The organism is Rhizobium sp. LARHSG275, from assembly GCF_052871115.1.
This window is the reverse complement of record NZ_JBIXJN010000005.1, coordinates 286324-334283: the sequence shown is the minus strand read 5'-3', so window position 1 is coordinate 334283 and position 47960 is coordinate 286324. Positions and strand designations below refer to the sequence as shown.

General features: G+C 61.2%; 47 protein-coding genes and 3 pseudogenes (1 of these 50 running past the window's edge). 30 read left to right on the top strand and 20 right to left on the bottom strand.

Annotation, left to right across the window (positions count from 1 at the left end; all coding sequences use genetic code 11):
• Positions 1-269: AraC family ligand binding domain-containing protein (locus tag ACIPSK_RS08755; RefSeq protein WP_446532903.1), on the top strand; the 269-nt coding region annotated here is incomplete at its 5' end.
• A gap of 219 nt (positions 270-488) precedes the next feature.
• On the opposite strand, the gene ACIPSK_RS08750 is transcribed toward ACIPSK_RS08755, so the two are convergent.
• Both ACIPSK_RS08750 and ACIPSK_RS08745 read right to left on the bottom strand, forming a co-directional pair.
• Complete coding sequence (locus ACIPSK_RS08750) at positions 489-833, bottom strand: YkgJ family cysteine cluster protein (protein WP_446532902.1); 345 nt, start codon at positions 831-833, stop codon at positions 489-491.
• A gap of 135 nt (positions 834-968) precedes the next feature.
• Positions 969-2195, bottom strand: coding sequence for a flavin monoamine oxidase family protein (locus ACIPSK_RS08745; protein WP_446532901.1), 1227 nt, complete (start codon positions 2193-2195; stop codon positions 969-971).
• A 100-nt stretch (positions 2196-2295) separates the two neighbouring features.
• On the opposite strand from ACIPSK_RS08745, the gene ACIPSK_RS08740 reads away from it, so the two are divergent.
• Complete coding sequence (locus ACIPSK_RS08740; protein WP_446532900.1) at positions 2296-3837, top strand: cation:proton antiporter; 1542 nt, start codon at positions 2296-2298, stop codon at positions 3835-3837.
• 63 nt (positions 3838-3900) lie between these two features.
• On the opposite strand, the gene ACIPSK_RS08735 is transcribed toward ACIPSK_RS08740, so the two are convergent.
• Positions 3901-4959, bottom strand: coding sequence for a LacI family DNA-binding transcriptional regulator (locus ACIPSK_RS08735; protein WP_170255469.1), 1059 nt, complete (start codon positions 4957-4959; stop codon positions 3901-3903).
• A 244-nt stretch (positions 4960-5203) separates the two neighbouring features.
• Between ACIPSK_RS08735 and ACIPSK_RS08730 the strand changes: the two genes are divergently transcribed.
• From ACIPSK_RS08730 to fba, 6 genes are all read left to right on the top strand, one after another.
• On the top strand, positions 5204-6187 hold the full coding sequence (locus ACIPSK_RS08730; protein ID WP_222295875.1) for an autoinducer 2 ABC transporter substrate-binding protein: 984 nt from the start codon (positions 5204-5206) through the stop codon (positions 6185-6187).
• Between the two features lie 126 nt (positions 6188-6313).
• Positions 6314-7828, top strand: a complete 1515-nt coding sequence (locus ACIPSK_RS08725) for a sugar ABC transporter ATP-binding protein (RefSeq protein ID WP_222295874.1) — start codon at positions 6314-6316, stop codon at positions 7826-7828.
• Positions 7821-8849, top strand: coding sequence for an ABC transporter permease (locus tag ACIPSK_RS08720; protein WP_446532899.1), 1029 nt, complete (start codon positions 7821-7823; stop codon positions 8847-8849). Before ACIPSK_RS08725 ends, ACIPSK_RS08720 begins: the two co-directional genes overlap by 8 nt.
• Positions 8849-9835 (top strand): ABC transporter permease, encoded by a 987-nt coding sequence (locus tag ACIPSK_RS08715; protein WP_162115732.1) that lies wholly within the window; start codon positions 8849-8851, stop codon positions 9833-9835. Before ACIPSK_RS08720 ends, ACIPSK_RS08715 begins: the two co-directional genes overlap by 1 nt.
• 11 nt (positions 9836-9846) lie before the next feature.
• Positions 9847-10695 (top strand): sugar phosphate isomerase/epimerase family protein, encoded by an 849-nt coding sequence (locus ACIPSK_RS08710; protein WP_162115733.1) that lies wholly within the window; start codon positions 9847-9849, stop codon positions 10693-10695.
• 305 nt (positions 10696-11000) lie between these two features.
• Positions 11001-12065 (top strand): class II fructose-bisphosphate aldolase, encoded by a 1065-nt coding sequence (fba, locus tag ACIPSK_RS08705; protein ID WP_017967829.1) that lies wholly within the window; start codon positions 11001-11003, stop codon positions 12063-12065.
• Between the two features lie 117 nt (positions 12066-12182).
• Here fba and ACIPSK_RS08700 read toward each other — a convergent pair whose 3' ends face one another.
• The 7 genes from ACIPSK_RS08700 to ACIPSK_RS08670 form a co-directional block, all read right to left on the bottom strand.
• Positions 12183-13934: a glycerol-3-phosphate dehydrogenase/oxidase gene (locus ACIPSK_RS08700; protein ID WP_446532898.1), complete on the bottom strand. Its 1752-nt coding sequence runs from the start codon at positions 13932-13934 to the stop codon at positions 12183-12185.
• A gap of 37 nt (positions 13935-13971) precedes the next feature.
• The gene (locus ACIPSK_RS08695; RefSeq protein WP_446532897.1) at positions 13972-15501 is read right to left on the bottom strand and encodes an FGGY-family carbohydrate kinase; all 1530 of its coding nucleotides are present in this window, start codon (positions 15499-15501) and stop codon (positions 13972-13974) included.
• A gap of 37 nt (positions 15502-15538) precedes the next feature.
• Positions 15539-16381 carry a DeoR/GlpR family DNA-binding transcription regulator gene (locus ACIPSK_RS08690; protein WP_003562490.1) on the bottom strand — a complete coding sequence of 281 codons (843 nt, stop codon included), beginning with the start codon at positions 16379-16381 and terminating at the stop codon, positions 15539-15541.
• Positions 16382-16530: 149 nt separating this feature from the next.
• Positions 16531-17478 carry a D-ribose ABC transporter substrate-binding protein gene (locus tag ACIPSK_RS08685; RefSeq protein WP_017967825.1) on the bottom strand — a complete coding sequence of 316 codons (948 nt, stop codon included), beginning with the start codon at positions 17476-17478 and terminating at the stop codon, positions 16531-16533.
• A 111-nt stretch (positions 17479-17589) separates the two neighbouring features.
• Positions 17590-18642, bottom strand: a complete 1053-nt coding sequence (locus tag ACIPSK_RS08680) for an ABC transporter permease (RefSeq protein ID WP_003562489.1) — start codon at positions 18640-18642, stop codon at positions 17590-17592.
• A 22-nt stretch (positions 18643-18664) separates the two neighbouring features.
• Positions 18665-20209: a sugar ABC transporter ATP-binding protein gene (locus tag ACIPSK_RS08675; protein WP_222295871.1), complete on the bottom strand. Its 1545-nt coding sequence runs from the start codon at positions 20207-20209 to the stop codon at positions 18665-18667.
• Entirely contained in the window at positions 20206-20862 is a 657-nt protein-coding gene (locus ACIPSK_RS08670) for a DUF2291 family protein (protein WP_446532896.1), read from the bottom strand. Before ACIPSK_RS08670 ends, ACIPSK_RS08675 begins: the two co-directional genes overlap by 4 nt.
• 377 nt (positions 20863-21239) lie before the next feature.
• On the opposite strand from ACIPSK_RS08670, the gene ACIPSK_RS08665 reads away from it, so the two are divergent.
• From ACIPSK_RS08665 to ACIPSK_RS08570, 20 genes and pseudogenes are all read left to right on the top strand, one after another.
• On the top strand, positions 21240-21659 hold the full coding sequence (locus tag ACIPSK_RS08665) for a hypothetical protein (RefSeq protein ID WP_222295869.1): 420 nt from the start codon (positions 21240-21242) through the stop codon (positions 21657-21659).
• Positions 21656-23230, top strand: a complete 1575-nt coding sequence (locus tag ACIPSK_RS08660; RefSeq protein ID WP_446532895.1) for an FGGY family carbohydrate kinase — start codon at positions 21656-21658, stop codon at positions 23228-23230. The genes ACIPSK_RS08665 and ACIPSK_RS08660 overlap by 4 nt, the downstream gene beginning before the upstream one ends.
• Positions 23231-23262: 32 nt before the next feature.
• Entirely contained in the window at positions 23263-24774 is a 1512-nt protein-coding gene (locus ACIPSK_RS08655; protein WP_446532894.1) for a glycerol-3-phosphate dehydrogenase, read from the top strand.
• A gap of 11 nt (positions 24775-24785) precedes the next feature.
• Complete coding sequence (locus ACIPSK_RS08650) at positions 24786-25718, top strand: sugar phosphate isomerase/epimerase family protein (protein ID WP_446532893.1); 933 nt, start codon at positions 24786-24788, stop codon at positions 25716-25718.
• A 70-nt stretch (positions 25719-25788) separates the two neighbouring features.
• A complete protein-coding gene (locus tag ACIPSK_RS08645) occupies positions 25789-26724 on the top strand; it encodes a sugar-binding transcriptional regulator (RefSeq protein ID WP_260299173.1) in 936 nt (311 codons plus the stop codon).
• Between the two features lie 99 nt (positions 26725-26823).
• Positions 26824-27600: a DeoR/GlpR family DNA-binding transcription regulator gene (locus ACIPSK_RS08640; protein ID WP_446532892.1), complete on the top strand. Its 777-nt coding sequence runs from the start codon at positions 26824-26826 to the stop codon at positions 27598-27600.
• On the top strand, positions 27597-28367 hold the full coding sequence (locus ACIPSK_RS08635; RefSeq protein WP_446532891.1) for a triose-phosphate isomerase: 771 nt from the start codon (positions 27597-27599) through the stop codon (positions 28365-28367). The genes ACIPSK_RS08640 and ACIPSK_RS08635 overlap by 4 nt, the downstream gene beginning before the upstream one ends.
• An 11-nt stretch (positions 28368-28378) precedes the next feature.
• The gene (derI, locus tag ACIPSK_RS08630) at positions 28379-28834 is read left to right on the top strand and encodes a D-erythrulose-4-phosphate isomerase (RefSeq protein WP_446532890.1); all 456 of its coding nucleotides are present in this window, start codon (positions 28379-28381) and stop codon (positions 28832-28834) included.
• A 232-nt stretch (positions 28835-29066) separates the two neighbouring features.
• Complete coding sequence (ku, locus tag ACIPSK_RS08625) at positions 29067-29966, top strand: non-homologous end joining protein Ku (RefSeq protein ID WP_446532889.1); 900 nt, start codon at positions 29067-29069, stop codon at positions 29964-29966.
• Between the two features lie 12 nt (positions 29967-29978).
• Positions 29979-30797: a non-homologous end joining protein Ku gene (ku, locus tag ACIPSK_RS08620; protein WP_170255489.1), complete on the top strand. Its 819-nt coding sequence runs from the start codon at positions 29979-29981 to the stop codon at positions 30795-30797.
• Between the two features lie 8 nt (positions 30798-30805).
• Complete coding sequence (gene ligD, locus ACIPSK_RS08615; protein WP_446532888.1) at positions 30806-31864, top strand: non-homologous end-joining DNA ligase; 1059 nt, start codon at positions 30806-30808, stop codon at positions 31862-31864.
• Positions 31865-32005: 141 nt separating this feature from the next.
• Positions 32006-32239, top strand: a complete 234-nt coding sequence (locus ACIPSK_RS08610) for a BrnA antitoxin family protein (protein WP_446532887.1) — start codon at positions 32006-32008, stop codon at positions 32237-32239.
• 39 nt (positions 32240-32278) lie between these two features.
• Positions 32279-32674 carry a hypothetical protein gene (locus tag ACIPSK_RS08605; RefSeq protein WP_446532913.1) on the top strand — a complete coding sequence of 132 codons (396 nt, stop codon included), beginning with the start codon at positions 32279-32281 and terminating at the stop codon, positions 32672-32674.
• Between the two features lie 148 nt (positions 32675-32822).
• A pseudogene (locus ACIPSK_RS08600) lies at positions 32823-32944 on the top strand (aldehyde dehydrogenase family protein); the annotation flags it as partial.
• 235 nt (positions 32945-33179) lie between these two features.
• Positions 33180-33701, top strand: a complete 522-nt coding sequence (locus ACIPSK_RS08595; RefSeq protein WP_170276215.1) for a DUF4142 domain-containing protein — start codon at positions 33180-33182, stop codon at positions 33699-33701.
• A gap of 9 nt (positions 33702-33710) precedes the next feature.
• A complete protein-coding gene (locus tag ACIPSK_RS08590; RefSeq protein ID WP_446532886.1) occupies positions 33711-34031 on the top strand; it encodes a cupredoxin domain-containing protein in 321 nt (106 codons plus the stop codon).
• Between the two features lie 41 nt (positions 34032-34072).
• Positions 34073-34786 carry an RNA polymerase sigma factor gene (locus ACIPSK_RS08585; RefSeq protein WP_446532885.1) on the top strand — a complete coding sequence of 238 codons (714 nt, stop codon included), beginning with the start codon at positions 34073-34075 and terminating at the stop codon, positions 34784-34786.
• A gap of 399 nt (positions 34787-35185) precedes the next feature.
• Entirely contained in the window at positions 35186-36547 is a 1362-nt protein-coding gene (locus tag ACIPSK_RS08580; RefSeq protein WP_446532884.1) for a TadE/TadG family type IV pilus assembly protein, read from the top strand.
• On the top strand, positions 36544-37074 hold the full coding sequence (locus ACIPSK_RS08575; protein ID WP_446532883.1) for a TadE/TadG family type IV pilus assembly protein: 531 nt from the start codon (positions 36544-36546) through the stop codon (positions 37072-37074). The genes ACIPSK_RS08580 and ACIPSK_RS08575 overlap by 4 nt, the downstream gene beginning before the upstream one ends.
• Before the next feature lies 1 nt (position 37075).
• A complete protein-coding gene (locus tag ACIPSK_RS08570; protein ID WP_446532882.1) occupies positions 37076-37657 on the top strand; it encodes a TadE/TadG family type IV pilus assembly protein in 582 nt (193 codons plus the stop codon).
• A gap of 105 nt (positions 37658-37762) precedes the next feature.
• Here ACIPSK_RS08570 and ACIPSK_RS08565 read toward each other — a convergent pair.
• The 9 genes and pseudogenes from ACIPSK_RS08565 to ACIPSK_RS08525 form a co-directional block, all read right to left on the bottom strand.
• Positions 37763-38167: pseudogene (locus tag ACIPSK_RS08565) on the bottom strand (SDR family NAD(P)-dependent oxidoreductase).
• 25 nt (positions 38168-38192) lie between these two features.
• Positions 38193-39204 (bottom strand): annotated as a pseudogene (locus ACIPSK_RS08560) (proline racemase family protein).
• On the bottom strand, positions 39201-40691 hold the full coding sequence (locus ACIPSK_RS08555; RefSeq protein WP_446532912.1) for an aldehyde dehydrogenase family protein: 1491 nt from the start codon (positions 40689-40691) through the stop codon (positions 39201-39203). Before ACIPSK_RS08555 ends, ACIPSK_RS08560 begins: the two are co-directional and overlap by 4 nt.
• Positions 40692-40724: 33 nt before the next feature.
• On the bottom strand, positions 40725-42011 hold the full coding sequence (locus tag ACIPSK_RS08550; RefSeq protein WP_446532881.1) for an NAD(P)/FAD-dependent oxidoreductase: 1287 nt from the start codon (positions 42009-42011) through the stop codon (positions 40725-40727).
• Between the two features lie 22 nt (positions 42012-42033).
• On the bottom strand, positions 42034-42912 hold the full coding sequence (dapA, locus tag ACIPSK_RS08545; protein WP_446532880.1) for a 4-hydroxy-tetrahydrodipicolinate synthase: 879 nt from the start codon (positions 42910-42912) through the stop codon (positions 42034-42036).
• A gap of 31 nt (positions 42913-42943) precedes the next feature.
• Positions 42944-43609, bottom strand: a complete 666-nt coding sequence (locus tag ACIPSK_RS08540) for an amino acid ABC transporter permease (protein WP_170255499.1) — start codon at positions 43607-43609, stop codon at positions 42944-42946.
• A 9-nt stretch (positions 43610-43618) separates the two neighbouring features.
• On the bottom strand, positions 43619-44281 hold the full coding sequence (locus ACIPSK_RS08535; protein WP_170259375.1) for an amino acid ABC transporter permease: 663 nt from the start codon (positions 44279-44281) through the stop codon (positions 43619-43621).
• A 27-nt stretch (positions 44282-44308) separates the two neighbouring features.
• Positions 44309-45091: an amino acid ABC transporter ATP-binding protein gene (locus ACIPSK_RS08530; RefSeq protein ID WP_260059572.1), complete on the bottom strand. Its 783-nt coding sequence runs from the start codon at positions 45089-45091 to the stop codon at positions 44309-44311.
• A gap of 60 nt (positions 45092-45151) precedes the next feature.
• A complete protein-coding gene (locus ACIPSK_RS08525; protein ID WP_170255502.1) occupies positions 45152-45985 on the bottom strand; it encodes a substrate-binding periplasmic protein in 834 nt (277 codons plus the stop codon).
• Between the two features lie 199 nt (positions 45986-46184).
• On the opposite strand from ACIPSK_RS08525, the gene ACIPSK_RS08520 reads away from it, so the two are divergent.
• Both ACIPSK_RS08520 and ACIPSK_RS08515 read left to right on the top strand, forming a co-directional pair.
• Entirely contained in the window at positions 46185-46904 is a 720-nt protein-coding gene (locus tag ACIPSK_RS08520) for a GntR family transcriptional regulator (RefSeq protein ID WP_027664541.1), read from the top strand.
• A gap of 4 nt (positions 46905-46908) precedes the next feature.
• Positions 46909-47691, top strand: a complete 783-nt coding sequence (locus ACIPSK_RS08515) for a pyrroline-5-carboxylate reductase (RefSeq protein ID WP_446532879.1) — start codon at positions 46909-46911, stop codon at positions 47689-47691.
• Here the strand turns inward: ACIPSK_RS08515 and ACIPSK_RS08510 are convergent.
• On the bottom strand, positions 47688-47960 hold the end of the coding sequence (locus ACIPSK_RS08510) for a cupin domain-containing protein (protein ID WP_446532878.1). Its footprint extends 276 nt past the window's final position; the window shows 273 of its 549 coding nt (coding positions 277-549); its start codon lies beyond the right edge, outside the window; its stop codon occupies positions 47688-47690. The genes ACIPSK_RS08515 and ACIPSK_RS08510 overlap by 4 nt on opposite strands.

Here is a 47960-nt window from a genome sequence, read left to right as displayed (position 1 = left end):
GCTTGTGCGAGTTCTGGGTGGAAGGCGAGAGGTTCACGAAGAAGGCCGGCGAAACTGTCTTCGTGCCACGCGGAATGGAGCACACCTTCAGGGTTATCGGCGGCATGCCTTCGCGCCATCTGGTGATCCTGACGCCGGGGGGATTCGAAGATTTTTTTGCCGACATGGCGGCAGGCAAGTTCCAGATTCCGCAGGACATGGATCGCATCGCAGAATCTGCCCGCAGGCACCACCTTCGTTTCACTGGGCCGCCGCTTGGCAACGACTAGCCATTATAACCAGATGGTTCGATCGCCTGCAAACACCCGGCGACACTCAGCGCGTTAGCCTTGAGGTTTGGAGAATCCACAGTTCCCGTATGTCGCTGATCACAGGCGTTTTCGCGCCTAGGAGCAGAACCCTATGGAACTGGAGGTGGCGGACTCTTTTTAGCTCGCTCATCCTGTCTCGGCGCCGCCGTGTCCAACCCGCGGAGTCGAGGTGACATCTCAGTTGACTGGCAAACGCGCATCGAAGTGGCCGGGCGATAAACTTGACTGACCGATCCCGAAGAACTCGCGGGCGGTCATGCAAGCGCCATCGCCTGGAACGCAGGCGCGGCAGACGTCAGGCCGAAGATCGTATACCTGACAGGATGTCTCTGAACCGACGCGACCGACCAGAGCGGAGCAACGCGCACCGTCGCAACGCATTCCCTGCTCGTTTGCGGCTACCAGGTGCGCCGGCAGCAAATCGAGAGCAGCTTCCGTTTCGGTGGAAAATCTGGGCCAGCTCGGCGAATAGGAGCAGCAGGCTCCGCAGCTTCGGCAATCGAAATCGATCAGTGATGTCATGACCCGCTCCTACCACACAAGCTGCCAATGATAAAGCTGCAGGCTAACCGCTTCCCTTGGAACGAGGGCATCCATTTCACCTCGTCCTGACGTTAGGCGGTGAAATTCGACCTTAAGGGGTCAGTGGCCGGGATATCACGAGAGTAGAACAGCCGCAGCCTGGTCGGCGGCCCGCAAGCCGCTTTCCCATGCGCCATGCGCGGTCGAAAAGTCGGACTGGTGCGTCGCCTCGCCGGCGAAAAACAGCCGGTCGCCGACCGGGCGCGCCAGGACTGCGCGTGCGTCGGCATGGCCGGGCAAAGCATGGCTATAGGAGCCGCCTATCCAATCGGTACGACACCAGGAAGAGGCTGCCAGGGGCCGCAGGTGGCGGCGGATGTTGCTGCCGAGCAGCGATGACAGCTGGTCGAGTGCGAAGGCAAATGCCTCCACCAAACCCGCGCGCTCGATGACGACAGCGCCGTTTCCGCCGAAGAAGCCTTCGATGATCGGCCGGCCGAACGGCCGGATATAATAGCTGCCGGTCTCGGCATTCTGCGGGTCGCCAAGCAGATGGGTTTCCGGCTCGAGACCATGATTACCATGGAGTTCCAAAAACAGCTTGTCTGCGAGGCCAAGCGGCAGCCGACTTGCGGCATGGAGGTGATCGTCGGCCTGCGGGTCGAAGATAATGGCTCCGCGGGCCAGAACGGTGGTCGATGCGGTGATGATCACGGTACGTGACGTGACAGGACCGCGGTCGGTCTCCAACTGGACGCCGTTCGCGGTCAATGTCACGCGTCGTACGGGCGTCGAAAGGTGCAGGGCCACGTTCGGAACGGCCGCGCTGATCAGACTTCCATAGCCTTCATGCACTCGCCAATTGGCATCGGTCGCCGTATCGTCATAGGCAAGAAAGTCGGTGACCGACAGCAGATCGAGCGGCACGCCGTTCATATATCCGCTGAGGGACTGGCAGTAGGCGTTCCATTTGCCATCTGGCTCCAGGGCGTCCGACGCCCTGTCGCTGGCGGGGGGATTAGCCCGCATCCGCTCCTCAAGAGCGGTCCATGCCGCCGCCGCGGCCGCGCGCTCCTCCTGCGTGAAGCCGAGATCGCGCCACTGGCTTTGCCACGCCGTCGGCCCGCGCTCGATGTTGAACCCGGCGGCACGGCCGATAGCGACGAGAGGATTGCGCTCGGCAGAATGCAGCCAGCCACACCCCATATCCAGCGGCATTCCGGCCAATTCGATTGTCCAGGCTCGTCCGCCAACGCGATTGCTGGCCTCCAGGATGATGACCGAGCGGCCAGAATCGGCCAGCCCTTTTGCTGCTGCTATGCCGGCCGCGCCAGCGCCGACAATCGCAACCTCGTAGTCCATGATCGCCCTCCGCCGCTGCATCAGCAGCTTGATACGACACAAGTTTTACATCGGGGCCGCACCGGCTTCAATGTGCTCGAAAGCCTGCTAGTATGCTGAAATGACGTTCTTCGAAACACTCGTTGCATTGCTGGCGGTTGCCATCTTGTTGCTGCAGGTGACGCGTCGCACGCGCCTGCCCTACCCCGGCATCCTAGCTGCCGCCGGCGTCGCGGTGGCGATGCTGCCCGGCGCACCCACGATCCCCATCGATCCGCCGACGGCGCTTGCCCTATTCATCGCCCCCGTCCTGGTCGACTCGGCTTATGATTTCCCGGTGGGTGCGGCCCGGCGCATGCTGGTGCCGCTGTTCTTCTATGCTGTTGTTGCGGTTCTCGTCACGACAGGCGTGGTGGTGTCGATCAGCATGCTGACAGTCGGGCTTCCGATTGCGGTTGCTGTCACACTCGGCGCAATCGTTGCACCGCCTGATGCCGCAGCCGCCACGGCGGTCCTTTCCAATTTGCCCATCGCGCGCCGTGTGGATGCCCTGCTCAAGGGGGAAAGCCTGTTCAACGATGCAACCGCACTGCTGCTTTTCGGGGCCGCGCTCACGGTCCAGGCGCGGGGTGGGCTGGATGCCGGGACGGTGCTTCAGGTAGGATTCGCTGCACCTGGAGGGATCCTGTTCGGCATCGTCTTCGGCTTTTTCGTCTCGCGGCTTCGACCGATAACCGAAAATACGGTTGGTGGGACCCTGCTTCAGTTCGTCTACGCTTTTTCGACCTGGCTGATCGCCGAGCATCTGCACCTGTCGGCTGTCCTTGCCACGGTAGCGAGCGCAATGACCATCGCCGCCCTCTCTTCGGTCGAGGATTCGCCACGGATGCGGGTGCATTCCTTCGCGGTCTGGACGACGGTCGTCTTCCTGCTGAATGTGGTGGCTTTCCTGCTGATGGGGCTGCAGGCGCGCCGCATCCTTGCGATGATGTCGACTGAAGAGCTTCAGCGGGCGATGGGATTTGCCGCCATCGTGGTGGTCGGCGTCATCCTGGCGCGAATGGCGATGGCGTTCCTGCTTCACGCCGTCGTCGCGTCTCGCCACCGAAGCGGCCATGAATTGGCGCCTTTCACATCCGGAGAAACCTTGCTGGTGGGTTGGGCCGGTATGCGCGGCCTCGTTACGCTGGCGACGGCTTTCGCTCTCCCTGCCGATTTTCCGGAACGGGACCTGGTCGTGCTCACGGCCTTCACGGTGGTGCTCGCAACCCTGGTCATTCAGGGGGCGACCCTGGCACCGATGATCCATTTCCTGAAGCTCGGTCGGCAGGCAGAGGTCCGCGATGAACTTAGGGCTGCCCGAAAATCGCTCGCAGAAGCGGCCTTTCAGCGGCTTGAGAAGGAAGACGGTACTGAGGCCGAAGCGATCCGGACGATCTGCAAGCATCATTGGGCCGCATCAAACGATGCAAACAAGACCTCGCCGCTCGATCGCCGCCGTCACCTGACGATCGCTGCCGTTCTCGCCCAGCGCCAGCGCCTCGAGGAATTGCGCGACACAGACCAGATTGGCGCGACGCAATATCTCGAGCTGCAGGAAGACCTCGACTGGAAGCAGCTTTCCGTCGGCTCCGATGAGGATCGCCGCATCACGGAAAGCTAGATCCGATAAGGCGGTTCGACACGCTGCTTCGTCAGACCTGCGTTTCCGATGAGGCAGGACGCATCACTCGATATCTTTCAGCGCATCGAGCGGGCCGGTCAGTGCAGTGCGGGGTGGAACGAGCGTCGGCCGCACCAGATGCGTGATTGGCGGGCGGCGGTCTGCATCGAGGATCGCAAACCCCTTAGTGATCATCGCCTCGCTGTCCTGCCGGATCATGAAGACGGGGAAAGGGAGGAAAGAGCCGAACGGGTCGTAGTCATAGCAGCCGACGATGATATCGGCGAAGGTCTCGTGCGGGTGCAGCGCGAGGAAGCGCATCAGCCCTTCGAGATTGATCGAGGAATTAACGAAGAATGCGCGCGGCAGCTTTCCGTGGCCTTCGTAGAAGGCTTCGAAGGCACGTGCCGTCGTGGCGGGGGAATAGCCGGTCGGCTGTATGCAGACGTTGGGATCCGCGCCCAGCAATGCGCGCTTTACGTCGCGGAAACCGCGAATTCGCTCATGGCTGGCATGGTCGTTGCGGCCGCCGAACAGGTACAGATCGTCGGGTGAAAGTGGGCCATCCTCCTGCGCGCGCTCGATGATCGCCTGTGTCAGCATGCGCGCGCCTTCATAATTGTCGCTGATGATCGACGGCGCCAGCGTGCCCGGCAGATCGATGTTGACGTGCTTCAGCCCTGCCTTTTCGCAAACCTTGTGCACCCCATCCGGATCGGTTGCGCCGGCGATGAAAAGCTCGTCGATCGAATAGGAGATCAGCGTCTCCACGACCTTGCGCTCCTCCTCCGGATCGCGACAGGCACTGACGACAAGAGGACACTGGCCGCGACTTCTGACCTGTGCCTCGAAAGATTGCGCCATGGAGGAAAAATAGCGGTTGTCGTGCACCGGCAGCAGAAGACCGACGAGGCCGGAGCGGGACGAACGCAGGCCGCGGGCCTGCAGATTTGCCGTATATCCGTGCTCGTTCGCGAGGTTCTGAATGAGCTGGGCCGTCGCCTCCTTGATACGCCTCTTGCGCCAGCTTCCGTTCAATACGGCGCTTACGGTGGAAGCCGACGCTCCCGATAGGATCGAGAGATCGTAGATCGTCGCCTTTTTCTTGCTGATGTCTGCCATATCTCGCCTTTTCCGCTGTCGTTCCCTTAGAAACAAACCCCTCTTGACGAAAGCCATACCTTGATCGATAGTTAGTGCACCATCGATTGTGCAAAAAAGAAAGATCGATTGCGCAAAAATGGTTCGCCGGAGGAGGCGGGACGGGAGGCAAGGGTATTCCCTCGCCGTGAAGCAACCAGGACAACCTGCCGCAAAGCGGCCGGTGGTCGTCGTTCGCCATGAGCGACCTTGAGGAGGAGTGAAGATGAGGAGACTTATCGTAGCGGCATTTGCCGCATCGCTGACGCTTGCCGGGGCGGTAGTCGCGCTTGCGCAGGACGCGCCGAAGGTCGGCATTGTCGTCAAGATCGGCGGCATTCCCTGGTTCAATGCGATGGAAGCCGGCATCAAGGAACAGGGCAAAAAACTCGGCGTCGATGCCTTCATGATCGGCCCGACCAGCGCCGACCCGGCGCTGCAGGTGCGCGCCATCGAAGACCTGATCGCCCAGGGCGTCAAGGTCATCGGTGTGGTTCCGAACGATGCCAAGGTTCTCGAGCCCGTGCTCACCAAAGCACAGGCCGCCGGCATCAAGGTCATTACGCATGAATCGCCCTCGCAAAAGGGCGCCGACTGGAATTTCGAACTCGCATCGGCCACCGGTTTTGGTGAGGCGCACGGCAAGCTGCTCGCCGAAAAGATGGGCGGCAAGGGCGAATATGCCGTCTTCGTCGGCTCGCTCACTGTGCCCCTGCACAATGCCTGGGCGGACGCCGCAATCGCCTATATCAAGGCGAATTATCCGGACATGAAACTTGTCGGCGATCGTTATGGTGTTGCAGAAGATGTCGACAAAAGCCGCTCGACGGCGCTTGATCTCATCGCTGCCCATCCAGATCTGAAAGGCTTCCTCGCCTTCGGCAGCCAAGGTCCGATCGGCGCCGGGCGCGCTATCGAGGAACGCCGCAAGACGGGCAAGATCTTCGTGCTCGGCCCGTTCTCGCCAGGCCAGGGCCAGAAGTTGATCAAATCAGGCGCGATATCGGGCGGCTTTATGTGGAATCCGAAGCAGGCCGGCGAAGTCTTCGTCACGCTCGCCGATCGCCTGATCAAGGGCGAAAGCATCAAGGAAGGTGATGATATCCCGGGTCTCGGCGTGATCAAGCCGGTCGGCAATAACATCATCGTCGATCAACTGCTGCCGATCAACAAGGATACGGTCGACGACCTGGCCGCAATGGGCCTCTGATGAGGCCCCCTCCCCGGGTGTCGGGCCGGTCGACATGGACCGGCCCGACGTTCGGGAAAACGAGCGGTATCCGGCCATGGCTGGACCATTGACCTTTGATGGCATTCGACTGGACAGGCAACCGGCATGAGCATGGCAACGGATGATGGCGTGAAGGCCCAGCCGCTTCTTTCGCTTCGCGGCATCAACATGACATTCGGCGGTGTGAAGGCACTGAAAAACGTCTCCTTCGAAGTCTTGCCTGGCGAGGTGCATTGCTTGGCCGGCGAGAATGGTTCCGGCAAGAGCACCCTTATCAAGGTGATCTCCGGCGTCTATCGGCCTGCAGACGGCGCCGAGATCATCTTCGACGGCGAGACGATATCCCACATGACGCCTGCCATGGCCCAGTCCCGCGGCATCCAGATCATCTGGCAGGACCTCGCACTCTTTCCGGAAATGAGCGTGGCTGAGAATATTGCCTTCCAGACCCTTTCCGGTTCGCGCCCGCGCTTCGTCAACTATGCTGCGATCCGCAGGACAGCCGAGGACGCGCTCGCCCGGCTTCGCGTCACCCTCGACGTCGACAGACCTCTCAAGGACTTCGCCATCGCGCAGCGTCAGATCGTTGCCATCGCCCGCGCGCTGATTGGAGAGGCCCGGATCGTCTTCATGGACGAGCCGACCGCCTCGCTCACCCAATCGGAGACCGATCATCTCCTGGCGATCGTGCGCACGCTGTCGGCTTCAGGTGTTGCCGTGGTCTTCGTCAGCCATCGTCTTGCGGAAGTGCTGGAAATCTCCTCGCGCATCACGGTGCTGCGCGATGGCGCGCTGGTAGGGGTCTATCCGGTGGAGGGCATGACCCAGTCTAAGATCACCGAGCTGATGACCGGGCGCACCTTCGACCAGAATATTCGTGCCCGCGACCTATCGCAGAACCCGGTCCTGCTTTCTGTCAGCAAGCTTTCACGGCCCGGCGAGTTCGAGGACATCTCCTTTGATCTGCGCCGTGGAGAGACGCTGGGGATCACCGGCCTGCTCGGCTCCGGGCGCACCGAACTTGCGCTGACGCTGTTCGGCATGCGCCGGCCCGCAGCCGGCACGATTATGCTGGAGGGGCGGCCGGTGCGCTTTGCCTCCAACCGCGAGGCGATTGCCGCAGGCGTCGCCTATCTCTCCGAAGACCGCCTTTCGCTCGGTCTCAACCAGCCGCAATCCATCGCCGACAATCTGGTCATGGCATCGCTCAACCGCATCCTGAGCGGTCGGCTCATTTCGATGGAAAAGAAGCGCTCGCTGGTCGCGCGCTGGATCGCCGATCTCGGCGTCAGGATCGGCAAGCAGGACGATGCGATCTCGACGCTTTCGGGCGGCAACCAGCAGCGCGTCGCGATCGCCAAATGGCTCGCCACCGATCCCAAGGTGTTGATCCTCGATGCGCCCACCGTCGGCGTCGATGTCGGCGCGCGCGCCGGCATTTTCGAAATTGTTGCCCGGCTTGCCGAGGCGGGGCTTGCGATCATGCTGATTTCAGACGAGGTGCCGGAGGTCTATTTCAACGCCGATCGGATCATCCATATGGAAAAGGGCCGTATCGCCGGCTGGCACGATCCGCGCGCGACCACACTGAAGGACCTGGAGGCGGCGGTCTATGCGTAAGCTGTTCCTGTCCCATACGACCGAATTTATGCTGTTTGCCGTCATCATCGCGATGAGCCTTGTCCTGGCTTTTACGACCGACCGTTTCTTCACGCTCGGCAATGTCTTCGACCTGCTCAATATCAGCGCGGTCAACATCATTTTTGCCGTCGGCCTGCTCGTGGTGCTGATATCAGGCGGAATCGACATCTCCTTCGCCGTCGCAGCCTCGATCGTGCAATATGTCACTGCACTTGCGCTCGAGCGGATCGGCGGGGGAGGATGGCTAACCGGCTTCCTGATCGCAGCGAGCATCGGCATCGTACTCGGCATGATCAACGCCTTCCTGATCCACCGCTTCCGCATCATCTCGATCGTCGCGACGATTGCGACCTTCAACGTCTATTTCGGCCTGCTGATGTTTTTCACCAAGGGCGTGTCGATTTATAATCTGCCGGACTGGCTGACGAGCCGCGTCATCGTCTACGAGCGCGAAATGGCCGATGGGAGCTGGGCTGAGATTACCTTGCCGGTTGTCGTCATGGCCGTCTGCACGCTCGCCACTTGGCTCTTCATTACGCGCACGACGACCGGCCGGCAGCTCTATGCCTTCGGCGACAATCCGGAAGGCGCGCGCCGCTTCGGCATCAATATCGGCTCCATGCAGTTCCTCGCCTTCGGCTGGCTTGGGTTGATGGCGGGCATCGCCGGTCTCATGCAGGCGCATTATGCGCAGGAGGTGGTGCCGAACGCACTTTATGGCCGCGAACTCGATGTCCTGGCTGCAGTGGTGCTCGGCGGGGCGCGGCTGGGCGGCGGCAAAGGCTCCGTGCTCGGTTGCGTGCTGGGCGTGCTGCTCGTCTCGATCACCCAGAACGGCCTCAACCTGATGGGCGTCTCGCCCTTCGCCTTCAAGATGATCGTCGGCGCGATCATCCTCGTTGCGATCACCTTGTCGAGCGCCCGCATCGGCAATCTGGTGCCGGTGTTTGCGACCCGCAAATCGACCGGTGACAGGTCTGCACACAGCGGAGGGAGCTAATGAACACGCTCGCCGCCCGCTTCAACGCCCTCTTCGGGGCCGACATGGCCGGTCCCCTCGCCGCGCTGGCAGTCGTGCTCATCGTCTTCGGTTTCGCCTCGCCGCATTTTTTGACGGGCGCGACCTTCGGATCGGTTGCCTTTCAGCTTCCCGAGCTTGGCGTTCTGACGCTTGCCATGTTGATGCCGATCCTCACCGGCGGCCTCAACCTTGCGATCACTTTCACCGCCAACATCGCCGGCCTGACGCTCGCCTGGACGCTGCAGGCCAATGGCGGCATCGATGCCGGCCCGGGCGCCTTCCTCCTCGGCTCGGCTCTGGCGCTCGCCGTCGGCGCGGCAAGCGGCCTGGTCATGGGCCTTGTCATCGCCTTTTCCCGCGCCCATCCGATCCTCGTTTCACTGTCGATGATGATCTTCCTGCGCGGCCTCGGCGAGTTCTTGACACGTGGCGGCGATATCTCAGGCTTCCCCACCTTCATAGCTCCGATTGGCCACGGCAGCATCCTCGGCATCCCGGTACCGTTGTTGATCCTGGTCGCCTGCGTCATCGCCAGCCACGTCCTGCTCTCGCGCTCCAAGCTCGGCTTTTCCACCTATATGATCGGCTCCAATATCGAGTCTGCCCGCTATTCCGGCATCAACACCCGCAAGGTCCTGGTGCTGGTCTACATGCTCTCCGGCGTGATGGCAGCGGTTACCGGCATCATTATGCTTGCGCGATTCAATTCGGTGCGCGTCGGCCACGGCGAATCCTACCTGCTCATCACCGTGCTCGCCTGTTTTCTCGGCGGCATCAATCCCTTCGGCGGCTTCGGCCGGGTCCTGCCCGTCTTCGTGGCGCTCATCGTGCTGCAGCTTCTTTCTTCGGGGCTCAACCTGCTCGGCGCCAACCAGCATCTCACCACCGCCGTCTGGGGCATCCTGCTCATCGTCGTGATGGTGCTGCGGTGGCTCTCGGCCAAGTTCATCAAAATCGTGAAATAGGAGATACGACCATGGAAGGTTTCGGCGTTCACACCAGCATGTGGACCATGAACTGGGACCGCGCAGGCGCCGAGAAGGCGATTGCCGGAGCCGTACACTACAAGATGGATTTCATCGAGATCGCGCTGCTCAACGCGCCTGCCGTCGATGCCAAACACACCCGCGACCTGCTTGAAAAAAACAAGCTGCGCGCCGTCTGCTCGCTCGGCCTGCCGGAAAATGCCTGGGCTTCCGTCCGCCCGGATGCAGCGATCGAGCACCTGAGGGTGGCGATCGAAAAGACCGCGGAAATGAGCGCCGAGGCGCTCTCGGGCGTCATCTTCGGCGGTATCGGCGAGCGCACCGGCGTGCCACCGACGCAAGGCGAATACGACAACATCGCCAAGGTGCTCGACGCTGCGGCAAAGCATGCGAAGAAGCACGGCATCCAGCTCGGCGTCGAGGCGGTGAACCGCTACGAGAATCACCTGATCAACTCGGCGCAGCAAGCCGTCGACATGGTGGAGCGTGTCGGCGCGGATAACATCTTCGTCCACCTAGATACCTACCATATGAATATCGAGGAAAAGGGTGCGGCAAACGGCATCCTGATCGCCCGCGATCACCTCAAGTATATCCATCTTTCCGAAAGCGACCGCGGCACGCCGGGCTACGGCAACATCCCGTGGGATGCGATCTATGCCGCTCTTGCCGCAATCGGCTTCAAGGGCGGGCTTGCCATGGAAAGCTTCATCAACATGCCGGCCGAGGTCGCCTATGGCCTGGCCGTCTGGCGCCCCGTTGCGCGCGATATGGAAGAGGTCATGGACAAGGGCCTCCCGTTCCTGCGGAATAAGGCGGAACAATACGGTCTCATCTGACCCGGTTTACCCAATATTCTGGATTCCGCGGCCGCAGGGTGTCTGTCTGAAGAGTTCTCGCCATCACCGGCAAGGCATGGCGCGCCATCTTCAGCACATGCACCGATTTTCATTCGGCTCGTGCATGCGGAAATGACTCTTGAGAAATATCATACTGTTTGTGATATTGTTATTGTCGCTTGTTACATTCCTCCTCCTATGCCATTTTGCCTATCAAATTAGACGCTTGAACGGCTCGCGGCCGGGCTCTAGTTTCGAGGAGATGGCGGCATTTCGTTCGACCACCGATATGGGGAAAATCCTGGATGGCACGCATTACGCTGAGGCAACTGCTCGACCATGCTGCGGAGGAAGGCTACGGCGTTCCCGCTTTCAACATCAATAATATGGAGCAGGCGCTCGCCATCATGGAAGCCGCCGACGCGTGTCATGCGCCGGTTATCATGCAGGCGTCGCGCGGAGCCCGTGCCTACGCCCATGACATCATGCTGAAGCACATGATGGATGCCGTCGTCGAAATCTATCCGCATATTCCTGTCTGCGTGCATCTCGATCACGGCAACGATCCCTCCAACTGCATGACGGCGATCCAGGCGGGCTTCACCTCGGTGATGATGGATGGTTCGCTGAAAGCGGACGCCAAGACGCCTGCCGACTGGGCCTATAATGTCGGCGTCACCAAGATGGTGACTGATATGGCGCATTTCGGCGGCATCTCGGTGGAAGGCGAACTCGGCGTTCTCGGTTCTCTCGAAACCGGCATGGGCGAGGCCGAGGATGGCCACGGCGCCGAGGGCAGGCTTTCGCACGACCAGTTGCTGACCGATCCGGACGAAGCCGTGAAGTTCGTGCGCGAAACCAAGGTCGACGCGCTTGCCATCGCGATGGGCACATCGCATGGCGCCTACAAATTCACCCGCAAGCCGGACGGTTCGGTGCTGGCGATGAACGTCATCGAAGAAATTCACCGTAAGCTGCCGAACACGCATCTCGTCATGCACGGCTCGTCGTCGGTCCCGATCGAACTGCAGGAGATCATCAACAAATATGGCGGCCAGATGAAGCCGACATGGGGAGTGCCGGTCGAAGAAATCCAGCGCGGCATCAAGAACGGCGTGCGCAAGGTCAACATCGACACCGACGGCAGAATGGCGATGACCGGCCAGATTCGCCGCGTGCTGCAGGAGGACCCGAGCGAGTTCGACCCGCGCAAATATTTGAAGCCGGCGATGGCGGCGCTGACCAAGCTCTGCAAGCAGCGCTTCGAACAGTTCGGCACGGCCGGTATGGCGGGCCGCATCACGCCCCTTCCCGTTTCGGAAATGGCGAAACGTTACAAGTCCGGTTCTCTCGATCCGGCTTTCTCCTGAAACTGGGTTAGAGCATGATGCCGAAAAGTGTGAAGCGGTTTTCGGACATCATGCTCTCACCATATAATGTGGAACAGGATTCAGATTTTAGGCCGACCGGCCTAAAATCATCCTGTTCTAGCCCGAGGCCGGGCGCGGTGCCTTTTCCGGCTCGGCGGCGACAGGCCCGCCCGGCAGTGCTTGGCCGTGGAAGCGGCTCAGCTGGCTGACAACGTCATCGATTTCGCTTGCCGTTCGTTCGGCATTCCAATCGAGCGCTGCCCCGGCAACGCCGGCGATTTCCCGCAGGCCTTCCAGCGTCAACCGGCCCTCGATCGCGAGCGTCGTGCGGCGCATTACGATGTCCGACAGATGGACGACGAGTTCGTTCCGGGCGATCCAGTCGATCTCGCGGAGACTGTAACGTGGCGCACCCGTCAGGCGCTGCTCGTCGGAATAGTTTGAAGGGGAAGAAAGCAGTGCCGCAGCCGTCGTGCCGTAGCGGCCGAGCAGCTCGTCGGCTCGCTCGGCAACAACGCCGCTGCGCGAGGCGGTATCCATGATCCAGGCGTTGCGCTGCTTGGCGACAGCCGGAAAGGCCTTGCCGCCGCCGATCGCCAGGTAGCGTGTCGACTGGCTGCGGCTGCGCTGCAGCCGGGAGAGAACGGTGTCGGCGACCTCTTCGGCAAAGCCGCGGAACGTCGTCCACTTGCCTCCGACCAGCGAAATGATCGGAAACGGTCTGCCGTTCTCTGGCTCCTTCACCGGCGCGGAGTGGTCGCGGCTGATCAGCCCCGGTGCGGTCGCATCCGATGCCGGCAGCGGGCGGATGCCGCTATAGCTGTAAACGATCTGATCGCGATCGAAGCGGAGCGTCGGCAGCAGCGAGCGGATGCTTTCGAGGAAATACTCCGTTTCCGGCTCCTCGCAGGAGACATTGTCCGGATCATTCGCCGGAATATCGGTCGACCCGACTAGCGCCAGCCCGAGATACTCGTAGACCAGGCAGATGCGGCCGTCGTCGGCCTCGAAATAGATCATATGGCCGTTGAGGCTTCGCACCAATTCGGGATGGTCAAGCAGGATATGGGATCCCCTGGTGCCGCCGATCAGCCGCGATGGAGCGCCGAGCAAAGTGTTGACCTGATCGATCCAGGGACCTGCCGCATTGACGACCAGCTTGGGAGCGACGCTGAACTCGCGGCCATCGGGCTGACGGAAGCTCAAGCGCCCTTCTGAAACGGCAGCCAGTGTCGCGAAATTTGCCGCGAGGCTCCTCGCATTCGCATCGAGACCATCACGCACGAGCTCATAGACGAGCCGCTCCGGTCTGCTGATCTTGGCATCGTAATAGATGCCGCCGGCGACGATGGCGGGGGTAATATGCGGCATTTCCCTGCGCGCCTGTTTCTTCAGGATCAGCCGGTGGCGCGGCATGACCTGGTCGCGCGAACCGAAGAAGTCGTAGAGCCGAAGCCCGATCTTGATGAGAACCGCGCCACGGCTGCGTGGCGCCGTCTTCGACCCGAAGAGCGTCCGGATCGCTGCCCAGATGCCGCGCGTCCACGAAAAGACCGGAATGAAGGTCGGCAGCGGCTCGACGCAATGCGGCGCGTTCTTGAGCAGGAGATTGCGCTCAAGAGTCGACTGCGCCACCAGCCCGAACTCACCCGTCTCCAGATATTTCAGGCCGCCGTGAATGAGCCGCGATGGTGCGGCGCTCGTGCCGGAACCAAAATCGGCCTTGTCGACGATCAGGCAATTGACACCCTGCATCGAGAGGTCGCGGAACAGGCCGGCGCCGTTGATGCCTGCCCCGATGATCAAAACGTCGATATCGTTCTCGCCGAGGTTCGAGAAGCGCTGCTGCAAATCGGGGGTCATGCTCATCGTCCTCTATCGCCCGCCGCAGCAGGCATTTGTCTTTTCAGTTTGCCGATTGCTCCGGCGCAAGCGCGGCAATCCTAGGCCAAAGAGGGATCATCGCGTCGGCAATATCGCGGAATACCCGGTAACGCATTTCATAATCCGCGCTGCGCGCTGCATCCGGCCGGCAAGTCTTCGCAATGGAGGCGGTGTCGCGCGGATCGCTCTGCGGATCGGCGAAGATACCCACGCCCGACCCGGCACAAAGCGCAGCACCCCAGGCGGCCGCCTCATCCGTCTCGGTTACCGTCACCGGCATGCCAAGCACATCGGCAAACATCTGGACGACGGCAGGATTGCGCGAGACGCCACCGGCGAGCCGCACCTGATCGAAGGCAAAGCCGTCGCGAAGCGCATCGACATGAATGCGATGATTGAAAGCGATGCCCTCGAGCACGGCGCGCAGCATGTCGCCGCGGTCGTGCCATCCACCGAGCCCGAAGAAGCCGGCGCTGGCGGCTGCGCCATAAGGCGAGCCGAACAGATAGGGATGGAAGAGCGCGGTCGAGGGGCGCTCGAAGGCGGCAGCGATCTCGGGCGCTAGTAGGCTATGGATCGAGTTGCCTTGCACCTCGCCATTCTTCCGCTCGGTAGCGCAGAGCGTGTCCAGAAACCAGTCGTAATTGGCTGTCGATGCCGGAGAGATCGACATGCTGTTCCAGATGCCGGGCGCAATCCCGTTGCGGCAAAACCAGCGCCGATCGACACGCGGTTCCGACGAAAGCGTCTCATTGATCGAATAGGTCCCGGCAATGACCGCGACAACGCCCTTGGCATAACCCCCTGCTCCGAGCGCCGAGGCCGTGACGTCGTGCAGACCGGCAACGACCGGCGTTCCTTCGGCAAGGCCCGTCAGCTGCGCGGCTTCACGGGTGACGCGACCGACGATCTGGTCGGAGCGCGAGGCCGGCGGCAGGGCGTGGACGAGATCCTGCAATCCAAACAGCCGCAGGGCGTCCTCGCTGTAGTTCTGCGTCTTGACATTGGTGAAGGAGGTGCTCGCTTCGGTGCGGTCCGTACCGATGATCCCGGTCAGGCAGAACCGCAGCCAGTCCTTGCAGCTGATGAAATGGCCGATGCGCTTATAGCGTTCAGGTTCCATTTCGCGGATCCAGGCAAGCAATGCCGATGGCGCTGAGACATGCGGGATCTGCCCCGTCAGTTCGATCGCCAGGTCGGCGACATCGCTTTTCGTCCACCGGTCGACGATCGCCCCTGTCCGGCTGTCCAGCGAGAGAATGGCCCGGCCGAGCGGCTTTTGGGCGTGATCGAGCAGGTAGATGCCGTCTCCATGCGCGGTAGCGGCAATGCCCTCTATGTCGCTTGCCGGCCGTCCGCTAAGGGAAATTGCCTCTCTGATGGCATCGGCCGTCGCCTTCCACAATTCATCCATGTCGCGCTCGATATGACGGGCCTTCGGAATGAACTGCGTGACGCGGCGCCGGGCGACTGCAAGCGGCGTGCCGTCGATATCGAAGATGACCGCCTTGGTGACTGTCAAACCACTATCGATCCCGAGCACTGTCGGCATTTAAATTTACCTCACGAGGAGCAACGGGCCGGCGCCGTCAGGAGCGCCCTCCGGCGCCCTTGGCGATGACCACGTTGATATCTCTGGACCGCATGCGGTCGATGTGCACCGGCTGGGTCTTGTCGTCGACGATGACGACGTCGAACTCATCCAGTGCTGCGAAACTGTGGAGCGCACGCCGTTCGAACTTGGTATGATCGGCAAGCAGGATGCGCTTTACGGAACAATCGAACATGGCGCGCTTGGTATCGACTGTCTCAGGAGACTGATGCAGCACCGTGCCATCGCTGATCGCCGACATCGAGATGAACGCGACATCTGCCCTGAGAGCCTTGATCTCGTTGATGGTCATGCGACCCATGAAGGCATTGCACCAATTGTAATACTGGCCGCCGAGGGCGAGCAGCGTCACGTCGTGCAGGCCCGTCAGCGCGTTCATCAGCGTCAGGGAATTGGTGATTGCGGTGACCGGCACTTTCGAAGGCAGATGTGCCGCCATCTGAAGAACTGTGGTCGAGTCATCGAAAAAGATCGCCTGCCCCGGTTCGACGAATTGCATGGCCGCCTCGGCGATCAGCTTCTTTTCCGCCGACTGACGGTTCGAGCGGTAGACGTCGCTGGATTCGATGAGATTGGTCGCCGCCGCCGTGACGATGCCGCGCGTCTTCCTGAAGAGGCCGCGGCTGACGAGTTCATCGACATCGCGGTGAGCCGTCATCAGGCTGATCCCAAAGCGGTCGGTCAGGTCTTCAATCCGCATCGAGCCTTCACCCATCACGGCCTCTGCAATCATGCGGCGGCGCGCAATCTGGCGCGTCTGCCGGCTGTCGCTGGTGAGCTGGTCCAACAGATCGTCGTCCCGGCTGGTCTTCTGTGTCACGGGTCACCCCTGTCGCTGAATTGTGGATCCCAGCTTCGTACAGTGATTGCCGCGCCAAGGCAAAAAGGCGAAACGCAACCTAAGATTGAGACGCCGGCCGTCGCTTCCAGCATGAAAATGAGGGCGCTCTCGCGAGCGCCCTCTTCCGTTTACTGCGCCAGAACGAACGGGCCAGTGTACTTGTCGATGTTGTCCTTGGTGATCAACAGGCAATCGAAGAGCTGCTTCTCGCTCTTGGCGCCGGTGTTACCCGTCTTGATCAAATTGTCGGCCTGCTTGACGGCCTCTTCGGAGAAGACGGCAACCGGTTGGAGAACGGTGTATTGGAGTTCGCCCGCCTTGATGGCAGCGACGGCATCCGGCGAACCGTCGAAGCCGCCGACCTTCACATTGGCGAGCTTGCCGGCTTCCTTGAGTGCGGCGATCGCACCGAGCGCCATTTCGTCATTGCCCGAGATGACGCCGACGATATCCGGGTTGGCCTGCAGCATAGACTGCATCTTGTTGTGGCCCTGGGTGCGGTCCCAGTTGGCAACTTCCTTGGCGACCTTCTTCAGATCCGGATACTGCGAAAGGACAGTCTCGTAGCCATTCGACCGTGTTGCAGCGTTGTTGTCGGAAGGAGCGCCGAACAGTTCGGCATAGTTGCCCTTGTCGCCGATCGCTTCGACCCATTGCTGTGCGCCGAGGGCGGCACCCTGTGCGTTGTTGGAAACGAGCTGCGCCTTCGCCAGGCCTTCCTGGTTGATTTCGGCGTTGACGAGGAGGACCGGGATGCCGGCAGCAACGGCCTTCTTGACCGCACCGACGGAACCGTCGGCGTTTGCCGGGTCGAGGATGATCGCCACCGACTTGTTGGTGATCGCCGTATCGATCAGGTTGCTTTCGGTATTGGTGTCACCCTTGTGGGCGTTGACCGAGGCCGTGTAGCCCAGCTTTTCGGCAGTTGCCTTGGCGACGTTGCCTTCCGTCAGCCAATAGGGATTCGACGGATCGTTGACGATGATCGTCATCATGCCCGCTGCCCAGGCCGAGCTTGCCAGAAGCGGTGCTACGGCCGCGGCGGCCAGAAGTATGCGCATGCCTTTCTTAAACATAGTCTCTCTCCCATTCGTGAGTTCAGTTATTGCCGGGGATCCGGCAGTGCTTTCCCCAATCGGCTTCGTGGATTCCAGCCCGCCGTTGCGGATAAGTTTCGGTCTCAGCCGTCAGGACGATTTGACCCTGCGGCCGTATTGGATGCTGTTCATGAGGACGGCGAGAACGATAACCGCGCCGGTAAATACCGTCTGCCAGTAGGCCGAGACGCCGATGATCACGAGGCCGTCCGAAAGGAAACCGATGACGAAGGCGCCGAGCATGGTGCCGCGGACGGTACCGCGGCCGCCGGTCAGCGCCGCCCCGCCGATGACCACGGCTGCGATCGCCGTCAGCTCGTAGGTCGTGCCTGCCGTCGGACCGGCGGAGGTCAGCTGGGAGGAGAGGACCAGGCCGGCGATCGCGGCACAGACGCCCGAAAGCACATAGACGATGATCTTCACGCGCTTGACCGGGACGCCGGAAAGGTCGGCGGCGCGCTCGTTCCCACCTGAGGCGTAGAGCCAGCGGCCGAAGGCGGTGCGGCTCAGCACGATGCCGCAAATGATGGCGAGAACCGCAAGCACGATGACCCCGATCGGAATGCCTGCGAGCCGGTTGAAGCCGAGCCAGTCGAAGCCGGTATTGCCGAGTTCCGGGCGGCCGCCGAGATTGTTGTAGGTCAGGCCGTTGGTCATCAAGAGCGCGATACCGCGGGCGACGTAGAGCACGCCGAGCGAGGCGACGAAGGCCGGCACCTTGAGGTAGGCGATCAACACGCCGTTGACCGCACCGACCAGCGCACCAAGCGCACATGTGATGACGACGACGGCCCAGACCGGCGGATAGAGGATCACGCCGAAATAGGTGAGCGTGACGCCGTGCATCAGGAAACCGGCGATGCAGCCTGCAAGCCCCAGTGTCGAGCCGACCGACAGATCGATGCCGCCGTTGAGGATGACGAGCAGCATGCCGATCGCCAGAATGCCGAAGATCGCGACATGCGACGCCATGATCAGGAAGTTGTTCAGCGTAAAATAATAGGGCGACAGGAACGAGAAGACCGCGATGATGACGATCAGTGCGAAGAAGGCCCGGCCCTCCAGAATGAGACGCACGATATTGGTATTGCGCTTCGGCCCGCTGGAAACTGATTTCTTTTCGGTGACGTTCGTGACTGACATAATCAGTGCTCCATAATCCAGGCTAGTGCGCGATCACGGCTTCGCCGGAGGCGGCCATGATCTTTTCCTTGGTGACATCCGAGCCGAACTCGGCCGATATCCTGCCGCGATGCATGACGATGATGCGGTGCGCGATGCTCAGGCATTCATTGACTTCGGACGTCGAATAGATGACCGCCAATCCCTGCTTGGCGCGCTCCGCAAGCAACTTGAAAACTTCCGCCTTGGCGCCGATGTCGATGCCGCGGCTCGGCTCATCGAGCAGGATGACCTTCGGCTGGGTTGCCAGCACCTTGCCGATGACGACCTTCTGCTGGTTGCCGCCGGAGAGCGAGCCGATCGAAGCTGCACCGCCATCGGTTTTCACATGCACCCGCCGGATCGCGTCATTGACGAGATCGCGCTCCCGATGGCCTGAGGTGAAAAGCCCTTTGGTGAAGGCGCGGATACTCGCAAGCGACAGATTGGAGCCGACCGTCATCGTCTGGACGAGACCGTCGCGCTGGCGATCTTCGGGCACGAGCACGAGACCGCTGGCAATGCGCCCGGCGATGCTGAGCCTAATGACGTCCTGTCCTTCGAGCAGAACCTGTCCCCCACTTGCGCGCAGACGTCCCGCAATACACTCGAGCAGTTCCGTGCGCCCGGCGCCCATCAGCCCGTAGATGCAGACGATCTCGCCGGCACGCACCTTGAGAGAGAGACGATCGACTGCATTATAGGCAGCGCCGGAGGGGCCGGGGACACTGAGATTTTCAATGGAAAGCGAGACGTTTCCGAACGGGTGTCCTTCCGGCGGGCTGCCGAGGTCGAAATTCTCGCCGACCATGTTACGGACGATCCATTCGAGATCAATATCCTTGCGCTCGGCATAGGCCGTCATGTTTCCGTCGCGCAGAACGACGGCGTGATTGGTGATCTGCAGCGCCTCTTCCAGATGATGCGAGATGTAGACGATCGACACGCCGCGGCTCGTCAGGTCGTGGATGACCTTGAAGAGCACTTCCACCTCCGTCGCGCTCAGCGCCGAGGTCGGTTCGTCCATGATCAGGATGCGCGAATTGATGGAGAGGGCTCGTGCAATCTCAACGATCTGCTGCTGGCCGAGACGAAGATCCTCGACGCGAGTTTGCGGATCGATGTCTTCCTCGAGCTCTTCCATCAGCGCCCGGGTCTGACGTTCCTCTTCAGCGAAGTCGACGACACCGCCCTTGATGATCTCCCGGCCCATGAAAATATTGTCGCGCACGCTGAGATTGGGGGCCAGGCTGAGCTCCTGATGGATGATGGAGATCCCGCACTCGCGCGCATGGGTCGACGAGCTGAAGCTGATCGGCGAGCCGTCGAGAATGATCTCGCCGGAGCTTGGCTGCGCCACACCCGAAAGGATCTTCATCAAGGTCGACTTGCCCGCACCGTTCTCTCCGAACAGGGTTGTGACCTGGCCGCGATGGATGTCGAAGTTCACCCCCTTCAAGGCGTGAACGCTGCCGTAGGATTTTGCGATGTTGCGGGCTGCGAGGACGACCTCGCCATTTGCCCCGTTGCTGCGTTGCGGCTGGCTCATTTGAGCTCGACCTTCACCGGCGTGACGAGCCAGTTCTTTGGGTTGATAAGTTTGAAGACGCCGACGACGGTCGCCTGCTTTCCGTCCAGGGCGTCAGCATCCAAGCCCGCAAAAACCGCCTTCTTCATCTCGTTATTGATGGCCGAGCCGGCATCCTGATACTGGATCTGGTTGGTGAACTGGCCGAATTCGATGGTGCCGGTTGCGTCGCGGAGGTCCGTGCCGTTGACCGCAGGACCGGTCTGGACACGGACCACCGTCTCGGGAGGCAGCCCATCGATCTTCATTTCGTTGGTGTTCGACTTGCGGGCGCCGAAAACGCCGGTCAGCGTGACAGGAATGACCGGTCCGGTGCTCGTCGCAGTGCCGTATTTCTCGGCTGCCGCCTTCTTGTCGGCGGCAATGGCGGCCGCGAGATCGGCGGCTGCAACGGCCCGCTCCTCGACATTTGCCTTGATCTTCGGGAACTGCTCGGCGCCGAAGGTTTCCGGAGAGAATACCTGCTGGCGGACATCGTTTTCGGAACCGATCCTGACGACCGTTGTATCGAACGCGATCGCTGCAACGACGATGACCGCCAATGCCGTGCTGACAAAGAGCCCGCGATTGCCGCTGCTCGGCTTTGATGCTGCATGATCGGGCGAGGTACTCATGTCCGGACGGCCTTTGGCTTGGAATGGCAAGATGGAGAGGGCTAGCGCAATGATGATCGCAGGCGGGCTGAAGCATTGCGCCGCACCGGAACAGAAACCGGCGGGCCACCCGCAAGAGCGCAACTCTGGACGAATATTCGCATTGGAAGCCTCCTCAACAAGACCGGCGGCTGTCTCCTCCAACCGCCTGGGCCCGCAAATTTTCCATCAGGAAGCGCACCTTCCATGATAGAAATATGTTACTTATTCCGCAAATGATGTTATATATTTTATAAGCTGTCAACGGCGCTTTCACGGCAACTCGACTGAAATGCACAACCTCACACCTTGTTTATCTCGCTGCGGCGCAGCAAAAAGCGACGGCAAATGCAGACATTTTGACATTTGTCGTTCAGCCGCATGATGGCACCATCCATCTGTTTTTATTGCAGTATATGACAGACAAAACATTGCGCGCGCTGCCGCTTTTGCTGCCGCCCGCCGCTGTCGCCGCGGGGCCGAAGCAAACTCCTTGTTCTTCTATTTTAGATGAAAAAAATTACATCGCTAGAAAAATCTTACTGGCATTGTGGTATCTTTATGTTATATTTTCGAGCGAACTTCGGGAGGTTTCGGCTGCGCGCCAGATCTGGGATTTGCCAAAGGCAGCGCGCTTGCCGTTACCCGTGAAAGGACCGAGGTTGGCAGCCGGATGCATCATCCCAGAGAGTTTAGGGATCGGGAGGACTTCAGATGAATTTGATGCGCGTATTGCCCGCTGCGGCGCTTGCAATGGTGGCGAGATAGGCCTGCGATGACGTCGACCCAGAAGATCATCATTGGCATAGATGCCGGCACCTCGGTCATCAAGGCCGTCGCCTTCGATCCGTCCGGACGCCAGATCGCCACGGCCTCCGTTCGCAACCGATACACCACCGGAGACGATGGCTCGGCAACGCAGTCGCTGGATCGGACCTGGCTCGATTGCGCCAGCGCGTTGCGTGGCCTTAGCGAAAAAGTCCCTGATCTTGCATCCCGCACCGCAGCCATCGCCGTCACCGGACAGGGCGATGGCACCTGGCTCGTCGGCCGCGGCAATAGGCCGGTTGCCGATGCCTGGCTATGGCTCGACGCGCGCGCCGCAACGACGGTTACGGCACTTGCCGGCGGAACCCAGAACCGTGCCCGCTTCGAGGCAACGGGCACCGGCCTCAACACTTGCCAGCAGGGCGCGCAACTTGCCCATATGGACCGCTTCACGCCGGATCTTCTCGATCGGGCGGAGGTGGCGCTGCACTGCAAGGACTGGCTCTATCTCAACCTCACAGGCGTGCGGGCGACCGATCCGTCCGAGGCGAGTTTCACCTTCGGCAATTTCAGAACGCGCCAGTATGATGCAGTGGTGATCGACGCGCTCGGCCTTGACCACAGACGCAGGCTCTTGCCCGAAATCATCGACGGCAGCGAGACCAGCCACCCGCTGACATTGGAGGCGGCGAAGGCCTGTGAGCTTCTTGCCGGAACGCCGGTCTGCCTCGGCTATGTCGACATGGTGATGACGGCGCTTGGCGCAGGCGTGCGCAGCGGCGCTCGCAACGCCGCCTGCTCGACGATCGGCTCCACCGGCGTGCACTTGCGCGCCAAGTCCGTTGCCGACGTTCAGCTCAATCGTGAGGGCACCGGCTATGTGATCGCCCTGCCCATCCCCGGCATCGTCACCCAGGTCCAGACCAATATGGGCGCCACGATCAACATCGACTGGATCCTCGATGTCGCCGCCTATCTGTTGGCCGAGGCCGGGAAGCCTGCTTCGCATGCAGACCTCATTGCGCGCATCGACGACTGGTTTGCAGAAAGCCGGCCGGGGGCGGTGCTTTACCACCCCTACATTTCCGAAGCGGGCGAACGTGGGCCTTTCGTCAACGCCAATGCGCGCGCGGGCTTCACCGGGCTTTCGATGCGTCACAGCTTCCCCGATCTGCTGCGCGGCGTGGTCGAAGGGTTGGGGCTTGCCACCCGAGACTGCTACGCGGCGATGGGCGCGATGCCCGAAGAGCTGCGGGTCACGGGCGGGGCAACACGCTCCGTCGCCCTTCGCCGCTCACTCTCGGCCGCCGTTAACGCACCGATCCGCCAGTCGCGCCGCGAGGAGACGGGGGCGGCCGGCGTGGCGATGATGGCCGCGGTGGCTGTCGGCGTCTATTCCAGCATGGACGATTGCATTGCCGACTGGGTGACGCCGCTGCTCGGCGATCCGGAGACGCCGCATGCCAGCGAGGCTCACCGGTTCGACCGGCTCTTTTCTGCCTATGCCGATGTGCGCCAAGCAATGGCGCCTGCTTGGGACAAGCTTGCCGAAGCCGCAGCGACGTCGCCGGTGGGCGCCTAAATCTGATGCAGCAGGCATCGAAGGAGCATGACATGACCGAACCCGAACTCCTGGATCTCTTCGTCATCGGCGGAGGCATCAACGGCGCGGGGATAGCACGCGATGCTGCCGGCCGCGGCCTGCAGGTCGCGCTGTGCGAAAAGGACGATCTGGCACAGGGAACCTCGTCGCGTTCGGGCAAGCTGGTGCATGGCGGTTTGCGTTACCTCGAATATTACGAATTCCGCCTGGTGCGCGAGGCGCTGATCGAGCGTGAAGTGCTGCTCAACGCCGCGCCGCACATCATCTGGCCGATGCGCTTCGTCCTGCCGCACAGCCCTGAGGATCGACCAGCATGGCTCGTGCGGCTCGGCCTCTTTCTCTATGATCATCTCGGCGGCCGCAAGAAGCTGCCCGGGACCCGCACGCTCAACCTGCTCCGCGACCCGGAAGGCACACCGATCCTCGATCAATACACACGCGGCTTTGAATATTCCGATTGCTGGGTCGACGACGCCCGCCTCGTGACCTTGAATGCGGTCAGCGCAGCGGAAAACGGCGCTTTGGTATTGACCCGCTCGCCCGCCGTGTCGGCCCGCCGCGAGAATGGCGGTTGGACCGTGGTCACCAGAAGCAACACCACGGGAGAGACGCGGACCTTCCGTGCCAAATGTCTGGTGAACTGCGCCGGCCCCTGGGTGATGGACATTATCAATCGCGTCGCTGGTTCGAACTCCAGCCGCAATGTCCGCCTCGTCAAGGGCAGCCACATCATCGTGCCGAAGTTCTGGCCGGGAGCCAATGCCTATCTGGTGCAGAACCACGACAAACGGGTCATTTTCATCAATCCCTACGAGGGTGACAAGGCGCTGATCGGGACGACCGATATCGCGTACGAAGGCCGGGCCGAGGATGTTACCGCCGACGAGACGGAAATCGAGTATCTGCTCCAGGCGGTCAATCGCTATTTCAAGGAAAAGCTGCGTCGCAACGACGTGCTGCACAGCTTCTCCGGCGTGCGCCCGCTGTTTGACGATGGCAAAGGGAATCCGTCGGCCGTTACCCGCGACTATGTCTTCGATCTCGACGAGACCGGCGGCGCTCCGCTGCTCAACGTCTTCGGCGGCAAGATCACCACGTTCCGCGAGCTCGCCGAACGCGGCATGCAGCGCCTGAAGCACATCTTCCCGAACATGGGAGGCGACTGGACGGAGAAAGCGCCGCTGCCGGGCGGCGAAATTCCGAATGCCGACTACGAGAGCTTCGCCAACAGCCTGCGCGATATCTATCCCTGGATGGCGCGCAAGCTCGTGCATCACTACGGCCGTCTCTATGGCGCCCGCGCCAGGAATGTGGTTGCCGGCGCGACAGGCATGGAAGGGCTCGGGAGGCACTTCGGCGGACAGCTCTATGAGGCCGAGGTCCGCTATCTCGTCGCCACGGAATGGGCCGAAACGGCCGACGACATCCTCTATCGCCGCACCAAACACTACCTCCATCTGAACGAAGCGGAGCGCGCGGCCTTTGGCGAGTGGTTTGCTTCAACCCGCCTTGCCGCCGCCTGAAGGATGCCGCCATGTCGCTGACACTTTCGCTCAACACCAATCCGCTGGTGAACCGCTTCGCCGACCCGGACGATCTGATCGATACGGTTGCGCGTGATTTGCGGATCCGCGACCTCCAGCTGACCCACGAATTCATCAATCCGAGCTGGCAGGCGCCGGTGATTAGGCGCCTGACGCGCATGATGAGCGCTGCGCTGAAGCGCACCGGCGTGCGGGTCACCTCGGGCATGACGGGCCCCTATGGGCGCCTCAACCATTTCGGACATCCGGATGCCGATGTCCGCCGCTACTACGTCGACTGGTTCAAGACCTTTGCCGACATCACCGCCGATCTCGGCGGCCACTCGGTCGGAACGCAATTTGCGATCTTCACCTATAAGGACTTCGACGATCCGGCTAGACGCGAGGAGTTGATCGAGATCGCGATCGATTGTTGGGCTGACGTCGCCGAGCACGCGCGCGCCGCAGGCCTCTCCTACTTGTTCTGGGAACCGATGAGCATAGGCCGCGAGTTCGGCGAGACGATCGGCGCTTGCCTGTCGCTGCAGGAGCGGTTGACGGCTGCCGGAATGGCCATTCCGATGTGGATGATGGCGGATGTCGATCATGGCGACATCACCTCCGCCGATCCCGACGACTACGACCCCTATGCCTGGGCGCGCGCCGTCCCGCCGGTATCGCCGATCATCCACATCAAACAGAGCCTGATGGACAAGGGCGGGCACCGGCCCTTTACCGCCGAATTCAACGCCAAGGGCCGCATCCAGCCGGCACCTCTGCTCCAGGCACTGGCCGAAGGTGGAGCAAAAGACAATGAAATCTGCCTGGAACTCTCCTTCAAGGAACGCGAGCCGAACGATCGTCAGGTCATCCCGCAGATCGCCGAAAGCATCGCCTTCTGGGCGCCGCATATCGACACCGGCGTCGCCGACTTGAACATCTGAGGCGGAGATCTTTAAAAGGCAGCACTGCGATACGGCGGAATCGCCGCATGACCTTCGAAAGGGAGCCGTGATGACGGACGCCGATGATACGCTTGCCGTGCGTGCTGCCTGGCTTCACTATGCCGGTGGCCTGACGCAGTCCGACGTCGCTCGCCGCCTTGGCGTGCCGTCGGTAAAGGCCCATCGCCTGATCGCCAGAGCGGTCGCCGATGGCGTCGTCAAAGTCACCATCGACGGGGATATCGTCGAATGCGTCGAGCTGGAGATGCGGCTTTCGGAACGGTTCGGACTTCAATATTGCGAGGTCGCACCCGATCTCGGCGAAGAAGGCTTGCCGCTGCGCGCACTCGGCCATGCCGGCGCCGGCTATCTCAAGCGCGAGATCGAGCGCGGCGACAACCCGGTCATCGGCCTTGGTCATGGCCGCACGCTTTCCGCTGCCGTCCAATATATGCCGAGGGTGAGCGCGAAGAACCTGCGCTTCGTCTCGTTGCTTGGCGGGCTGACACGAAACTATGGCGCCAATCCCTATGACGTGATGCATCGCATCGCCGAAAAGACCGGCGCCCATGCCTATGTCATGCCGGTTCCCTTTTTCGCCAATACCGGCGAGGACCGCGAAGTGCTGAAGGCGCAGCGTGCCGTCAAGGAGGTCTTCGATCTTGCCAATAATGCCGATCTGAAGCTCGTCGGCCTGGGAACTGTCGATGCCGAGGCGCAACTGGTTTTGTCCGGCATGGTCGAACCCGGTGAAATCGACGACATCGCTGCCGCAGGCGGCGTCGGCGAAATCCTCGGACATTTTTTCGACGCCGACGGCCATATCCTCGACACCGCGCTGACGGCGCGCACGCTCTCCGCGTCTTTCCCCAAGACCAAGAAAGAGCGGCTGGTGGCGCTGGCGGGCGGACAGTCGAAAGTGCCGGCCATCCGGGCAATTCTGAATAGCCGCCGCCTTTTCGGGCTGATCACCGACGAGCGAACCGCGCAGGCACTGCTGAAGTAGCTATGGGAAGACAACAACATTTGATCGCAAAATAACACAATAAATGTTGATTACCACGCATACTCCGTTATCTTAACATCAACAAGGGTGGAGAGTGGGATGAGGCGGGAAGAGCGGCAGCAGTTGATCGTCAACCTGCTCGTCGAAAACAAGACCGTCGATCTCGACGACCTTGCCGATCGCTTCACCGTGTCGAAGATGACGATCCATCGCGATCTCGACGATCTCGAGCAGGCCGGCGTCCTGCGCAAGGTTCGCGGCGGCGCGACCATCGACGCCGGAACGCAGTTCGAAAGCGACTTCCGCATTCGCGAGCGCCAGGGCAGCGAGGCCAAGCTGGCTATGGCTGAGACCGCGCTGGAACTGGTCGAGCCGGGGATGACGGTGATGGTGAACGACGGCTCGATGGCGGCCGTGCTCGGCCAAATGTTGCTGCAGAAGCGGCCGCTGACGTTGATCACCAACAACGCGGCGATCATGGAGCGGCTGAAAGGCGAAACCGGCATCACCTTGATCGCGCTTGGCGGCATCTACTCGGCCAAATTCAACGCCTATCTCGGCGTCGTCACCGAGGAGGCATTGTCGCGGCTGAGGGCCGACATCGCCTTCATTTCGACGCCCGCCGTCAGCGGCGGGCTGGCCTATCACATGGACGACAACGTCGTGCGTGCCAAGCGGGCGATGATCGCGTCGTCGACCAGGACCTGTCTCCTCGTCAACCATCAACGCATCGGCCACACCGCCCTGCATGTCATGGCGGATCTGGCTGACTTCGACGCCGTTATCACCGACAGCGCACCCGATGCTGCTGTCCTGGAGGAATTCGAGCAGGCGGGCATCACGCTCACCGTTGCATCAACACAGGATCCGACATGACCGAAAAGCCGCGCTTCTGGATTGGCACCAGCTGGAAGATGAACAAGACGCTTGCAGAAGCCGAGCGTTTCGCCCGCGGTCTCGAAGCTGCCGATGGCACGCGTGACCTGCGCATCCAGCGCTTCGTGATTCCGCCCTTCACGGCCGTGCGCGAGGTCAAGGCGATGCTTGCCAAGACCTCGGTGAAGGTCGGCGCGCAGAACATGCATTGGACCGACCAGGGCGCCTGGACCGGCGAAGTCTCGCCGGTCATGCTGAAGGACTGCAATCTCGATCTCGTCGAGCTTGGCCATTCCGAGCGGCGCGAACATTTTGGAGAGACCGACGAGACTGTGGGTCTGAAGACCGAAGCGGCCGTTCGCCACGGTCTCGTTCCGCTGATCTGCGTTGGCGAGACGCTTTCCGACCGCGAAAGCGGAAAGGCCGCCGACATCCTCGCCACCCAGGTGCGCGGCGCGCTTTCGAAACTTTCGGGTGCGCAAAAAGATGCCGAAATCCTGCTGGCCTACGAGCCTGTCTGGGCAATCGGCGACAAGGGCATCCCGGCGACCGCAGATTATGCGGATGCCCGCCAGTCTGAAATCATCGCCGTTGCCGAAGCCGTGCTGGGCCGGAAGATCCCCTGCCTTTATGGCGGGTCGGTCAACCCGCAGAATTGCGAAGAACTGATCTCGAGCCCGCATATCGACGGGCTCTTCATCGGCCGTTCGGCCTGGAATATCGAAGGTTACCTCGGCATCCTGGCCAAGTGCGCCGCCAAACTCTGAGGAGAAAGACCATGAAGCTTGCCATTGCAGGAGACAGCGCCGGCGAAGGCCTCGCCAAGGTTCTGGCCGACCATCTGAAGGAGCGCTTCGACGTCTACGAAGTCTCGCGCACGAGCGCCGGTGCCGATCCTTTCTACGCCAACCTCTCGGATCGCGTCGCCTCAGGCGTCATCGACGGTACCTACGACAAGGCGATCCTCGTTTGCGGTACCGGCATCGGCGTCTGCATCTCGGCCAACAAGGTTCCGGGCATCCGCGCCGCCCTGACGCACGACACCTATTCGGCCGAGCGTGCCGCGCTTTCCAACAATGCGCAGATCATCACCATGGGAGCCCGCGTCATCGGAGCCGAGCTTGCAAAGTCGATCGCTGATGCGTTTCTTGCCCAGACCTTCGACGAGAACGGCCGCTCTGCCGGTAACGTCAAGGCCATGGATGATCTCGACGCGAAGTACAGCGCCCGTTGAAGAATGCTGGCGGTGAAGTCGGATATATATATATATATATATATATTGGTGGTTGCTGCCTCGTTCAAACGCACGTTTCGACAAAAAGAGTCATCGAAACAATAACATCTCCAGACTCGGAATACGGGAGATCTCCACGTGTTAAGTCCTTGAATTTAGATTCGTTTCGACTCGGAACAATTTGCCAGGTGATTCAGTTGAATCGCGTTGGTTGTGTCAGGGAGTCGCGCAGATGGTTGCCCCGCGGGCGAATTGGAAAGGCTACATCAAGTTTGGAGAAGTCGCGTTTCCTGTCGCGCTCTACACCGCGGCATCCTCCTCCGAGCGGATCGCCTTCAACACTCTGAACCGAAAGACCGGCAATCGTGTTCGGCGCGAGTTCGTCGACAGCCAAACCGGCGATCCCGTCGAGCGCGAGGATCAGGTCAAGGGTTTCGAGATCGAGGACGGGCGATATGTCGTGCTTGAACCCGACGAAGTCGCGTCCGCAATTCCGAACAGCGATAAGACACTTACGGTCGAGGCGTTCATTCCCTGCGATGAAGTCGACGATGTCTATTTCGACAAGCCCTATTACCTTGCTCCCGACAAGTTGGGCGGCGACGCCTATAAACTGCTGCGCGACGGCATGAAAAAGGCCAGGGTTGCTGCAATTGCTCGCACGGTGTTGTTCCGGCGTCTGCGCACCGTTCTCATTCGGCCGCACGGCAACGGCCTGGTCGGTTCCACCTTGAACTATGACTATGAGGTCCGTTCGTCGCAAAAGGCTTTCGAGGAAATGCCGGACCTCAAGATCGAAGGTGAGATGCTGGAGCTCGCCAAACACATCATCAACACGAAAAAAGGCCAATTTGATCCCAAGCAGTTCGACGACCGCTATGAGGCGGCGGTGGCAGAGCTTGTGAAGGCCAAGATTGAGGGCCGGACGCTGCCGAAGAAGAAGACGCCCCCGGCATCCAAGCCCAGCGACCTGCTTCAGGCGCTGCGTGAAAGTGCCGGAATGTCCGCGCCCGCCAAGAGCAAGCGCACTGCAGCTAACGCCAATGCCGGAAAAGGTCGCCAGAAATCAGCGCGTGCGACATCGGCGAAGTCGCGTGGCACCGGCGCCGCTCAACACCGCCGCGCCAGCTGATTGGAGGATGCCATGGCGCTTCGTCCCCACTGGAAAGGCTACCTCAAGCTCTCGCTCGTCACCTGCCCAGTGCAGATGATGCCGGCGACGTCGGAAAATGAGAAGGTCCGCTTCCACACTTTGAACAGAGAGACGCAAAACCGCGTCGTCAGCCATTACGTGGATTCCGTCACCGGCAAGGAGGTGAAGGACGAGGACGAGGTGAAGGGTTATCAACGCGGCGAGAACGAGTATGTCATTCTGGAAGACGAGGAACTCGAAAGTATCGCGCTCGACAGTACCAAGACAATCGACATCGAAGTTTTCGCACCGCGCGACGGCGTCGACTGGATCTGGCTCGATACGCCCTACTATCTTTCTCCGGACGATCCGGTCGGCCAGGAGGCATTTTCGGTCATCCGCGACGCCATGGCTGCCGAGAATATGGTCGGCATATCAAGACTTGTAATCTCAAGGCGGGAACGCGCCGTCATGCTGGAGCCACGCGGCAAGGGCATCGTACTTTGGACGCTGCGTTATGGGGATGAGGTGCGCGATGCCGAGATCTATTTCGAGAAAGTCGATGACCAGCCTGCCGACAGCGAAATGATGCCGCTTGTCCAGCAGTTGATCAAAAAGCAGACGCAGCACTGGAGCCCGAAGATGGTTTCCGATCCGGTTCAGGACAAGCTCCTCGACATCATCGACGCGAAGAAGAAGCAGATGAAAAAGCCGAGCAGGACAACGTCCAAGTCCAAGGAAAAGCAAGAGCCGGCACCAAGCAATGTCATCAACATCATGGATGCCCTGCGCAAGTCGGTCGAAGCGGAAAACCGCCCCGGAAGGCGCTAGGCCTGATCATGACGCGCCCGCGCCGCCCAATTCTGCCCTTGCTCGACGAATCTCACCCAATGCTGCAGTCTCGTCCGATCCGCAAGCGCGATCGCGACCAGCCCAGTCTGCCCTTCGATCCAATGCCGTCGCGCATCGAGCCTTGCCTCGCACTGCTGAAGCCGATTGTGCCCGCGGGGCCGGATTGGCTCTATGAGGTGAAGTTGGATGGCTATCGATTGGCAATCCATATTGAGCCGAAGGGCGTGCGGGTCATCACTCGCGGCGGCCATGACTGGACCCATCGCTTCCCCGCCATTGCCGCGGCAGCAAAAGAGCTGGGGGCAACGACCGGCATTCTCGACGGCGAGGCGGTCGTACTCGACGATCATGGTCGATCGGATTTTGGCGCCCTGCAACGTTCGCTCGGCGGGCGGGGCGGCAAGCGGGTGTCGACCGAGTCAATCCTCGTTGCCTTCGACCTTCTCTATCTCGATGGACACGATCTGACAGGCACCGAGCTTGACGTACGCCGGCACCTGCTTGAAGACCTGATACCGGACGGCGATGATCAGACGATCCGCATCTCCGAAGAAGTAGACCTGCCGGCCGAAGACCTCCTCGAGCACGCCTGCCATCGTCATCTGGAAGGCATCATTGCCAAACATCGCGACCGGCCCTACCGCAGTGGCCGCACGGGCGACTGGCTGAAGATCAAGTGCGTCCAGAGCGAGAGCTTCATGATCGTCGGTTATGAGCAGTCAGCATCCGCCCGCGGCGGCATCGGCAGCCTGCTTGTGGCCGGCAGACAAGGCTTCGACTGGGTTTACGTGGGGTCGGTGGGGACTGGTTTCACTGCCAGGGATGCTGAACACCTGAAAAAGACGCTGGACCGGCTGAAGACGAGCCGGCCGGTCGTTCCCTTGAAGGGCAAGCGCCTCGTCTTCGTCCAGCCGACGCTGATTGCCGAGATCGAGTTTCGCGGCTGGACCGATGACGGCAATCTCCGCCATGCGTCCTACAAGGGGCTGCGCGAGGTTCAAGACAACGCCGCTGTCTTCGATATGACTGGCTTGATGGGCGATTGAGGGACGATACGTCGCCGCCAGGCCTTCACGATGCTGACGGGGGGAGCCAGGACCAGACATCGCTCCATACGACGACCTGTCGCCCGGCACGCCGGCGACCGAGCAGGTCGGCTAACCGATAGACAATAGAAAGTGACAATCATGGCAAACCCGCCTCGCCGACCTACCAATCCAATGGATGCTGCCGAAGCATTGTTCAAACCCGCGAAGAAGAAGGCGGAACAAGCTGTTGAGCGGCCAGCATTGCCAAATGTCAAGGAGCTTGTTTCGCTCAAGATCGACAGTGATGTGCTTGCCTTTTTCCAGGAAAATGGCGCTGGCTGGCAGGATCGTATCAACGATACGTTGCGCGCTGCGATGAAGAACGGTCTCTGACCTGTTGCACCATCTTGTACGCCACGGGTGGTCGCCGTGATGCCCAATGCACTGCACAGGCTACTCCGCAGCAGCGTCGTACATGTTCTCTTCGCCTTTTTGGCAATGGGCAGCTGGGCGGTTTTTGCCAACCGCGCGCACGCCATGCCATTGCCACTCTATGCCGGCCTTGTGCAGGGTACGATATCCGCCTGCCTGACGCTTTTCCTGAAATCCACCATCGACTGGCTTTCAAAGCGCTTCGTCGCATCCGTGCGATTTTGGGCGCCGCCCCTCATTGCCTGTATCGGCTCAGCCAGCATTCTCGTGGCAATCCATGCGGCGAGCGGTACGCCGGAAATACTCAAGACCATCGCATTTCCGCTGCTCGTATCGACGAGCTACGCGGCAATTTACAATTATTCGATCTCGGCAAGACGAGGTGTCGATACATGATGGGAAGGCTCCGCTGCGGAAAGCGACGGCGTGCCCGCGGTAGACTGTCACTCCTTCACTGCACCGGTCATCGAGGAGACGCCGTGGTCCACGAAGGACGAGTAGCGCATGACCACTGCCTGAGGCACATCTAAAGCGTAACCCTTAGGAAGAAGCCATCCGCATCGCCAACGACACCGAATACGGCGTGTCCTCCGCCGTCTTCAGCCGGAATGCCCAACGGCAATGGCGGTTGCGGCGCGGATCGAATCCGGCATCTGCCACATCAATGCCCGAGCGTGCACTCTACGGGGCGAAAGATCTGCATCACAACCACGCCATCGTGCTCCAGCGCTTTCTCGGCAAAGACTGACGCGTCGGCGACCGACATTATGACAAGCGCCCTTTCCGTGTCCGAAATTTCCGGGAACCTTTTCGACAAACCTGCATCCAACGTTCGCTTCCGAAGGCGCACCACCCCGTTGCCGCCGGAAGACATTCGGTCACGACACAAGGGAGACAGATCATGTTGAAACGAATTCTCGGCGCCACCCTGATGGCGGCATCGCTCGGCACGGCTTCGATCGCCGCCGACGCCAAGCCGACCGATCCTCAGATCGCCCACATCGCCTATACGGCAGGGCAGATCGATGTCACCGCCGCAGAGCAGGCGTTGAAGAAGAGCAAGAATGCCGATGTCATCGAATTCGCCAAGACCATGGAGCGCGACCACAAGGCCGTCAACGACCAGGCGCTCGCCCTCGTCAAGAAGCTGAAAGTGACACCCGAAGACAACCCGGTCAGCCAGTCTCTGTCGACACAGGCGAATAAGGAACTGAAGACGCTGGAGACACTCAACGGTGCAGCATTCGACAAGGCTTATGTCGAAAACGAAGTTGCATATCACAAGTCGGTCAACGACGCGCTTGCCAACACCTTGATCCCTTCGGCGCAGAATAAAGAGCTCAAATCGCTGCTGGAAACGGGCCTGACCCTGTTCAAGGAACATCAGGTGCATGCCGAGCATCTGGCTTCGATGATCAAATAGGCAGGAGGGATGGGCTCGCTCATGAAATCGCTCCCGCTGCTGTCTGCGCTGCTTTGGGCGGGCAACGGGGTTGCCTCGGCGACGGAGTATCAGATCACCATCGCGGGCATGAAATTCGGCTCGCCGACTGCCGAGCTGCATGTCGGCGATGTGATCGTGTGGCGAAACGATGATATATTCCGGCACACGGCAACCGCTCGTGACAAGAGCTTCGATATCGATCTGCCGCCGAAATCGGAAGGCCGAATGACGATCGGCGAAGTGGGAGCCATCGATTTCTATTGTCGTTTTCATCCCGCGATGACGGGCAAACTGGAGGTTCGGCCGTAGGCCGGGCTTCAATCGAACAGGTAAGCAGGCGGAGAATTTCCATGGCAGCCATTCCAGTTCCGGCGGGGCAACATCGGCCGCAGACGTCGACACTGTCCGACGTCGATCTGGTGCCGCTGGCGAAAATGGGCGACGAGTCCGCCGTCCGAACCATCGTGCAGCGGCACAATCAGCGTCTGTTCCGCACCGCGCGCGCCGTCATCCGCAATGATTGGGAAGCTGAAGATGTCGTCCAGGCGGCCTACACCAAGGCTTTCACCAATCTCGCGGCATTCCGCGGCGAGGCGCAACTCTCGACGTGGCTGACCCGCATTACGCTCAACGAGGCCCTCGGTCGTGTGCGGGCCCGAAAGAACACCACCGGGCTCGAGGAAATCGACATGCAGACGACGGCGCCGGGTGGCGAAGTGTTACAGTTTCCGTCCTCTCTGTCTGCAACCGACCCGGAAACCGAGCTGTCCAGAAGCCAGGCGCGGCATCTTCTCGAAAACGCCGTCGACGAACTCCCCGATGATTTTCGCGCCGTCTTCGTGCTGCGGGATGTCGAGGGCATGAGCACGGAGGAGGCCGCATCTTATCTCGGCATAAGACCCGAAACGGCCAAGACCCGACTGCATAGGGCGCGCAAGATGATGCGCCAGTCGATCGAAAAGAAGCTCTCCGGAGCATTCTCGGCGCTGTTCCCGTTCGATGGCGCCCGTTGCGCCTACATGGCCGATCGCGTCATTGCCGCCCTTGACGACGACACGCGATGATGACTCGCAGTGTCGGCGGGAGAAATGCTCTGGCCTCAAGCGTCTCGATCGCCGGCCTCGTCGGCCTGTCTTTCGCGCGATAGCAGTAGAAAGAGAAAACCTGCTGCCAGCACGCTGATCTGCTTGGATAGCTCGGGCTTTCGAATGAAACCGCTGAAGAGGTCGCGCATGGGCGCGGGCGTATCCCCGCTTGCGGCTTACTCACACATCCGGATCCCCGTCGCATGAAAGAGATGATGTGTCACGCCGCGACTATCCATAATTCGCAGACATATACAATATGCGCACGAAACAATGCGTCGACAGTCCGCGTTCTGCCTGAAAATGCAAAAATTAACAGAGACTTAAGCAATTCGGATACTTCTCGCACATTAGTATGACTTATGTGACGGTGGTTTCTTGCGCTCGGGTCTTTCACATTCACTTGCTCGGATCTTCAAAGCTCTTCGCGGTCTCGGAAGAGACAGAGGCGGCAATGTTGCGATCGTCGTTGCGCTCACCCTGGTGCCGATGATCGTCGCAGTCGGCGCGAGTTTTGACTACATCAGGACCTACAATGTCCGGCAGAGGATGCAGAGCGACCTAGACACGGCGCTGATCGCTGCAGTCAAAGAGATCGATACCGACGACACCGTCGCTCTCAAGCAAAAGGTTTCCGACTGGTTCCATGCGCAGGTGGAAAACAGCTATGCGCTTGGCGACATCGACATCGATACATCAAACCATAAGATCACGGCGACGGCCAGCGGCACGGTTCCGACGACGCTGATGAAGATCGCCAACATCGACACCGTTCCCGTCAGCGTGGCAAGCGCCGTCAAGGGGCCGGCCACCTCCTATCTCAACGTCTATATCGTCATCGACACATCCCCGTCGATGCTTCTGGCGGCAACGACGGCCGGCCAGTCGACCATGTATTCCGGCATCGGCTGCCAGTTCGCTTGCCACACGGGCGATGCGCACACCGTCGGCAAGACGAAATACGCCAACAATTACGAATACAGCACGGCCAAGAATATAAAGCTGCGCGCCGATGTCGCCGGCGATGCCGTCAAGGACGTACTTGCCTTGATCGATACGTCCGACAGCAATCATCAACGTATCAAGGTCGGATTATATAGCCTCGGCGATACCCTCACGGAAGTTCTGACCCCGACGCTCAGCACCGACACGGCGCGCAATCGCCTCGCGGACGCAAGCTACGGCCTCACCAGCGCGACCTCGAAGGCAGCCACCTATTTCGACGTCTCCCTGGCAACGCTCAAGCAGAAAGTCGGCACCGGCGGAGACGGGACCACCTCAAACTCGCCGCTCAAGCTGGTTCTCCTGCTGACGGATGGCGTCCAGTCGCAGCGCGAATGGGTGACCGACAAGGTGACCTGGAAAAACGGGCAGGCGATATCCGGGCCGTATTGGAACAAAGTGGCGCCGCTTAATCCGGATTGGTGTGCCTACGTCAAAAACCAGTCCGCCACGATGGCGGTTCTCTATACCGAATACCTGCCGCTCACCTCGGATTGGGGCTACAACGCAACCGTCGGTTCGACCATGGCCAGCGCAAACTGGAAAGGCACCTATGGTGGCACCATGCAAAGTGGCGTGTCGACCAGCATCACGAGACGCGACTACATCCCCTATGCGCTTTCCGATTGCGCATCGTCCAAGAGCCTGTTCATATCAGCATCGTCGTCAGCCGAGATCACCGCAGGCCTGTCTGCGCTTTTCACCCAATATCTCGCATCCGTCAGGCTGACCCAATGAGGCCAGGGAAACGCTTCGCATCGTTGCACCGTCTGCTTGGCGATCGCAAAGGGGTCGCTGCGATCGAATTTGCAATCCTGGCTTTGCCGCTCTTCATCATAATCTTCGGCATTATCGAAGTGTCGCTGATGTTCTTCGTCAACTCGGCGCTCGACGCTTCGGTGCACAAGATCTCCCGGATGATCCGCACCGGCGAGGTTGCATCTTCCAAAATCACGCTGGCCGACTTCAAGGCCAGAATCTGCAACGACATGCTTCTCTCGTTCAGTTGCTCCAGCGATCTCCTGGTCAAGGTGAACGTGCTCTCGGACCTCTCGTCCGCCGCCAGCGGCGATCCCATCGACGATAGCGGCAATCTCACGGTCACCGAGACCTATGATATCGGCAAGGGCAGCGACTACATCCTGGTTCAGACGTTCCTGCCATGGACGGCCGTCGTCAATTTCTTCAGCCTGTCGAGCGCCCAGCTTTCGGACGGCCGCTACCTGCTCGGCTCTTCCGTTCTGTTCCGCAACGAGCCTTTCTGACATGATGAGACGGAGCCAGTCCTTTTTCCGCTTTACCCGATCCCTCGCCCGTCATCTCCTGCGCGACCGGTCGGCGGCTTCGGGCGTGGAATTCGCGCTCGTGTTGCCGATCCTGGTGATGCTCCTGTTCGGCACCGTCGATCTCGGCCATGCGCTGACAGTCAGCCGAAAGATAGATGAGATCGCCTCTTCCACAGGCGACATGATTTCACAGCAGGGCTCCTGGGCGAAGTCCGATGTCGCCAAGCTCCTCTCCGGCGCCAGCTTCATCCTGCAGCCCTATGAGACAACAGGGCTGACGATCACCGTCGCGGTGGACGATATCGCCATGAGCGGCAGTGCGACCGTCAACTGGTCTGCGGCACTCAACACCTCCGCACTGAACTCCGGCTCGGCGAGCACGATCGAGGTCCCTTCGGAGATCCAGGATGACGGCGTGCAGGTCGTGCTGACCCGGGTGCAGTACACATTGACGACGCCGGTCTCGGCGTTCTTTTCAAACTTCACCGGGCAGAATGGCTACAGCTTCGATCGCCATTATTTCAATCGCCCGAGGGTCGGCGACAAGATCACTTACAAATAAGCCGGAGATCGTTCGCAGCCTTCTCACCTTGTAGACGGATGAAATCCGAAACGAAAGCAGGATTGCGCGCTTCCGGCATGCCGTCACCGAGCTCGACCCGCGCTTTCAAGCCACGGCTTGCGCGCCGGTGATTTCGACCAGCGAGCCGCACATGAAGGCCGCTTCATTCGGTGCAAGGAACGCAACGAGCGCTGCCACCTCCTCCGGCCTGCCGATACGGCAGTAGGGGACGAGTTTGTCGAGATCGGCGATCGCCCGCCCAGTGTGCGCAACACCGGATTCGAGCATCGGAGCATGGATTCCGCCGGGGCAGACGGCATTGACCCGGACCTTGTCGGGCGCATAGTCGCGGGCGAGGTTCTGGGTGAACGCGGCGACCGCCGCTTTGTCGTGTTATAGGCGATGTGGTTCGGCGCAGGGTAGAGGCCCCCATTGCGAGGCGGTATTGACGATCGCGCCGCCACCGGCGCCGATCATGTGCGGGAGGGCCGCGCGGCAGAGATGGAACATCGAATCCAGGTTGACATGCCGGCTCCTAATCCAGCAAACCGACCTGGGGACCCCAGGTGTCGGACAGCGCAAATCCCGCCGTGAAGGGATCGTCGTCGGACAAGCGGAGCTGTTCGCGACCGTAGACATAGGCCCGGCCGGTTATTCGCGGCAGCACGGCGCGGCGGCCGCCCACCTTGGTCTCGCCGATCGCCTCCGCCAAGAATTCGCCGCCGATGATCGACCGCGACGTCCTGCGGTCTCCGACCCACAGCAAGGTTCGCCGAGCTGCCCGTCCCACAGGGCGATCGGTCGACCCGGCCGGGCTGCAGTGTCGTGCAGGTTCGCACCGCTCCGTCGGCCTCCTGTCCACGAAACATCACATACGCGATCTCGTCGATACCGCTGAGGACGGGATGGGCGACCGAGACCTGCCGGGCGAGGAGCGACTTGAGCTCGATACCGGCTTCTGCGAGCAGCCGGGCATTGGCAGGTGCAATATCGAGACCGATCTGCTCGACATCAACGAGCGCGTAATAGACGCCGCCGAAGGCGACGTCGATCTTGATGCGACCCCATTTCGGCGTCTCCATCTCCTTGTCCAGCGCTTCGGCGAAGCTCGGCACATTGTCGAGGCTGACGGACAGGCACTGGCCGTCACGGCAGACGGCGCGTGCGACGATGAGACCGGCGGGCGTGTCGAGACGGACGACCGTCTCCGGTTCCGACATCGGCACCCGCCCGCTCTCCAGAAGTGCGGTGACCACGCAGATGCAGTTGCTTCCGGACATCGGGTGGGCGCGATCGGCCTGGAGGACGATGAAGCCGGCATCCGCATCGCTGCGTGTCGGGGCGATCAGCAGGTTCACCGACATGGCGACGTTGGCGCGCGGCTCGAAAGTCACGAAGCGGCGCAGACTGTCGTCGACCGTGTTGATGTGGTTCATTTTGTCGAGCATCGTCGCACCGGGTATCTCAGGCGCTCCTGCCACGATGACCTTGCCGATCTCGCCCTGGCAGTGGACCTGTAAGAGTTCCAGGGTCCGGTTCCAGTTCACTTGGCCGCCTCCGGTTTGATGTACCAGCCCCAGGGTTCCTCGCTGGTGAAGCGGGTGATCTGCTTGGTCTCGAGATAGTTGTCGAGGCCCCAGCGTCCGAGCTCGCGGCCGATGCCGGATTCCTTGTAGCCGCCCCAGGGCGCTTCGGTGAACGTCGGTTGCGAGCAGTTGATCCAGACGATCCCGGCGTGGAAGGCGGCGGCAACCCGTTTGGCGCGAGCATCGTCCTTCGACATCACAGCCGCGGCCAGGCCGAAGCGCGAGTCATTTGCGAGCTCCAGTGCTTCCTCTTCGGTCTTGAAGGCGCGCATGCAGACCACGGGCCCGAATATCTCCTCCTTCCACGCGTCGCTGTCGAGCGGCACGTCGGCCAGCACCGTCGGCCTGAGATAGAACCCTCTGTCGAATCCTTCCGGGCGCGTGCCGCCGCAGGCGACGGTGGCGCCGGCCTTCCGGGCGCCTTCGATCGCCGCGACGACCTGGTCATATTGGCGTTTCGAGACGAGCGGGCCGAGAAGGGTTCCCTCGTCGAGACCATTGCCGATCTTGATCCTGTTCGTCTCTTCGACCAGCCGTTCGAGCAGACGGCCATAGATTGCCTCGTGCACGAGAACGCGGGAGGTGGCCGAGCAGACCTGGCCCTGATTCCAGAAGATGCCGAACATGATCCACTCGACGGCCTTGTCGATATCGGCGTCCTCGAAGACGACGAAGGGCGACTTGCCGCCGAGCTCCAGGCTGACGCGCTTGATGTCGCGGGCAGCCGCAGCCATGATTTTCGAGCCGACCGGTCCGGAGCCGGTAAAGGCGAGCTTGTCGACCTGCCTGTGATCGATGATCGCCTGCCCGGCGATCGAGCCGGCGCCGGTTACGATATTGAGAACGCCAGCAGGCAGCCCGGCTTCGTCGGCAACTGCCGCCAGCTCAAGCGCCGTCAGCGATGTCAATTCGGCGGGCTTGAGCACCACGGTGCAGCCGGCGGCGAGCGCCGGGGCAACCTTCCATGCCGCCATCAAAAGCGGATAGTTCCAGGGAATGATCGCGCCGGCCACCCCGATCGGCTCACGCACCGCCTTGGAGGTGAAGCGCTGATCGGGAAGCGCGATCGCCTCCTCGGGGTTGTTGTCGAGCTGTTCGGCCAGCCCCGCATAGAAATCGAAGCAGCCCGCCGCATCGGCGACATCCCAGTCGGCCTCCGGAAACGGCTTGCCGTTGTCGAGCACTTCGAGGCGTGCAATCTCAGCCTGACGGGCGCGGATACCGTCCGCGATGGCGCGGAGATATCCGGCGCGTTGGGCCCCCGTCAGTTTCGGCCAGCCATCCCTATCGAAGGCGCGGCGCGCGGCCTTCACGGCGAGGTCGACGTCTTCGGCCGTTGCGGCGGCGATCCTGTGTATCACCTCTTCGGTCGCCGGATTGATCACCTCGCAGGTTCCGCCCTTGGCCGGTTTCACCCAATGTCCGTCGATGTAGAGTTCGCTTCGCATAGTCACTCCCTTCGCCTTGCGCCGACGCCACTCTCAGAAACGGTCGACGCGATAGGGCTTCATATCCACGGGCGGTTCGACGCCCGTGATGAGATCGGCCATCAGCCGGCCGGTCGTCGCCGCATAGGTGAGGCCGAGATGTCCGTGGCCGGTTGCGTACCATACGTTGCGGCGCTTGGCGGAAGGCCCCATGACCGGCACGGTGTCGGGCAGTGCTGGGCGATGCCCCATCCACTCCGTCGCCTGCCGGACCTTCAGGCTCGGCAATGCCTCCTGAGCCCTCTTCACCAGGATCTTCGCGCGCCGATAGTCCGGCGGCGCGTCGAGACCGGCCATCTCGAGCGTGCCGCCGACGCGGATGCCGCCTGCCGTCGGCGTGACCATGAAGGCGCGCGCCGGCCAGATGATCGAATGGCGCATCGAGATGCCGGGCTTCATGATCTGCGTGTGGTAGCCGCGTTCGGTTTCGAGCGGGATATGTTCCCGCAGCAAGGCAGAAAGCCGGGCGGTGAAGGCACCGGCCGCAAGCACCACCTTGTCGGCCGCAATGGTGCGCCCGTCCGCCAACCGAAGCGCTGAGACGCCGGCGTCGCCCTGCTCGAAATCGACGACGTCGCCTTCGGTGATCCCGCCGCCGAGCGCTTCGAACCTCTCGGACAGGGCGACGACAAGCCTGTAGGGATCGGTAATCGACCGGTTGTCGGGAAAGAGGACCGCCTTGCCGATCTTCGTCGTCAAAACAGGCTCGATGTCCCGGATGGCGTTGCCGCCAAGGATTTCGTGCCTGAAGCCGAAGTGCTCCAGGACTTCCATATGCTCCCGATCCGCCTTGAACTCGGCGTCATCGGCATAGAGGCTAAGACATCCCTCGGCGGTCAGCATATGTCCGAGGCCGGTTTCCTTCAGGAGCGCGTCGAGGTCTTCGTAGACGCGTCGACACAGCACGGCGCCGGCTGCCTCCAGTTCCCGCAGCTTCGAGGGACGGCTCGCAGCCAGGAACCGCAGGAACCAGGGCACCAGTTTCGGCAGATAGCCGGGGCGGATGCGGACCGGACCCTCCGGATCGAGCAGCCATTTCGGCATCTGCGCCCAAATGCCGGGACGCGAGGCCGGCATGAATTCGGTGACGGCGATGCTCGCCATGTTGCCATAGGAAGCGCCGCGGCCCGGCGCCGCCTTGTCGAGCAAGGTGACGGTCTGTCCCCGGCGCTGCAGTTCATAGGCGATTGTGGTGCCGATAATGCCGGCGCCGACGACCACGGTGGATGACACGGCGAACCTCGCTATTTCAGTGGTTTCGGGGCGGTTTGGCCGCCCCATAGCTGTTAGCAGTCGAGGTCTTTTACCAGTTGAGGATCGGCTGCATCGCCGCCTCGAATTCGGCCTTCTCCTCCGCCGTCAACTCGCCGAGCGGCGCGCGGCAGGTGCCGACCGGCGTGCCCTGGAGCTCGCAGCCATATTTGATCTTCTGGACGAACTTGCCGCTCTCGAGGATGTTCAGCGCCCTGTAGAGAACCGTCATCATCTCGCGGGCCTTTTCGAGGTCGCCGGAACGGAACGTCCGGTCGAGGTCGCAGCACGCTTTCGCCATGCAGTTGGCCGGACCGCAGATCCAGGAATCTGCGCCCCAGAACATGAAGTCGAGGGCGATATCGTCGGAACCCGAGACGAGGTCGATACGGCCCTTGTAGCGCGAATGGATGTCGACGGCGCGCTGCAGAACGCCCGAGCTCTCCTTGATGCCGATCACTCGCGGATCGCCGGCGAGCGCATCCATCAAGTCGAAGGAGATCTCGATGCCGTCCTTCGGGGGATAGTTGTAGAGGATGAGATTGACATCAGTGGCGTCGAGCACGGCACGGTAGTGTGCGAGCAGTTCGTCCTGCGACGGACGCGTGTAGAAGGGTGTGGCGAGCAGAACGGTGTCATAGCCGATCTCCCTGGCGCGCGCCGTGTTCTCGATCACCTCGCGGGTGGCAGGCGCGTTGGTGCCGGCGATCAGTATCTCGCCGTCATGGGCGAAGTCCTTGACGAACTTGAGCACCTCGTCGCGCTCCTCGTTCGAGAGGGAGAAGTATTCGCCGGTCGAACCCATCGGCACCCAGCCCGTGACGCCGGCCGCACGCAGTGCCGTCAGGTGCTTTTCGAACGCCTTGAAGTCGATCTTGTTGTTCGTGTCGAAGGGAGTGATGAGCGCGGGTATGACGCCGGAAAGTTTCATGGGGAATTCTCCTGTCTGGGAACGACTATCTTCAGATTGCGAGCTTCTTCAGGATCCGGCCTTCCACGAGCGAGACGGCCCGCGTCAGAGGAAAGGCGATCGCGAAGTAAATGAGGGCGACGACCGTCAGCACTTCGACGGGACGAGCCGTGTTGTTGGAGATGTTCTGGCCGACGAACATCAGGTCGGCCATGCCGACGGCGGAGACCAGCGCGCTCTCCTTGAAGAGGCTGACGCAGTTGGACAGCAGTGTCGGGATTGCGCGCAGCACGGCCTGCGGCAGCACGACGTTCATCACCTGGCTCCTGCGCGGCAGACCGAGAGCGACGCAGGCGTCCAGCTGTTCCCGGCCGATGGACTTGAGGCTTGCCCGGAAGGTTTCGCTGGTGATCGCCCCCATATAGAGCGTCAGCGCGATGACACCCGACGCCAGGTTCGAGAGCTCGACGCCGAGCAGCAGCGGCAGGCAGAAGAAGATCCAGAAGAGCTGGATAAGCACCGGCGTGCCGCGGAAGAATTCGACATATATGCTGGAGATCGCACGAAGTGCGAGGTTGCGCGACGTCCTGAGGAGACCGACGAGAAAGCCGAGGGTGCATCCGAGCGCGATGCAGATGACCGTCAGCTTGAGTGTCATCCACAAGCCGAGCAGAAGTGCGTGTTCGAAACGCAGCAGGATGGAGAAGTCGAGCGTCATTCTGGCCTCCTAGCTGACAAGGATCTGGCGGCGGCGTTCGAGCAGGCCGACGATCTGGGTTATCGGGAAGGACACGGCGAAATAGATTAGAGCGACGACCGTAAAGGTTTCGATCGGGCGGTAGGTCTCGGTGGCCAGCGTCTTGCCTTGGTACATCAGGTCCTGGATCGCCACGATCGCGACCAGCGCGCTCTGCTGGAAGATGACGATACCGTTGGTCAGAAGCACCGGGATCGACGCGCGGAATGCCGTCGGGAAGACGATGTAGAGCACCCGCTGCAGCGGATTGAGACCGAGCGCGATACCGGCGTCGAGCTGTTCGCGCGGAACCGCCTGGATGGACGCCCGGTAGGCCTCGGCGTTGAACGCCATCAGATTGAGCCCAAGTGCCAGGATGCCCATCGTCACCGGATCGAGGAAGACGTCGAACAGCATCGGCACGCAGTAGAATATCCAGACGATCTGAACGATGGCCGGCGTGCAGCGGAAGAATTCGACGAACAGCATGAACGGCAGCCGCACGGCGCGGTAGGGGCTCATGATCAGAAGGGCGAGCGCGAAGCCGAAGACGATGCCGATGACGTTTGCCGCAGCCGTCAGTTCGAGCGAAACCCACAGCCCCTGCAGAAGCGGAGCGATGGATACTGCGTTGAAGTCGAACGTGTAGTTCACCATGCCCTCCTTGCCGCTTGATATGGCCTACTGCTTGATATGAAAGACGCGGTCGATGAATTCCTTCGTCCGCTCCTCGCGGGGGGCGCCGAGCACCTGCTCGGGAGGGCCGTCCTCGACGACCACGCCGCCAGCGCAGAAGATGACGCGCGAGGCGATGTTCTTGGCGAACCACATGTCATGCGTCACGATCATCATCGGCATGTCCTGGGCGGCGAGCTGCAGGATGACATGCTCCACCTCGCTGACGAGTTCCGGGTCCAGCGCCGAGGTGACCTCGTCGAACAGCATCAGCTTCGGGTCGAGCATCAGCGCGCGGGCGATGGCGACACGCTGCTTCTGGCCGCCGGAAAGCTGGGCCGGATAGGCATTGGATTTGGCGCCGAGGCCGAACCGCTCGAGCAGCGCCCGGGCTCGGGCCGTAGCCTTTGCCTTGGCTTCTCCACGCACCTTGCAGGGAGCGAGAACCAGATTCTGTATGACGTTCAGGTGCGGAAACAGCGTGTAGTGCTGAAAGACCATGCCGATCGAACGGCGGACATTGGTGTCGATCTGGGTCTTCCTGCCCGCGCTTTCGGAAGAAATATAGGGTTTCCCATCGAAACTGACCGACCCGCTGTCGATCTGCTCCAGCCCCATCATCACCCTCAGCAACGTGCTCTTGCCGCCGCCGCTCGGACCAATGACGACGACGCGTTCGCCGGGCTTCATTTCGATATCGATGCCTTTCAGCACCTGTACGGCGCCGTTGCCGTAGCTTTTGTGAAGCGCCTGCATTTTCACGAGGGGAAGGCTGAAGGACGTGGTCATGCCAATCTCCGATGATCGAAGCTGGAAGGGCCGGCGCGAACCTCGCACCGGCCGGTGAGATTACTTTGCGCCCTTGAGCACGTCGTCGACCGCCTTCTTGATCAGCTCGTCGACGTGGCCGGTCGCGACCTTCTCTTCGAGGAAGATATCGACCACCTCGACGTCAGCAGCCGAAAGATTGTGCGGCAGACCGAAAGCGACCCCCTGCTTGGCGAGGGCCGGCGTCGGGTTGAGCGCCACTGCCCATTCCGGGTTCGACTGGGTGAAGAGCTGGTTGGTGTCGGAGGCGTCGACCAGGATGTCGGCGCGCTTCGAGGTGACCGCCAGGCGGGTCTCGTCGTTACCGGGAAGGCGCATGACCGTGGCGTTCTTCACCGCCGCGGAAATTGCCTTGTCCTGCGCCGTGCCAGACATGACAGCGAGCGTCACGCCCGCCTTGTCGATATCGGCGACCGAAGCGGCGCCGGCTGCAATTTTCGGATTGTTTTTGTTATAGGCGAGCGAGATCTGGTACTCCATCGCCGGGATCGAGAACTGCACGGCCATGGCGCGGGCCGGCGTCCGGTTCAGCGCCAGCGACAGATCCCATTTTCCGGCCTGCAGACCGGCAACGATGTTGTCCCAGGTCGTATCGACGAATTCTGGCTTCACCTTCAGAACATCGGCAAATTCCTTGCAGAGATCAGCGAAGAAGCCGGAATATTCTCCGGTCGCCGGATCGCGCATGACATAGGGTGGGGCAACGGCTGCGCCGCAGCGCAATACGCCCGCCTTCTGCACACCCTGCCAATATCCCTCAGCGGTCTCAGCCTGTGCGGCGGTGGCGGAAAGACCTCCGATCAGGGCGAGCACGGGCAGCGCCCGCAAGGCGGACGTTATCAACTTCGAAAGCATCGGCATTCCTCTTTTGCTGTGCGCGAAGCGCGCGGTTCCACTCGTCGGCTGTCGCCGTTTCTGTTATTTTCTTGTCGGCTTCGTGTCGACTGAGAAAGATATGTCAACAGCGTGTCGACAAAGTCAAGCGGAAAAATTACATTGCCGACACGCGGCTTTTCTGGCCCAATGGGACCCGCGTCGAGAGAAAGGGACCTAAGTGTCTGATGAATCGGAAGTGAAACGAATCCGCGGGACCGGCTGGAAAAGCGTCTACGAGACGCTCCGCAACGAGATCCTGTCGCTCGCTCTACCGCCCGGTCAGCTTCTCGATGAGATGACGCTTGCCGAACGCTTCGACATGTCGCGCTCGCCGGTGCGCGAAGCCCTGATCCGGCTCGGCGCCGACGAGTTGGTCGTCACGCTCTCGAACCGGAGCACGATCGTAGCGCCGATCGAAGTGGCGACGTTTCCCAAATATGTGGAGGCGCTCGACATCGCGCAGCGGATGAATACGCGGCTTGCCGCCGCGCTCAGAACCGAGGCTGACCTGAAGATCATCGCCAAGCGGCTGAAGTCGTTCGAGGCGGCGGTCAAAACAGGAAATCACCTGGCGATGTCGGAAGCCAACAAGGAATTCCACATGGCAATCGCCCATGCCGGAAAAAACCAGTACCTGGCCTCGTTCTACGAGAAGCTGCTGTCGCAGGGGCAGCGCATGCTCCATCTGCATTTCGAATATCTGGAGCGAACGCACGAGGGCTATCTGCTGACCGACGAGCACACGCTCATGCTCAATGCGGTCAGGGACAAGAACGTGGAACTCGCCGACGAACTCGCCCACGCCCATACGCGCCAGTTCCAGGACAATTTCATCAACTTCATGCGCGAGAACTATACGACGGATGTCGCGTTAGGCCCGCTGCGGGCTGCGGAGTAATCAAATGAAAATAGACAGTATCGGCTTCGTCGGAACCGGCGCAATTACCGAGGCCATGGTTCGCGGCCTTCTGGCCGAACCGGCCTATGTCTCCGAGATTCACCTATCTCCACGAAGCGCTCACATCGCCGCGACACTGGCCGACGAATTTGCCGCTGCCAGGATTGCCAAGGACAACCAGGACGTCGTCGAGCGCAGCGACATGGTGTTCCTGGCAATAAGGCCACAGGTCGCTGAGGAGGTCGTGCGCGCGCTATCGTTCAAGAACGGCCAAATGGTCGTCAGCCTCGTTGCGGCGACGGAGCGCCGGGCACTCTCCGAATGGATCGGCGCCGACGTGCATCTGGTGCAGGCAATCCCCCTACCCTTCGTCGCAGGCAGGCAAGGCGTCACCGCCGTCTATCCGCCTGATACCACTGTCGCAGCGCTTTTCGATACGCTCGGAACGGCTGTCCAATGCCAGTCGAGGAAGGAATATGATCTTCTCGCGGCCGCGAGCGCAATGATGTCGACCTATTTCGGCATCATGGAGCAACTTGCGCTCTGGCTGGAAAAAAGCGGCCTCGAAAAGGTGAAGGGACAGGCCTACATTGCCCCGCTCTTTGCAAGCCTCGCGCAGAAAGCAAACAGCCCCGGCAACGAACCGTTCAGCGCGCTGAGCCGCGAATTTGCGACCAAGGGCGGACTGAACGAGCAGGTTTTCTCAGACTTCGAGAAGAAAGGCGGCCTTGTCGCGCTGACCGCCGCACTCGACGGCGTCCTTGCCCGGATCGAGGGCAGGAACTAGAAAGTCGGCGGCGTGCAGGCGCTGATGACCTCGCAGGGCACCGGTCCGACGCAGCGGAAGCGGTGCGGGCGCCGGCTTTCGAAATAGTAGGCGTCACCCGCTCCAAGGATCCGCCGCTCGTCATCGACCGTCACCTCGAGCCTTCCCGAGAGCACGATCCCGCCTTCCTCTCCCTCGTGAACAAGGGGAACCTTTCCGGTGTCGGCGCCCGGCTGGTAGCATTCCTTGAGGATCTGCAGGCTGCGACCGAACAGGTGTTCTCCAACCTG

What these genes read in the sequence shown, in the direction of transcription:
- derI (WP_446532890.1), top strand. Translation starts at nt 28,379, where the DNA reads ATGAAGCTTGCCATTGCAGGAGACAGCGCCGGCGAAGGCCTCGCCAAG.
- ACIPSK_RS08715 (WP_162115732.1), top strand. Translation starts at nt 8,849, where the DNA reads ATGAACACGCTCGCCGCCCGCTTCAACGCCCTCTTCGGGGCCGACATG.
- ACIPSK_RS08515 (WP_446532879.1), top strand. Translation starts at nt 46,909, where the DNA reads ATGAAAATAGACAGTATCGGCTTCGTCGGAACCGGCGCAATTACCGAG.
- ACIPSK_RS08585 (WP_446532885.1), top strand. Translation starts at nt 34,073, where the DNA reads ATGGCAGCCATTCCAGTTCCGGCGGGGCAACATCGGCCGCAGACGTCG.
- ACIPSK_RS08595 (WP_170276215.1), top strand. Translation starts at nt 33,180, where the DNA reads ATGTTGAAACGAATTCTCGGCGCCACCCTGATGGCGGCATCGCTCGGC.
- ACIPSK_RS08745 (WP_446532901.1), bottom strand. Translation starts at nt 2,195, where the DNA reads ATGGACTACGAGGTTGCGATTGTCGGCGCTGGCGCGGCCGGCATAGCA.
- ACIPSK_RS08685 (WP_017967825.1), bottom strand. Translation starts at nt 17,478, where the DNA reads ATGTTTAAGAAAGGCATGCGCATACTTCTGGCCGCCGCGGCCGTAGCA.
- ACIPSK_RS08650 (WP_446532893.1), top strand. Translation starts at nt 24,786, where the DNA reads ATGTCGCTGACACTTTCGCTCAACACCAATCCGCTGGTGAACCGCTTC.
- ACIPSK_RS08725 (WP_222295874.1), top strand. Translation starts at nt 6,314, where the DNA reads ATGAGCATGGCAACGGATGATGGCGTGAAGGCCCAGCCGCTTCTTTCG.
- dapA (WP_446532880.1), bottom strand. Translation starts at nt 42,912, where the DNA reads ATGAAACTTTCCGGCGTCATACCCGCGCTCATCACTCCCTTCGACACG.
- ACIPSK_RS08660 (WP_446532895.1), top strand. Translation starts at nt 21,656, where the DNA reads ATGACGTCGACCCAGAAGATCATCATTGGCATAGATGCCGGCACCTCG.
- ACIPSK_RS08635 (WP_446532891.1), top strand. Translation starts at nt 27,597, where the DNA reads ATGACCGAAAAGCCGCGCTTCTGGATTGGCACCAGCTGGAAGATGAAC.
- ACIPSK_RS08750 (WP_446532902.1), bottom strand. Translation starts at nt 833, where the DNA reads ATGACATCACTGATCGATTTCGATTGCCGAAGCTGCGGAGCCTGCTGC.
- ACIPSK_RS08655 (WP_446532894.1), top strand. Translation starts at nt 23,263, where the DNA reads ATGACCGAACCCGAACTCCTGGATCTCTTCGTCATCGGCGGAGGCATC.
- ACIPSK_RS08710 (WP_162115733.1), top strand. Translation starts at nt 9,847, where the DNA reads ATGGAAGGTTTCGGCGTTCACACCAGCATGTGGACCATGAACTGGGAC.
- ACIPSK_RS08590 (WP_446532886.1), top strand. Translation starts at nt 33,711, where the DNA reads ATGGGCTCGCTCATGAAATCGCTCCCGCTGCTGTCTGCGCTGCTTTGG.
- ACIPSK_RS08550 (WP_446532881.1), bottom strand. Translation starts at nt 42,011, where the DNA reads ATGGGGCGGCCAAACCGCCCCGAAACCACTGAAATAGCGAGGTTCGCC.
- ACIPSK_RS08575 (WP_446532883.1), top strand. Translation starts at nt 36,544, where the DNA reads ATGAGGCCAGGGAAACGCTTCGCATCGTTGCACCGTCTGCTTGGCGAT.
- ACIPSK_RS08525 (WP_170255502.1), bottom strand. Translation starts at nt 45,985, where the DNA reads ATGCTTTCGAAGTTGATAACGTCCGCCTTGCGGGCGCTGCCCGTGCTC.
- ku (WP_446532889.1), top strand. Translation starts at nt 29,067, where the DNA reads ATGGTTGCCCCGCGGGCGAATTGGAAAGGCTACATCAAGTTTGGAGAA.
- ACIPSK_RS08555 (WP_446532912.1), bottom strand. Translation starts at nt 40,691, where the DNA reads ATGCGAAGCGAACTCTACATCGACGGACATTGGGTGAAACCGGCCAAG.
- ACIPSK_RS08670 (WP_446532896.1), bottom strand. Translation starts at nt 20,862, where the DNA reads ATGAGTACCTCGCCCGATCATGCAGCATCAAAGCCGAGCAGCGGCAAT.
- fba (WP_017967829.1), top strand. Translation starts at nt 11,001, where the DNA reads ATGGCACGCATTACGCTGAGGCAACTGCTCGACCATGCTGCGGAGGAA.
- ACIPSK_RS08610 (WP_446532887.1), top strand. Translation starts at nt 32,006, where the DNA reads ATGGCAAACCCGCCTCGCCGACCTACCAATCCAATGGATGCTGCCGAA.
- ligD (WP_446532888.1), top strand. Translation starts at nt 30,806, where the DNA reads ATGACGCGCCCGCGCCGCCCAATTCTGCCCTTGCTCGACGAATCTCAC.
- ACIPSK_RS08730 (WP_222295875.1), top strand. Translation starts at nt 5,204, where the DNA reads ATGAGGAGACTTATCGTAGCGGCATTTGCCGCATCGCTGACGCTTGCC.
- ACIPSK_RS08645 (WP_260299173.1), top strand. Translation starts at nt 25,789, where the DNA reads ATGACGGACGCCGATGATACGCTTGCCGTGCGTGCTGCCTGGCTTCAC.
- ku (WP_170255489.1), top strand. Translation starts at nt 29,979, where the DNA reads ATGGCGCTTCGTCCCCACTGGAAAGGCTACCTCAAGCTCTCGCTCGTC.
- ACIPSK_RS08695 (WP_446532897.1), bottom strand. Translation starts at nt 15,501, where the DNA reads ATGCCGACAGTGCTCGGGATCGATAGTGGTTTGACAGTCACCAAGGCG.
- ACIPSK_RS08530 (WP_260059572.1), bottom strand. Translation starts at nt 45,091, where the DNA reads ATGACCACGTCCTTCAGCCTTCCCCTCGTGAAAATGCAGGCGCTTCAC.
- ACIPSK_RS08640 (WP_446532892.1), top strand. Translation starts at nt 26,824, where the DNA reads ATGAGGCGGGAAGAGCGGCAGCAGTTGATCGTCAACCTGCTCGTCGAA.
- ACIPSK_RS08680 (WP_003562489.1), bottom strand. Translation starts at nt 18,642, where the DNA reads ATGTCAGTCACGAACGTCACCGAAAAGAAATCAGTTTCCAGCGGGCCG.
- ACIPSK_RS08605 (WP_446532913.1), top strand. Translation starts at nt 32,279, where the DNA reads ATGCCCAATGCACTGCACAGGCTACTCCGCAGCAGCGTCGTACATGTT.
- ACIPSK_RS08675 (WP_222295871.1), bottom strand. Translation starts at nt 20,209, where the DNA reads ATGAGCCAGCCGCAACGCAGCAACGGGGCAAATGGCGAGGTCGTCCTC.
- ACIPSK_RS08740 (WP_446532900.1), top strand. Translation starts at nt 2,296, where the DNA reads ATGACGTTCTTCGAAACACTCGTTGCATTGCTGGCGGTTGCCATCTTG.
- ACIPSK_RS08570 (WP_446532882.1), top strand. Translation starts at nt 37,076, where the DNA reads ATGATGAGACGGAGCCAGTCCTTTTTCCGCTTTACCCGATCCCTCGCC.
- ACIPSK_RS08700 (WP_446532898.1), bottom strand. Translation starts at nt 13,934, where the DNA reads ATGAGCATGACCCCCGATTTGCAGCAGCGCTTCTCGAACCTCGGCGAG.
- ACIPSK_RS08720 (WP_446532899.1), top strand. Translation starts at nt 7,821, where the DNA reads ATGCGTAAGCTGTTCCTGTCCCATACGACCGAATTTATGCTGTTTGCC.
- ACIPSK_RS08540 (WP_170255499.1), bottom strand. Translation starts at nt 43,609, where the DNA reads ATGACGCTCGACTTCTCCATCCTGCTGCGTTTCGAACACGCACTTCTG.
- ACIPSK_RS08735 (WP_170255469.1), bottom strand. Translation starts at nt 4,959, where the DNA reads ATGGCAGACATCAGCAAGAAAAAGGCGACGATCTACGATCTCTCGATC.